Source organism: Mycolicibacterium austroafricanum, assembly GCF_000612725.1.
Taxonomy (GTDB): domain Bacteria; phylum Actinomycetota; class Actinomycetes; order Mycobacteriales; family Mycobacteriaceae; genus Mycobacterium; species Mycobacterium austroafricanum.
The window spans coordinates 517,799-572,641 of sequence record NZ_HG964451.1 but is presented as its reverse complement, the minus strand read 5'-3'; the positions used below and the strand labels follow the sequence as shown (position 1 = coordinate 572,641).

Here is a 54,843-nt window from a genome sequence, read left to right as displayed (position 1 = left end):
GGATGTCGGTGCTGCTGGGCCGCTTCGTGCGGACACTGGCCTGTGACGCGGCCGCGGTCCCGCGTCCCGACGGGTGCACCGACACGGTGACCGCCCTGCACCTGATCGAGCATCTGCCGCCCGAGGTAGCCGACACCGTCCTGGCCGAGGCGATGCGACTGGCCCGCCGCCGAGTGGTGATCGCGGTCCCGTTCGAGGACGAACCCACCGCCTGCTACGGCCACGTGCAGCGGTTCGACCGGGCCGCACTCGACCGCCTGGCCGGCCGTCTGCACGCCGAGCACCCGGACTGGACGACGACCGTCGCCGAGCACCACGGCGGCTGGCTGATCCTGGATCGTCAACCGGAGCCGCTGCGTCGTAGCCGCGGCGGCCGCACCCGGGGCACCAGCACGCCGGGACGACGCGACCGGACGGCACTGACCAGCACCCCGCTGCCGTAGGCGGCGTCCTCGACCAGTCGCAGCACCAGGTAACGCGGCAGGTCCACGTCGGGTCGGCGGGCCAGCCACTCCCGCACCGGCGGCACCAGCATGGTGCCGGCCAAGGCGCGCGCGACCCTCGAACGCGGCGAGGCTGCCAGCGCCAGCCACCCGATCGGCCACCACTCGCGGCGCAGCAGGTGTCCGGTGGCCTCGGCGTCGGACAGCAGTCCCTTGCCGACGATCACCGGTGCCGCCCGCGGATCCACCGACGAGGCACGCAGTGTTCGGGCGAGCAGGGCCGCGGCCGCCGCGACCGTGACCGCGGCGCCGGCGGCACCGGCCAGCCGCCGCGGCGCGAGCAGCAGCGCGCCTGCCACCAGGTTCAGCAACGACCACCGGGCCGGCGCGAGGCGACCGGGATGACGGCGATCCAGTTCGGCCGCAGAGGTGCCGTAGTCGAAGATCCGCGCGGCCCACCGGATCGCGGCCGGCCGCATCTCGTGGGTGACCACGGCCGCCGGCTCATAACGCACCAGCACACCCGCGTCGATCAGCCGCCAGATCAGGTCGACGTCCTCGCCGACCCGCAGTCGCTCGTCGAACGGCACATCGGACAACTCCGAGAGCGCCGCGCGCCGCACCGCCAGCGCGGCCGACGGGAGATAGCCCAGCGGCGCGCCGTGGGTCACCAGTTCCGGCCGTGGGCCCATGTCCAGGGCGGAGCGGACCGCCTCGTAGCGGGCCAGCACGGTTGGCCGGCCGCTGCGGGAGGCGATCCGAGGCGCGACCGCGGCCACCCGGGGGTCGTCGAAATGCGGCAGCAGGGTGTCCAGCCAGCCCGGCGTCGCCACACAGTCGGCGTCGACGAAGACGACGATCGGCGAATTCACCTCGCGCAGGCCGGAATTGCGCGCGGCCGCCGGTCCCCGGTTCACCTCGTGGCGCACCACGGTGGCGCCGTGCGCCCGCGCCACCTCACCCACCTCCGGTGAGCGGGAGGCGTCGTCGACCACGACGATCCGGGTGCCCGGTGCCGTCGAGCGCAACGAGGCGAGGCACGCGTCGAGCAGGTCGGCGCGTTCGTAGACGGGAACGACGATGTCCGCGGCCCACCCGGCGCCGCTCGGCTCCGCCACCGGGACGGGATGCACGATGCCGCGCGCCAGCAACAGATCGGTCAGGGCCTGCTCGACGCCGGCGGCCGGCATCACCCCGCGGCCGCCCGCGCCCCGGAGTCGGCGGACGAAGGGCCGGCCCGAAGGGGCGATCCGCAGCACACCCCACGGGGAGCCGCCGAGCACCACCGATCCGTCACTCCAGAGCCGGACGCGGTCATCCCAGCTGACCCGGCGTCCGGCGGGCAGTCCCGAACGTCCGGTCAACCGCGCTTCCTCCCGTGTGGCACCGCCGTCACCCTATGCCGGGCCGCCGGGGTCGGCTCCGAACATCCGGCATCGGAATCCATCCCTGGTGCTGGCGTGGCGGGCGGGACCATCGTGAAACGTGCGGGCATCGGGCGTCGCCGAAAGCGAAAGAATTCCATACGGGGTGCGAACAATTGACTCATCCAAGGTGAATTCGGCCTACCATCGGCCGGTGGGTCGTGGGAGCGCGCTGGGGCATTCGACATCGGCGCAGTTGCGCGACACCTCGCCGACGATCTTGATCCCGCTCGGCTCGACCGAGCAGCACGGCCCCCACCTTCCGCTGGACACCGACACCCGCATCGCCTCGGCCGTCGCCGAGGCCGCTGTGGCGGTCCTGGGCGGGGGAACGCCGGACGGCCGGTACCTGGTGGCCCCCGCGATCTCCTACGGCGCCTCCGGCGAGCACGAGGGCTTTCCCGGCACCATCTCGATCGGCACCGAGGCTCTGACGACGCTGCTGGTCGAGTACGGCCGCTCGGCGTGCGGCTGGGCCCGGCGCATCGCGTTCGTCAACGGCCACGGCGGCAACCTGGAGGCGCTGCGCCGCGCCGTGGGTCTGTTGCGTTCGGAAGGACGTGACGCCGGCTGGTGCCCGTGTGTGGTCGAGGACGGCGACGCCCACGCCGGACACACGGAAACATCGGTATTGCTCCATCTTTCGCCGGACGACGTCCGTACCGAGGACTGGTGTAGCGGTAACTCCGAGCCACTGGTTAACCTGTTGCCCCAGATGCGGCGCGGGGGAGTGGCCGCGGTGAGCGAGGTGGGTGTGCTGGGTGACCCGACGACGGCGACCGCGGCCGACGGGGCGCGCATCTTCGACCGGATGGTGCAGGAGTGCCGGCAGCGCGTCGAGCGGTGGAACCCGGGCCCCGGCGGGATGCTGACATGAGCCAGTACCGACTGCCCGACGGCTTCGCGGTCCAGGTGGACCGCCGGGTGCGCACCCTCGGCGCCGGCTCGGCACTGCTCGGCGGCTCGCCCACCCGCCTGCTGCGGCTGGCCCCGGCGGCCCAGACCCTGCTCGACGGCGGCCGCCTCGAGGTCCGCGATGCGCTCAGCGCCCAACTGGCCCGCACGCTGCTCGACGCGACCGTCGCCCATCCACGCCCGGCAGGCGGACCGTCGCATCGCGACGTCACCGTGGTGATCCCGGTGCGCGACAACGCTTTCGGGGTCTACCGGCTGGTGATGTCGCTGCGCGGCATCCGGGTCGTGGTGGTCGACGACGGCTCCGCGGCCGCGGTGTCACCCGGCGACTTCGACGGCGCCCGGTGCGACGTCGAGGTCATCCGCCACGAGCGCAGCAAGGGGCCCGCCGCCGCCCGCAACACCGGGCTGGCCGCGTGCCGCACCGACTTCGTGGCGTTCCTGGACTCCGACGTGGTCCCGCACCGGGGCTGGCTCGAGGCGCTGCTCGGCCACTTCTGCGATCCGGCGGTGGCGCTGGCCGCGCCCCGCATCGTCGGCCTGGGCCACAGCGACCAGCTAATCGCCCGCTACGAGGCCGTCCGGTCGTCGCTGGACCTCGGCGAGCGCGAGGCGCCGGTGATGCCCTACGGGCCGGTGTCCTACGTTCCCAGCGCGGCCATCATCTGCCGTCGCGCCGCTCTGGTGGAGGTGGGCGGTTTCGACGAGACACTGCCGTCGGGCGAGGACGTGGACCTGTGCTGGCGGCTGATCGAGTCCGGCTCGCGCCTGCGCTACGAGCCGATCGCCCTGGTGGCACACGAGCACCGCACCCAGATGCGGGAGTGGTTGGGCGGCAAGGCGTTCTACGGAAGTTCGGCGGCGCCGCTGTCGATCCGCCACCCCGACAAGACCGCTCCGGTGGTGATCTCGGCCACCAGCCTGCTGGTGTGGCTGCTGATGGCGGCGGGCTCGGTGTCCGGTTACCTGGCCTCCCTGATCTTCGCCGGGGTGACCACCCGGCGAATGGCCAAGAGCATGGCCAACACCGACGCCCGCGTACGCGACGTGGCGGCCGTGACACTGCGGGGGATGGGAACCGGCGCGCGTCAACTGGCCGCGGCGACCTGTCGGCACTACTGGCCGCTGGCCCTGCTGGCGGCGGTGCTCTCGCAGCGATGCCGGCAGGCGGTGCTCGTCGCGGCGGTCCTCGACGGGGTACTGGACTGGATGACCCGCAACCGGGCCGCCGACGGTGAGGGCAGGCCGATCGGTCTGCCCAGCTACCTGGTGCTCAAACGTCTCGACGATCTGGCCTACGGCGCCGGGTTGTGGACCGGGGTGGTGCGCGAGCGGACGTTGCGTCCGCTGAAGCCCCAGATCAAGGCCTGAGCGACGGATCGGGTCGGCCCCATCGCACACAGTGACGTCCTGATCGTCGGCGCGGGCAGCGCCGGATCCGTGCTCGCCGAACGACTCTCGGCCGATCCCGCCTGCACGGTGACCGTGGTCGAGGCCGGCCCCGGCCCATCCGACCCGGGGGTGCGGGCGCTGACCGCCAACGGCCTGCAACTGCCGATCGGGTCGGCGAGCCCGGTGGCCCGGCGCTACCGCACCGCGCTGACCGGCGCCACCGAGCAGCCGGCCGACATCGTCCGGGGCGCCACGGTGGGCGGCTCCGGGGCGGTCAACGGCGGCTACTTCTGCCGCGCACTGCCCGAGGACTTCGAGGATCCCGCGATGCCGGGCTGGTCATGGCCGGAGGTCGCTGCCCACTACCGCGCCATCGAGACCGACCTGGACTTCCCCGACCAGCACGACGGCGGCCCCATCCGGATTCGCCGCACCCATGAATTCGTCGGCAGCACCGCGGCATTCGTCGACGCCGCCCGTGCGGCCGGATTCGGCTGGCTACCCGACCTCAATGCCGAACCGGTCGGCGACAACACGCCCCCCGGGGTCGGCGCCGTCCCGTCGAACATCGTCGACGGCATCCGCACCGGGCCCGGAGCGGCCTTCCTCGAGCGCGCCCTGGACCGGCCCAATCTGACGGTGCGCACCGACACCCGGGTGGCCCGGGTGCGGATCGTCGGCTCCCGGGCCGTCGGGGTGGACGTCAGCGGGCCCGCCGGCCCGGCCGTGCTGACCGCCGACCGCATCGTGCTCTCAGCCGGCGCCATCGAATCGGCCCACCTGCTGATGCTGTCCGGTATCGGACCCGCCGACGACCTGCGCGCCGCGGGTATCGCGCCGGTCGCCGACCTGCCGGTCGGGCGACGCACCTGGGATCACCCCGAGTGGGTGATGCCCACCACCTGGACGGTCGCGGCCGCCCGTCCGGTCCTGGAGGTGCTGCTGGTCAGCGAGGACCTCGAAATCCGGCCCTACACAGGTGGATTCATCTCCATGGTCGGCGACGCCGCCGTCGGCAGGCCGGACTGGCCGCACCTCGGCGTCGCGCTGATGAGACCCCGGTCGCACGGCCGGGTGTCACTGGCGTCGGCCGACCCGATGACGCCGCCGCGGATCGAGCACCGCTACGACAGCGCGCCCGAAGACATCGCCACCCTGCGTCGCGGGTGCGCGCTGGCCTCCGAGATCGTCGGCAGCACAACCGAACTCGGCGATCCGATGTGGTCGACCTCCCAGCACCTGTGCGGCACCGCCCCGATGGGGGTCGACGGCGACCGGCATGCGGTGGTCGACCCGCGGTGCCGGGTGCGCGGTGTCGACGGGCTGTGGGTGGTGGACGGCTCGGTCCTGCCGCGCATCACCAGCCGGGGACCGCACGCCACCATCGCGATGATCGGGCACCGGGCCGCCGAGTTCGTGGTCTGACGGTCAACTGACGTTCAGCGGCTCCCGGTGAGCCGTCGGACCAGCCGCAGCTGGCGGCCGTCGCGACCGGGTGCCCAGATCCCGATCAGCACCGCCGACACCGCGACGAGGACGGCCATCGCCGTGATCGACCCCTGCATCGCGTGCAGGAACGCCGCCTTGCTCAGCTCGGCCAGTTGCCCGCCCTGCGCACCCAGCCGACCCGACACCGCCAGGGCCTGGGCCAGCGAGTCGGAGGCGGCCTGGCGGACGGCGGGCGGGAAGGAGTCCAGCCGGCCGTCGAGGTGGTCGGTGTACCGGGCCGCCAGCACCGACCCGGCCAGCGCGATGCCCAGCGCCGCCCCCACCTCCCGGACCGTGTCGTTGACGGCCGATGCCACGCCCTGCTTGTCGTCGGGTGCGGCGTTCATGATGGCCGACGTGGTCGAGGCGGTGCACAGGCCGATACCGGTGGCCAGCACCAGCAGCGGCCAGGCCAGGTCGAGGTAGGACGAGTCCACCCGCAACGTCAACAGGCACCCGAATCCGGCTGCGAGCAAGAGCAATCCGACGAACACCACCAGACGAAGACCGAGGCGGGGCAGATACCAGAAGGACAGGCCCGACAGGATCGCCACCGGCGCCACCAACGGGCTGAAGGCCAGCGCGGTCTGCAGCGCCGAATAGCCCAGAATCAGTTGGGCGTACTGCATGACGAGATAGAAGAAGCCGAAGTTGGCCAGGAACAGCACCGCGATGGCGGCCGCCCCGGTGGCGAAATCCGGCCTGGCGAACAGGGTTACGTCCAACAGGGGGTGCCGGCGGCGCAGTTGGACGCGTCCGAACACCCCCGTCAGCGCCACACCGCCGAGCAGGCAGCCGATCACGACCGGACTCGACCAGCCTCGACTCGGTGCCTCGATGATGCCGAACACCAGAACCGCGACGGCGGCGCCGATGAGCACGGCACCCGGCCAGTCCACCGGCGGAGCGTCCGCGTCGCGCGAGTCGGTGACTGTCCAGGTCAGAACGAAGATGACCAGTCCCGAGCCGGCCAGCGCCCAGAAGATCGACTGAAACTGCCACACGCTCAGCAACGCACCGGAACCCAGCATCCCCAGCACCGCGCCGCTGCCGGCCACGGCCGCCCAGATCCCGACCGCCTTGGTGCGTTGCTCCTTCGGGTAGACCACCGTCAACAGTGAGAGCGTCGCAGGCATCACGAACGCCGCGCCGGCACCGGCCAGTGCGCGGGCGGCGATGACCTGCACGGGTGCGTCGAGGAAGACGGGCGCGGCCGAGGCGAGCGTGAACACCGCCAGGCCGATCAGCAGTGCCCGGCGTCGGCCGTAACGGTCACCGATCGCGCCCGCCGGCAGCAGTAGACACGCCAGGGTCAGCGTGTAGCCGTCCACGATCCAGGTGAGCTGGGTCTGGGTGGCCGCGGTGGCCACCGCGATGTCGCCGAGAGCGGTATTCAGCGCGATCATCGAGCAGATGACCAGCGCGACGGCCACACAGGCCACGACCAGAGTCCAGACCCGCTGCCGAGCCGAGACGTCGCGCAGGCGGGAATCGGTACCCTTGTCGGGCCGGATCAGGGTGTCGGCCACGGCGCTCTCCTTCGGTACGGTCGATTTTTGAGACTGCCCGTCTCGGAACCGGCCGAAACGTGGGGAACGTCACGGGAAGGTGAGGCGATGGCGGACCGGCGCAGCGACCCGCGACCGGCGCGTTCGCGCGCCAGGTTGCTCGACGCGGCGACGGCACTGCTGCGCGCCGGCGGCCCCAGTGCGGTCACCGTCGACGCGGTCACCCGCGGCGCCAATGTCGCCCGGGCCACCCTCTACCGGCATTTCCCCAGCGGCAACGATCTTCTGGCGGCGGCGTTCAACAGCCTCATCCCGCCCGCGCCGATGCCGCCGGAGGGCGGCTCATTGCGCGATCGCCTGGTCGCCCTGGTGCAGGCACAGGCCGACCTGATCGCCGAGACGCCGGTGCTGCTGACGGCCACCTACTGGCTGGCGCTGGGACCGGACATGGACCGCATTCCCGGCACGGCCGACGACGCCGACAGCCCCGAGGTGCGCACCCTGCGGGAACGCGTCGCCGCGCAGTACGGCGCGCCCTTCGACGCGATCTTCGACAGCCCCGACGCGCAGGCCGAACTCGGCGACGTCGACCGGGCACAGGCCATCATGCTGCTGATCGGCCCGGTGGTGACGGGGCGGATCAGCACGCTGACCGACTTCGACTACCGCGACTGTGTCCGCAAGGCGGTGGACGGCTTCCTGGCCGTCCACCGCAAACCCCAAGCAGGGCAGGCTATTTCAGCTCGACCCGAATCGGCAGGTGCTTGAGGCCGCCGACGAAGGTGGTGGCCATCAACTCGGGCTCGCCGGCCAGTTCGATGGACTTGATCCGCGGGATCAGCTCGGTGAAGAAGCTGTTGAGCTCCATCCGGGCCAGCGAGGCGCCAAGGCAGAAGTGCACGCCGTAGCCGAAGGACAGGTGCTTGTTCGGGTCGCGGCCGACGTCGAACTTCTCCGGATCGGTGAACACGTCCTCGTCGCGGTTACCCGAGGTGTAGGCCAGGTAGACGGCCTCGCCCTTGGCGATCTTCACGCCGCGGACCTCGGTGTCCTCCTGCGCGGTGCGCATGAACTCCTTGACCGGCACCACCCAGCGGATCATCTCCTCGACCGCGGTGCCCATCAGCGACATGTCGTTCTGCAGCCGGGTCAGCTGGTCGGGATGATCGAGCAGCGCGCGCAGGCCGCCGGCGATGGCGGCGCTGGTGGTGTCATGCCCGGCGCTGGCGGTGATCACGTAGTAGGACAGGGTGTCCATGTCGGACAACGGTTCCCCGTTGATCTTCGCGTTCGCGATCGCCGAGGACAGGTCGTCGGTCGGGTGCTCGCGGCGGGACTGGGTCAGCGCCGAGAAGTAGTTGAAGAAGTCCATCAGCACCGCGAGCATGTCCTCGACGTCGCCGCCGCGCTGGAACTCCTCGTCGTTGCCGCCGAACATCTCCTGGGTCAGCTTGAGCATCCGGGGGAAGTCGGACTCCGGCAGACCCAGCAGGGTGAGGATCACGTACAGCGGGTAGTTGACCGCGATCTCGGTCATGAAGTCGAGTTCGGGGCCCTTCTCGGCCATCTTGTCGACCCAGATCTTGGCCAACTCGTCGCAGCGGGCCTTGAGCATCTTCAGCGCCGACGGCTTGAACCAGTCGGCGCCGATCTTGCGGACGTCTCGGTGGTGCGGGTCGTCCATGTGGATCAGCGTGCGCAGGCCGGTCCCGGCCTCCAGGTCGCGCAGCAGTGCGTCGTCGGCCTCGGCGATGGCCAGCAGCGGGCGGGGGAAGTTCGTGAACAGATCGTTCTGTCGCTCGATGTCCATGATGTCGGCGTGCTTGGTGATCGCCCAGAACGGCCGGTACTCGTCGACCTCGACCCAGGACACCGGAGCGTGCTTGCGCAGGTGAGCCAGCGCCCCATAGAGGTGCTGCTCGTCGGTGAAGGCCTGCGGATCAGCCAGAACGCGAGCTGCCGGGTCCATGATCCGGGTGGTCATACGGGGTCTCCTCGATCACTGTGACGCAGAACTTGACGGGTGTCAGGTTAGCAGTGTGGGTGATCTTCGCCACTAGCGGAACCCCTTTGCGTCAATTGGGGTCGGAAGGCCTTACCCGCGTTGCCGCGTAGGCTCGATTTCCGTGCCGCGCCGATCGACTCGCCGACTGCTCGGGGCGGTGACCGCCCTGCTCGCGAGCGTGCTGGTGATCGCGGGCTGTGCGCACGGCGGCGGCCGGTCCCCGTCGGCGCTCCCGACCGCAGAAGGCCCCCAGCCCGCGGTGGTGCAGACCGCCTCGGGCGCGGTGCGCGGTGTCGTCGCCCCGGGATACCGCGTGTTCGACGGCATCCCCTACGCGGCGCCGCCGGTGGGCCCGCTGCGCTGGGCGCCCCCGGCGCCGCGTGCGTCGTGGCCCGGCGTGCGCGACGCCACCCGACCCGGCCTGCGCTGCCCCCAGGACACCCGCACCGATCCCGACTACGGTCGCCCCACCGGCGAGGACTGCCTGAACCTCAACGTCTGGACGCCCGACGGCGCGAGCTCGGCGCACCCCCGTCCGGTCATGGTGTGGATCCACGGCGGGGGGTTCCTCAACGGCAGCGCCGACATCTACGACGCGCGCTGGCTGGTCACCCAGGGCGACATCGTCGTCGTCACCGTGAACTACCGGCTGGGGACGCTCGGCTTCCTGGCGCATCCAGCGCTGGGTCGCGGCGGCGACGTCGGCAACTACGGGCTGGCCGACCAGCAGGCGGCGCTGCGCTGGGTTCGCGACAACGTCGGAAACTTCGGCGGCGATCCGGACAAGGTGACCATCGCGGGGGAGTCGGCCGGCGCCATGTCGGTGTGCGACCACCTCGTCGCCCCGGAGTCGGCCGGGCTGTTCCACGCGGCCATCCTGCAGAGCGGGCCGTGCCAGACCCAGGCCGACCTGCCGACGGCGCAGCGGGTCAGCCGCGACTACGCCGCCGGTGTGGGCTGCGCGCAGGAGGCCACCGCCGCCGCGTGTCTGCGGGCGCTGCCCGCCGACCGACTCCAGAAGCCGCCGTTCTACGTCGGGTTCGGCGCCGACAAGCTCACCGGCCCGGTCACCGGAACCGACCGGCTGCCCGCGGACCCGATGACGGCGATCGCGCTCAACCGCGTCCCGCGGGTGCCGGTGCTGATCGGCACCAACACCGACGAGTTCACCTTGTTCACCGGCATCGAGTACCTCCAGCACGACGGCTTGCCGCCCTACCCGGAACTGCTCGCCGACACCTTCGGCGTCGACGCCGCGGCTGTGGGTGCGCACTACCCGCTGCAGAATTACGGCGGCAGTGCCGGCCTGGCCTACTCGGCGGCCGTGACCGATGGTGAATTCGCCTGTCCCGCAGACAGAATGGCGAACGGTCTGGTGCACACCGGGCCGGTGTACTCCTACGAGTTCAACGACCGCACCGCCCCGGCGCCCGATCCGTTCCTCCAGTTGCCGTTCCCGGTCGGCGCCAGCCACGGACTGGAGCTGCGCTACCTGTTCGACATCGGTGGAGCGCCGCCGTTGAATCCGGCCCAGCGCCGGCTGTCCGACCAGATGATCGCCTACTGGACCGGGTTCGTGCGCAACGGTGTTCCCGACGCCGAGGGGGAGCCGCGGTGGCCGAGGCTCGACGCCGGCGGCTCGACCGGACCACGGCTGTCGCTGCAGACCGGGGATCCCACCATCACCACCGACTACGCCGCGCGTCACCAGTGCGCGTTCTGGGCCACGCTGACCGGAACGCGCTAGGACCGCCACCGCCCATCGGCGACGAACGCCAGCGCCCCGGCGACGTCGAGAGCCAGCGGCCGGTGCACCGGTCCAGGGTCGCGCACCCACCGTTGGAACGCGAAATCCGCTGCGGCAAAGGACAACTGGACCAACAATCCGGGCCTGTCGTCCTCCGCCGGGTCGGCGCCCATCCGGGCCGCCGTGAGCTCCACCAGTCGGTCGCGGTCGGCGGGTGCGAGCAGCGAGACGCGGTCGAGCAACTCCGGTGCGGTCAGGATCGCGCTGCGCCAACTCTCCAGGTCGACGTCGCCGAAGGACTCGACCCGGCCCACGATCGCCGCGGCCAGTGCGACATCGGGCGGTTCGCTGTCCGGACGGCGCTCCAGCAGAGCGGCGATGGCCGCCCCGCCCCGCTGGACGGCTGCCAGCAGCAGTTCCTCCTTGGTGGCCATATGCCGGAAGAACGTCCTGGGCGAGATCGCGGCCTCGGCGGCGATGTCCTCGGTGGTGACGTTGGCGAATCCCCTTGTGGCGAAAAGCCGGTAGGCCGCCGCGCGGATCTCGGCGCGCACCGCGGCCCGCTGGCGGTCGCGCAGACTCGGCGGCCGTTCGGCCGGGGAGTCGCTCACCGGAACGATCCCATCCCGCCGTCGATGTGGATGGTCTGGGCGTTGAGATAGGAGGCGTCGTCGCTGAGCAGGAAGGCCACCGTCGCACCGATGTCGTCATGGGTGTCGCCGATGCGGTGCATCGGGTTGCCCTTGAGGACGTTGCGGAACGTCTCCGGGAACGCCTCGCTCCAGCCCTGCACACCATCGGAATTGGCGAACGGGCAGACCACGTTCACCCGGATGTTGTCGGCGCCCCATTCCAGTGCGGCGACCTTGGACAGGCCGCGGATGGCCTCCTTGGCACCCGCATACGCACCGAACGCGACCTGCCCGCCGGTCCCGCTGCCCGAGCCGAAGTTGACGATCGAGCCGCCACCGCCGGCCTTCAGGACCGGGTAGGCGGCTTGCATCAGGAAGAAGGTCGCCCGCGGCCCGGTGTCGAAGACCAGATCGAAGTCGTCGTCGGTGATGTCGGTGAACCGCTTGGGCTCGTTGGTGGCGACGGCGTTGTTGACCAGTGCGTCCAGGCCGCCGAACCGCTGCACCGCGGTGTCGACGATCCACCGGTAGCTGGAGTGGTCGCGCAGGTCGGCGACCAGGTGCTCGGCGCGGTGTCCCTGCGTCGCAAAGCTTTCCGCCACCTCGGCCACCGCCGGGTTACGGTCGACCAGCAGTACCGAAGCGCCGCGTTCGAGCAGTGCGGTGGTGACGCCGCGGCCCACGCCCTGGGCCGCGCCGGTCACGATCGTGCGCCGCCCGCTCAGCGACGTCGGGTGCCAGTAGGTCGAGCGCTCACTGGTTGCCACGGTGCAGTTCCTCCGATGTTCTTGCCGCGCCCGGGAATTCGATGAACTCCACGGCGGTGCCGTCGGGGTCCTTGACGAAGAACATCCGTACCCCGGCGATCTCGAAGGGTGCCTGGTCGGGTTCGCGGCCGGCCGCCTGCACCTGCCGGTAGGTCTCGTCGAGGTCGGCCACCGACAGCGAGATGTTCTGGTTGCCGACGATCGAGCGGGTCGCCCGACGGCTCTGGCCGCCCAGCGAGAGGAGCTCGAGCATCACGCCGCCGACAAGCCCGCCCACCACCCGGCCCCGATGACCGTCGGAGCCGCCGAGCGCGTGGTCGAACGGCTGGCCCGACATGCTCTGGTCGAACACCACGTCCATGCCGAGCAACCCCCGGTAGAAGTCCAGCGCCCGGTCCATGTCGGTAACCCCCACGACCAGATGTGAGAACCGGAGGTCGGCGAGTGCTGCCATCAGGAAGCGAGGCCGGGGGCGGCCCGGCCGGCGATCAGCGGTAGGTCGACATAGGTCTTGATGCCCGGCCCTGCCTCGCAGACGTAGGGAATGGCGCTGACGCAGTGGTTGGCGGTGGCCACCACACCGGGGTTGCGTTCGAGGCCTTCGGCGACCGACTCCGGCTGCAGCCCCTTGAACGTCAGCGAGACATCCGGGTCGCCGGTGATCTCAACCTCGAACCGCTCGCCGTCCGGACCCAGCGTCCACGGCGGATCCAGCTCCACCTCGCACATCAGCCAGTTGACCGCCGCGGTGACCACCGGCTCGTCGTCGACGATCGCCTGCCAGCGGAACCGGCGCGCGGCGACCGTGCCGGCCTCCATCGGGACGACGAGTTCGTCGGTGCCGGTGACCGCCACCGCGACCTCCTGGGTGGACCGGATCCGCGGCTCGGCCCGGAAGCCCAACTGGTCGGCGACCATCCGCACCGACTGCTTGAAGCCGGCCTCGAGCAGGGCGGCGATCGGACCGCTCATCGCCTGCTCGGGGGTCAGGCCGAAGCCCATCACCTCGCGCACCACCAGCGGGGCGTTGTAGGTGCGGATGTCGGAGAACTCCTCGGCGCGCACGTGGGTGATCGCCGAGGACAGCGACGAGATCATCAGCGGGAAACGCTCGGTGATGCCGCCGGGGTGGATGCCCGAACCGTGCAGGGTGACCCCGCCGGCCAGGGCGGCGTCCTCGATGGCCCGCACCGCCGGGTTGTCCCGGTCGGGGTACACCCAGCCGACCGGTGTCACGACGTTCTTGCCCGAGCGCAGGATCCGCATGACGACCTGGTCGTCGGGCAGCAGGGGGGAGTACATGACGCAGTCGGCGTCGAGTGCCAGCAGCTCGTCGACGTCGGTGCTCGCCGTAACTCCGATCGGGTCCTGGCCGATGAGCTCGCCGACGTCGCGGCCGTTCTTGTCGGCGCTGTGCACCCAGCAGCCGACGAGTTCGAGGTCGGGGTGGCGAAGCACGCCCTGGATCGCGGCCTTGCCGACGCCACCGGTGGCCCACTGGATGACTCGATACATGAGCGGCATGCTATGCCGTTGTGGCAGTGACTGTCACCAGTAGCGGCGCGACCGTGGGCGTTGTGTACTGATTTGGGCGGTTTTCCGTGCGTACGGCCCACAGTCGTGGCCGGCGCCGCACCCGCGCTGAGCAGGCAGTGCAGGGATTTGGCTGCTGGTCCGATCTAGGGCATACTGTTCGGGTTGCCTTGAGCCGGGTTCGCCCCCTGTCGGGAGTGTTCCGCCCAAGGTGTACGACCGGCGCCCGAACGGGCGCGTCCGGTCCCAACCTCGGAGAGCGACGGTTTTCGCCGCGCCTGCGAGGCTGCGTGAGGGCGACACACCCGACCGCGGGGGCCGGTGCACCAGGACAGGTAAAGAGCGGCGGCGACAGCCAGCGTGACGCTTTCGGGCGTTTCGCAAACCACCGTGTCCCCTTGCGGGGACCAAGCAGGAGTGAAGGTAGGAGAAGCGTGGCGGGACAGAAGATCCGCATCAGGCTCAAGGCCTACGACCATGAGGCCATTGATGCCTCGGCGCGCAAGATCGTGGAGACGGTCACCCGAACCGGCGCCAGTGTGGTCGGCCCGGTGCCGCTGCCGACGGAGAAGAACGTGTACTGCGTCATCCGCTCACCGCATAAGTACAAGGACTCGCGGGAGCACTTCGAGATGCGTACTCACAAGCGGCTCATCGACATCCTCGACCCGACGCCCAAGACGGTCGACGCGCTCATGCGCATCGATCTGCCGGCCAGCGTCGACGTGAACATCCAGTAGTAGGGGAGTCGACGAACAATGGCACGTAAAGGAATCTTGGGTACGAAGCTGGGCATGACCCAGGTCTTCGACGAGAACAATCGCGTGGTCCCGGTGACGGTCGTCAAGGCCGGCCCCAACGTGGTGACCCGCATCCGCACGCCCGAGCGTGACGGCTACAGCGCGGTGCAGCTGGCCTACGGCGAGATCAGCCCGCGCAAGGTGAACAAGCCGGTCACCGGTCAGTTCGCCGCCGCCGGGGTCAACCCGCGCCGCCACCTCGCCGAGCTGCGTCTCGACGACGAGGCCGCGGCCGCCGAGTACGAGGTCGGCCAGGAGCTGACGGCGGAGATCTTCGCCGACGGCACCTACGTCGACGTCACCGGCACCAGCAAGGGCAAGGGCTACGCCGGCACCATGAAGCGGCACGGCTTCCGCGGCCAGGGCGCCAGCCACGGCGCCCAGGCGGTGCACCGCCGGCCCGGTTCGATCGGTGGCTGCGCCACCCCGGGCCGCGTCTTCAAGGGCACCCGGATGTCGGGCCGGATGGGCAACGACCGCATCACCACGCAGAACCTGTTGGTGCACAAGGTCGATGCCGAGAACGGCGTGCTGCTGATCAAGGGTGCGGTCCCCGGCCGCACCGGCGGCCTGGTGATGGTTCGCACCGCGGTCAAACGAGGTGAGAAGTAATGACTATCAAGATTGACGTCCATACCCCGGGCGGAGCGAAGGACGGCAGCGTCGAGTTGCCCGCCGAGCTGTTCGACGTGGAAGCCAACGTCGCACTGATGCACCAGGTGGTGACGGCCCAGTTGGCCGCCAAGCGCCAGGGCACTCACGCGACCAAGACCCGCGCGATGGTCTCCGGCGGCGGCAAGAAGCCGTACCGGCAGAAGGGCACCGGCCGCGCCCGTCAGGGCTCGACCCGCGCGCCGCAGTTCACCGGTGGTGGCACCGTCCACGGCCCGCAGCCGCGTGACTACAGCCAGCGCACCCCGAAGAAGATGATCGCCGCCGCGCTGCGCGGTGCGTTGTCCGACCGGGCGCGCAACGAGCGCATCCACGCCGTCACCGAGCTGGTCACCGGGCAGACCCCGTCGACCAAGAGCGCCAAGGCGTTCCTGGGCACGCTGACCGGGAACAAGAAGGTGCTGGTCGTGATCGGCCGCAGCGACGAGGTGGGTGCCAAGAGCGTGCGCAACCTGCCTGGTGTGCATGTGATCTCGCCCGATCAGCTCAACACCTACGACGTGCTCAATGCCGACGACGTGGTGTTCAGCGTGGAGGCTCTCAACGCCTACATCGAGCACGCTTCCAAGGCGAAGCAGGAGGTGTCCGCCTGATGGCTACCGTGACCGACCCCCGCGACATCATCCTGGCTCCGGTCATCTCGGAGAAGTCGTACGGGCTGATCGAGGACAACGTCTACACGTTCATCGTCCACCCGGACTCGAACAAGACGCAGATCAAGATCGCCATCGAGAAGATCTTCAAGGTGAAGGTCGACTCGGTGAACACCGCCAACCGGCAGGGCAAGCGCAAGCGCACCCGCACCGGTTACGGCCAGCGCAAGAGCACCAAGCGCGCGATCGTGACCCTGGCCCCCGGCAGCAAGCCGATCGACCTCTTCGGAGCACCGGCGTAGCCGGCCACAAGGAACTCAGGACTAGAACATGGGAATTCGCAAGTACAAGCCGACGACCCCCGGTCGCCGCGGTGCCAGCGTCTCCGATTTCGCCGAGATCACTCGCTCGACTCCGGAGAAGTCGCTGATCCGTCCGCTGCACGGCACGGGCGGGCGTAACGCGCACGGCCGAATCACCACCCGGCACAAGGGCGGTGGCCACAAGCGCGCCTACCGCGTGATCGACTTCCGTCGCAACGACAAGGACGGCGTCAACGCCAAGGTCGCGCACATCGAGTACGACCCGAACCGCACCGCGAACATCGCGCTGCTGCACTTCCTGGACGGCGAGAAGCGCTACATCATTGCGCCGCAGGGACTTTCGCAGGGCGACGTGGTGGAGTCGGGTCCGAACGCCGACATCAAGCCCGGTAACAACCTGCCGCTGCGCAACATCCCGGCCGGTACCGTGATCCACGCCGTGGAGCTGCGGCCCGGTGGCGGCGCCAAGCTGGCCCGCTCGGCCGGCTCGAGCATCCAGCTGCTCGGCAAGGAAGGCAGCTACGCCTCCCTGCGTATGCCCTCGGGTGAGATCCGCCGCGTCGACGTGCGCTGCCGCGCGACGGTCGGCGAGGTCGGCAACGCCGAGCAGGCCAACATCAACTGGGGCAAGGCCGGCCGTATGCGCTGGAAGGGGAAGCGCCCCACGGTCCGTGGTGTCGTGATGAACCCGGTCGACCACCCGCACGGCGGTGGTGAGGGTAAGACCTCCGGTGGCCGCCACCCGGTGAGCCCGTGGGGTAAGCCCGAGGGCCGCACCCGCAAGCCGAAGAAGGCGAGCGACAAACTCATCGTCCGTCGCCGGCGCACCGGCAAGAAGCGCTAGGGAGTAAAGCGATGCCACGCAGCCTGAAGAAGGGCCCGTTCGTCGACGACCATCTGCTCAAGAAGGTCGACGTCCAGAACGAGAAGAACACCAAGCAGGTCATCAAGACCTGGTCCCGTCGGTCGACCATCATCCCGGACTTCATCGGGCACACCTTCGCCGTCCACGACGGTCGCAAGCATGTCCCGGTGTTCGTCACCGAGGCGATGGTCGGGCACAAGCTGGGCGAGTTCGCCCCCACCCGGACCTTCAAGGGTCACATCAAGGACGACCGGAAGTCCAAGAGGCGCTAAATGACTACAGCGATTGAATATCCGTCGGCGATGGCGAAGGCGCGCTTCGTGCGCATCTCGGCCACCAAGGCGCGCCGTGTCATCGACCTGGTCCGCGGCAAGAGCGTCGAGGAAGCCCTCGACATCCTGCGGTGGGCCCCGCAGTCGGCCAGCGAGCCGGTCGCCAAGGTGATCGCCAGCGCCGCCGCCAACGCGCAGAACAACGAGGGCCTGGACCCGACGAGCCTGGTGGTCGCCACCATCCACGCCGACGAGGGCCCGACCGCCAAGCGCATCCGGCCGCGCGCGCAGGGACGTGCCTACCGGATCCGCAAGCGCACCAGCCACATCACCGTGATCGTCGAGAGCCGGCCGCCCAAGAAGGCCGGTAAGCAGGGCGCTTCGGCCAGTGCCGCGCGTGCACGTCGGGCGCAGGCCAGCAAGGCCGCTACGAAGAAGGCCACCGATTCGAAGGAGGGCTCGGAGTAGTGGGCCAGAAGATCAATCCCCACGGCTTCCGTCTCGGCATCACCACCGAATGGAAGTCCCGTTGGTACGCCGACAAGCAGTACGCCGACTACATCAAGGAAGATGTCGCGATCCGCAAGCTGCTGGCCACCGGCCTGGAGCGCGCCGGCATCGCGGACGTGGAGATCGAGCGCACCCGTGACCGCGTGCGCGTGGACATCCACACCGCGCGCCCCGGCATCGTCATCGGTCGCCGCGGGACCGAGGCCGACCGCATCCGTGCCGACCTGGAGAAGCTGACCAAGAAGCAGGTCCAGCTCAACATCCTCGAGGTGAAGAACCCCGAGTCGGTGGCTCAGTTGGTCGCCCAGGGTGTCGCCGAGCAGCTGAGCAACCGTGTGGCGTTCCGCCGCGCGATGCGCAAGGCGATCCAGTCGGCGATGCGCCAGCCCAACGTCAAGGGCATCCGCGTGCAGTGCTCGGGCCGCCTCGGCGGCGCCGAGATGAGCCGCTCGGAGTTCTACCGTGAGGGTCGGGTGCCGCTGCACACGCTGCGCGCCGACATCGACTACGGCCTCTACGAGGCCAAGACCACTTTCGGCCGGATCGGTGTGAAGGTGTGGATCTACAAGGGCGACATCGTCGGTGGCAAGCGTGAGCTGACCGCCGCGGCGCCGGCCGCCGACCGTCCGCGTCGTGACCGTCCGTCGGGCACCCGTCCCCGCCGCAGCGGCGCGTCGGGCACCACCGCGACGAGCACCGACGCAGGCAGAGCCGCCAGCGAAGGCACAGTGGAAGCGCCCGCTACCGAAGCTGCCGCCACTGCGCCTTCTGCAGGGCAGCCGGAAACTACGGAGAGCTAGTCATGCTTATTCCCCGCAAGGTCAAGCACCGCAAGCAGCACCACCCGAAGCAGCGTGGCATCGCCAGCGGCGGGACCTCGGTCAGCTTCGGTGACTACGGCATCCAGGCCCTCGGCCATGCCTACGTCACCAACCGGCAGATCGAGTCGGCCCGTATCGCCATCAACCGGCACATCAAGCGTGGCGGCAAGGTGTGGATCAACATCTTCCCGGACCGCCCGCTGACCAAGAAGCCCGCCGAGACCCGCATGGGTTCCGGCAAGGGTTCGCCGGAGTGGTGGGTCGCCAACGTCAAGCCCGGCCGTGTCCTGTTCGAGCTGAGCTACCCGGACGAGAAGATCGCCAGGGAAGCGCTGACTCGTGCGATCCACAAGCTGCCGATCAAGGCACGCATCGTCACAAGAGAGGAGCAGTTCTGATGGCAGTCGGAACCACGACCGGCGAACTGCGCGAGCTCACCGACGAAGAACTGACCGACAAGCTCCGCGAGTCCAAGGAAGAGCTGTTCAACCTGCGCTTCCAGATGGCGACCGGCCAGCTTGCCAACAACCGCCGGCTGCGCGTGGTCCGGCAGGAGATCGCGCGGCTGTACACCGTGCTGCGTGAACGTGAGTTGGGTCTGGCCGCCGGACCCGGAGGTGAGGATTCGTAATGGCAGACACCAAGGGTGCCAAGTACACCCCGCGCACCGAGAAGCCGCGCGGCCGTCGCAAGACCGCCATCGGCTATGTCGTCTCGGACAAGATGCAGAAGACCATCGTGGTCGAACTGGAGTCCCGTAAGAGCCACCCGCTCTACGGCAAGATCATCCGGACCACCACGAAGGTCAAGGCCCACGACGAGAACGAGGACGCCGGTGTCGGCGACCGCGTGTCGCTGATGGAGACCCGCCCGACGTCGGCCACCAAGCGCTGGCGCCTCGTCGAGGTTCTCGAAAAGGCCAAGTAGCACAACGGCTCCGGCCGTTGTCGACGAAACCCCCGCACGCCGGTCGGCGTGCGGGGGTTTCGTCATGGTGTCGCCGGCTCAGCGGGATCTGCGCACCCTGGAGTCGATGCCGTCGAGGAATTGATCCAGGCCGGAACGGAAGTCCGCGAGCCGGTCGCCGTCCGCATCGAACGCCTCGGCCTGCAGTGCCGCTGCCAGTGCGGGGAACCGCTCGCCGGTGACCAGACGCCGCAGCAGTGCGGGGTAGTCCGGCGCGGTGTCGTGGTGGTCTGCGGCCTCGATGTCGAGAGCGGAGGCGCCGCGGACGAAATGCAGGAGCGCCATGACGGCGGCCAGCTTGTCGCGCTCGGACAGTCCGGTGCCGCTCAGGGCGGCGAGGCCGGCATCGAGCCACGCCAGTTGCCCGGGATCGGCGGGCGGGCCGATGACCGTGGCGTGCAGGATCCACGGGTGACGGTGGTAGACGTCCCACAGGCCCACGGCCCAATCCGTGAGGGCGTGACGCCAGTCCGCGCGATCCGTCGTGCCCGGGGGGTGACCGGGAGCTGCGGACACCATGAACGTCACGAGTTCGTCCTTGTTGGCGACGTGCCGGTACAGCGACATGGTGCCGCAACCGAGTCGCTCCGCCAGGCGCGCCATCGACAGCGCGCCGAGGCCGTCCCGGTCTGCAAGTTCGATCGCTGCCTCGACGATGCGCTGCCGGCTCAGGCGGCGGGCGCGTCCGCCGCCGGCCCGGTCGCGCCAGAGGACCTCCAGTGCCCGGGGCAGTGGCGGCGTCTCGCGCTCCTCCTCGTTCGTCATTCGATCAAGCCTAACGGCTGTACAGCCGTGTGCGTATGACATACGCTAACGGGTATGCCATACGCATGGCGGGTTCTCGCGCTGATCTCGGTCGCCTTCCTCGCGTGGTCGCTTCCGCCGTATCTGACGGGCGGGACGCGCGTGCCGTCGACCTTCGAATGGCACTATCCGCTTCTGGTGGTCCACGTCGCGCTCGCCGGCGTGGCGATGCCGGCGGCGGTTCTTCAGATCTGGCCCGGGCTGCGGTTGAAGCGCCCGGCGGTGCACCGACGGGTCGGCCGGCTCTACTGCTGCGCGGCGATACCGGCGGCATTGTGTGCGTTGGTGATCGGGGTGGCGACGCCGTTCGGCACCGTGCTGGCCGTCAGCAACGCGATTCTGGCGTCGCTGTGGCTGTGGTTCACCGTCAACGGATATCTGTCCGTACGCCGGCGCAACTTCGATGAGCATCGGCGCGCCATGATCTACAGCGCCACGCTCGCGCTGTCGGTGATCACCAACAGGGTCTGGTCCCCGGTGCTGTTCGTGGTGCTGATGCCCTTGCAGCACAACGTCTTCAGCGGCGACGAGGAAGGCTACCTGCACTTGGTGGCGGGCCTCGGCGGGTGGCTGGGCTGGACGATTCCGCTGGCTGTGGTGCACTGGCGGCTCGGCCGTCGACGAGCGCGGTCGTCGGCGGTTCCGGGGCCGACGGGCATGCCTGCGGTGTAGTCTCCGGGCGTGGCGACGACGGAGTTCAACGGCAAGATCGCGGTAGACATCCGGGATTCCGAACCGGACTGGGGGCCGTTCGCTGCCCCGACTGCACAACCGGACGCGCCCAACGTCCTCTATCTGGTCTGGGACGACATCGGCATCGCCACCTGGGACTGTTTCGGCGGGTTGGTCAACATGCCCGCAATGAGCCGCATTGCCGAACGAGGAGTGCGGCTTTCGCAGTTTCACACCACCGCGTTGTGCTCACCGACCAGGGCGTCGCTGCTGACCGGCCGAAACGCCACCACGGTCGGAATGGCAACCATCGAGGAGTTCACCGACGGCTTCCCGAATTGCAGCGGCCGAATCCCGTTCGACACCGCCCTGATCTCCGAGGTGCTGGCCGAGAACGGTTACAACACTTACTGCGTCGGCAAGTGGCATCTGACCCCGCTGGAGGAGTCCAACCTCGCGGCGACGAAGCGGCACTGGCCGCTGTCGCGTGGCTTCGAGCGGTTCTACGGATTCATGGGCGGCGAAACCGATCAGTGGTATCCCGACCTGGTCTACGACAACCATCCCGTCCCGCCGCCTGCCGGCCCGGAAGAGGGCTACCACCTGTCGAAGGATCTCGCGGACAAGACCATCGAGTTCATCCGCGACTCGAAGGTCATCGCGCCCGACAAACCGTGGTTCTCCTACGTGTGTCCCGGCGCGGGGCACGCGCCCCATCACGTCTTCAAGGAGTGGGCGGACCGCTATTCCGGGGTCTTCGACATGGGCTATGAGCGCTACCGCGAGATCGTGCTGGAGAACCAGAAGCGTCTCGGCATCGTCCCGCCCGAGACCGAACTCTCGCCGGTGAACCCGTATCTGGACGTCAAGGGCCCCGACGGGCAGGAGTGGCCGGCGCAGGACACGGTGCGGCCGTGGGATTCGTTGAGCGAGGAGGAGAAGCGCCTTTTCGCCAGGATGGCCGAGGTGTTCGCCGGGTTCCTCTCCTACACCGATGCCCAGATCGGGCGTGTCCTGGACTATCTCGACGAATCGGGCCAACTCGACAACACCATCATCGTGGTGATCTCCGACAACGGCGCCAGCGGGGAGGGTGGGCCCAACGGTTCGGTGAACGAGGTCAAGTTCTTCAACGGCTACATCGACTCGGTCGAAGAGAGCCTGAAGGCCTTCGACGAGCTCGGTGGCACCCAGACCTACAACCATTACCCGATCGGCTGGGCGATGGCGTTCAACACCCCGTACAAGTTGTTCAAGCGCTACGCGTCTCATGAAGGCGGCATCGCCGACACCGCAATCATCTCGTGGCCCAACGGCATTGCCGCCCACGGTGAGGTGCGCGACAACTACGTCAACGTCTGCGACATCACCCCGACGGTGTTCGACCTGCTCGACATCACGCCTCCCGCCACGGTGCGCGGCGTGGCGCAGAAGCCGATGGACGGTGTCAGTTTCAAGGTGGCCCTGGACAATCCGACGGCGCCGACCGGCAAAGAGACCCAGTTCTACACCATGCTCGGTACCCGGGGGATCTGGCACAAGGGGTGGTTCGCCAGTGCCGTGCACGCGGCCTCACCCTCCGGATGGTCGCATTTCGACGACGACCGCTGGGAGCTGTTCCACATCGAGGCCGACCGCAGCCAGTGCCACGATCTGGCCGCCGAACACCCGGACAAGGTCGAGGAGCTCAAGGCGCTGTGGTTCGCCGAGGCGGCGAAGTACAACGGTCTTCCGTTGGGGGACCTCGACATCCTGGAGACCATCACGCGGTGGCGGCCCTACCTGACCGGGGAACGTAATTCGTACGCCTACTACCCGGGTACGGCCGACGTCGGTATGGGTGCCGTCGTGGAGCTGCGTGGCCGCTCCTTCGCGGTGCTCGCCGAGGTCGCCGTCGACCCGGACGGCGCCGACGGTGTAGTGGTCAAACACGGTGGGGCACACGGTGGATACGTGATGTACGTGCAGGGCGGGCGGCTGCACTTCTGCTACAACTTCCTCGGCGAGTACGAGCAGACGCTGGCCTCAGCGGACCCGGTGAGCGCCGGTCTGCACACGCTCGGGTTCACGTTCACCCTCACCGGAACCGCCGAGGGCAGCCACACCCCGGTAGGTGACGCCGCGCTGTTCATCGACAGCGCCCAGGTGGCGTCACTGGCCGAAATGCGGGTCCACCCGGGTACTTTCGGACTCGCGGGGGCGACCTTGAGCGTGGGCCGCAACAGTGGGTCGCCGGTGTCGCAGGCCTATCAGGCGCCGTACCCGTTCACCGGGGGAACCATCGCCCGGGTCAACATCGACGTCTCCGGCGCCCCGTATCTCGATCTGGAGCGCGAGTTCGCGCGGGCGTTCGCCAGGGACTGACGGCGGTGAACCGCTCCGTGATCCTGTGGGCGTGTGCCGCGCTCGCCGTCGCCGCGTGTTCGCGGGTCAGTGACGGTGTGCCGGTGGCGGATCCGAGTCAGCCCGCTGCTGTGCAGGCCACGCCGACGACGGTCCCGAGCGCGTCACCCGACCCGTTGCCCGGCGTCGTGCCGACCACGGGATCGCCGCCGCCTGCCGGTCCTTTCTGTGTTCCTGCGGTGCTGCCCTCACTGCGCACCGTCGCGCGGGTCACCGACCCGGGAGCTCCGACTGCGACCGTCGCGGTCCCCGACGGGTGGGCGATGACGTCCGGTACCGGAGATGTCGGCGCCCGGCTCGAGGGGCCCGACGGGATGTGGGCCGAGGTCACGATCACCGCGACCTCGCTCGATCCGGAGGCGACGTTCCGCGAGTACGTCGACGACCTCACCGCCGGCTCGGTCATGAGCACCGTCAGCATGCTGCCCGCCGACATGTGCGGCTTCAGCGGGCAGCGGCTGATGGGAATGCTGTCCGACGGGGGCGACTCCATCGAGTACGAGGACCGGCTCGTGCAGGTGCCCACCGGCAACGGTGACCATCTGATCGCGATCCATGTGCAGGCGCCGTCGGGTGCCCCCGGCTTCGCCGATGCCGCCGCGCACGTGACGCAGGACTTCGAGGTCGGCCTACCCTGAACGACATGTTGACCGAGCTCGTCGCCCTCGACGGCGGGTCATTCCGGATGGGCTCGACACGGTTCTATCCGGAAGAGGCGCCGGTCCACACCGTCACCGTCGCCCCGTACGCCATCGAGCGGCACCCCGTCACCAACGCACAGTTCGCCTCGTTCGTCGCCGACACCGGGTACCGCACCGTCGCCGAGCTGGCCCCGGACCCGGCGCTGTATCCCGGTGCCGCACCGCAGGATCTGGTTCCCGGTGCACTCGTGTTCCGGCCCACCGCGGGACCGGTCGATCTGACGGACTGGCGGCAGTGGTGGGAGTGGGTGCCGGGCGCGGACTGGCGGCACCCGTCCGGCCCGGGCAGCTCCGTCGACGACAAACCCGACCACCCCGTCGTGCAGGTCTGTTACGCCGACGCCGCGGCGTACGCCCGGTGGGCGGGGCGGCGGCTGCCGACCGAGGCGGAGTGGGAATTCGCCGCCCGCGCAGGCTCGACCGCGGTGTACGCCTGGGGAGACGAGGCTGTTCCCGGCGGAGCGCTGATGGCCAACACCTGGCAGGGCGCGTTCCCGTACCGCAACGACGGCGCGCTGGGCTGGGCGGGAACGTCGCCGGTCGGTACGTTCCCGGCCAACGCCTACGGGCTGGTCGACATGATCGGCAACGTGTGGGAGTGGACGACGACGAGATTCGCCGGGCACCACGTGCTCGACGCACCGGTGAACTCGTGTTGCCCCCAGGCGGGCCCGGATCCTGCCGTGACCCAGGCGCTCAAGGGCGGTTCGCACCTGTGCGCGCCGGAGTACTGCCACCGCTACCGACCGTCGGCCCGGTCACCCCAGTCCCAGGACAGCGCGACCACCCACATCGGCTTCCGCTGCGCGGTCTGACCGTCCCGCTGCTACCTACCGCGACCGGACCGGCGGCGACAGCCGCAGATGGCCGAGGAGGGCGACGGCCGCGGTCGTCGCGGCGGCCAGCCCGAAGGGCACGGCGATGTGGATCCGCATCAGCAGTGCACCTACGACGGCGCCGGCGAAGATCACCACGATGGCGGCCAGGCGCCGGTTGGCCACTGCGCCCCGGCCACCGCGCGTCCACGTCTCCCCGGCCAGCGAGGCCAACGTCGAGGTGACGACGACGGTGGTCATGTCGGCGACGGCGACGGCGCGCGCGACCATCGCCTGGGAGCCCATCACCGCCGCGGTGGCGGCGGCCATCGGGATCTGCACGACGGGCTCGGGATGCCTGCCGGTGACGACGGCGACCACCGTCAGCACCGTCAAGGTCGCCGCGCCCAGCGTGAGCAGCACCGTCACCCGGTGCTGCCAGCCCGGTTGGCGGGCGCCGCCGGGACCGCGCAACACCAGTCCGGCGAGGTACGCCGCGGCCGTGAACGCGCCCAGCGCGACCGCCGGACCCAGCACCGGCAGTTCGTCGGCGCCGGCGACACCCATGCCGAGGATCACGATGTTGCCGGTCATGTTGCCGGTGAACACCCGGTCCAGGCCCAGGAAGCCGACCGCGTCGACGACGCCGGTGACGAACGTCAGCGCGACGGTCGCGGCCAGCGCCCGGTCGGCGGGAGCGTCGGCCATCAAAAGGCGATGATGGCGAACAGGGTGGACAGCACCAGTCCGGCCATCACGGGCAGGAAGCACTTGCGTGCCAGGGTGAGCACCGGCACCCGGGCGAAACCGGCCACCGCGACCAGCGACGACCACGCCACCAGCGTCCCGCCGCCGGACCAGATGTTGCCCATCTGGCCGATGGCGGCCAGCGTCGACGGATCCATGCCCGCGGCGGAGCCCAGTGCCCCCGACAGCGACCCGGTCAGCGGCAGCCCGCTGAACCCGGAACCCTCAAGGCCGGCGATGAGACCGACGAACAGCACGGTGAAGGCGACCACGAATGCGTTCGGCGCGACGTGCGAGAGCCCCGCGTTGATGAGGTCGAAGAGCAGTGCGGGCCCGGTGGCATCCTCGGGCATCCCGAGGATGCGGGCGGAGAAGTCGCCGTTGCCGATGAAGAAGAAGCCGGCGATCGGAAGCACGATGCCCATGGCCTTGAACGCGAAGACCAGTCCGTCGACGATGTGGCGCGAGGAGCTCTCCAGGCATGCCCGTTTGTCGTTGGTCAGGCACGCGGCGAACAGCAGCATCGCGGCGATTCCGCCCACGATGCCCGCCGCGTCACCGCCCTTCAGCGGAGGCACCGCGGTGGTGAACTTCCCCAGCAGCATGTACACGATGAAGACCAGGTACGCGGTCGGGACGAGCACCGCGAAAGTCTTGGCGGACAAGGTCTTCGGCGAATCAGCAACCTCGATCGAGGAGGTGTCGAGCACCATCGTCGCCGTCGGGGCCCCGCCGGCGACAGGAGCCGGAGCGGGGTCCGGCGCCGGGCGGGTGCCGCCGAATTCGTCGCCGGCAGCGGTGTCGTCGTCGGGCGCGCCGAGCTTGTCGGCCTTGTTCTCCCAGGCGACGAGCAGCTCCGGCGACGGCGTGCGCCATGTCCGGCGCTGGGTGACGTAGGTGATGCCCAGCGCCACGCCGCCCACGATCAGCGAGAGCACCAGCGACTTGTCGGCCACACCGTCGGCGTCGACTCCTGCGGCGGTGGCCGAGATTCCGGGGGCGACCTTGATGATGTAGTCCGACGACAGCGCCATGCCCTGGCCTGCGATGGCGACCACCATCCCGACCGACATCGGGCTCAACCCCGCGCGGATCGCGACCGGGATGAGCACCGCGCCGACCAGCGGCACCGCCGGTGTCGGCCAGAAGAACAGCGAGATGACGTAGGTGACGATCGCCAGCACCACGAAACTGCTTGTGCCGGCCCGCATCACCCGCCGGAACGGGGTCACCATCAGGCGGTCGGCGCCCATCTCGCGAAGCGCGCCGAGCATCGCGGTGACCAGCGCGATGATCAGGAAGATGTTGAACAGCTCGTCCGCGGCGACCAGGCTGGCGTTGAAGATCGACGACAGGCCGGTCACGATGCTCCCCGAGAACACCCACGCCGTCAGCAATGTCGCGACGACCGCGGGAACGACGATGTTCTTGCGCAGCGCCATCGTCACGAGAATGACGACAATGCCGGCGAGATAGACCCAGTGCGCCGCGCTCAGATGAATGTCCATCGACCGTCTTTCGCTCACAACTGCTCGTGGGCTGTGCAGTTTGATTGGGGGGAATGCTCGGCGCGTTGCGGGCGTGGGTCAACGCACAGAGTGCACAACGCTGTGGCCTCCCCTCTGTGCAATATGCTCCGCCGTTGTCGGCCACGTGTCCCGGCGTTTCGTTGACGTAAACATCTGCGCCGTTGTGCACGTTGGTGTCGCCGCCCGCCGTGCGCTGTGCACCTTGACCCACCGGGGGCGGTCACCTTCGGCGGCCTTGAGTGAGAGGCTGGCCGGAAATGACTGACACACACCGCGGCGATGACGGCGGCACACCGTTGGCGCTGGCCGCGCTGCTCTCCGGGACACTCGTCGGCACGATCAGCAACAACGTCGTCAACGTGCCGATGCCGGCGATCCTGGCCGACTTCGACGCGCCGCTGGAGAGCGGTGTGTTCATCGTGGTCGGGTTTCTGCTCACCTTCACCGCCACCATGCCGGTGGTCGGCTGGATCGGGGACCGGATCGGTCGTCGGCGCGTCTACTGCGCGTCGATGATCGGGACCGCGCTGTGCGCGATCGGTGCGGCCACCGCGCCCACCCTGGAGTTGCTGATCCTGTGGCGGTGCCTGGGCGGGCTGGCGGCCTCGGCGCTCGGGCCCGCCGTGATGGGGCTGCTCACCTGGCTGTTCGCCGGGGAGCGGCGCGGACGGGCCGTCGGCGCGTGGGCGTCGGTGAACGGGATCGGGCAGGCGATCGGGCCGACGATGGGCGGGTTCATCGCCGACGCCTGGGGATGGCGCTGGGTGTTCGTGCCCCTGGTGCCGGTCGCGTTGGCGGGGCTGATCGGCACCCTGCGGCACATTCCGCGCTATCCGGGGACCCGGATGAGCTTCGACGCCGTCGGGGCCACCGCGCTGACCGTCGGCTCGGGTCTGCTGATCCTCGGGGTGGCGCTGATACCGCGGCTCGGCGTGTCCGTCGCGGTGCTGTCCGCGATCGCGGTGGCGGTCGTGGTGCTGGCGTTCTTCGTCTGGCACTGCCTGCGGACGCCGGAGCCGTTCGTCGACGTGCGGCTGGTGGCCGAATCGCGGTTCGCCCGAAGCACCCTCGCGGCGTTCGCGTTCATGTTCGGTCTCGGCGCGACCCTGCTGGCGGTGCCGCTGTATCTGGTGGACCACGGGCGGTCCGGTTCGGTGGCGGGGCTGGTGCTGCTGGCCGTCCCGGCGTCGATGACGGTGCTGGGTCCGTTGGTGGGGCGGTATCTGGACCGCATCGGGCCGCGCCGGGTATTGCGCACCGGCCTGTTGCTGATGGCCGCGGGTCAGGTGGGTCTGGCCGTGGCGGTCGGTGGCCGGATCGCCGACCGCGTCCACGGGCTGGCGGGTCTGACCGCGATCCTGGTGGTGGTCGGCATCGGGATCGCGTTCGTCCAGACCCCCGCCGCTACCGGCGCCACCCGATCGCCGGCGGGCGCGCAGGGCACCGGCCTGGGGTTGTACAACCTGATCCGGTTCAGCGGTTCGGCGATGGGCGCGGCCTGGGTCGCGATCGCGCTCGCCGCCTTCGGTGCCGCGACAGGATATTCGGCGGTGTTCCTCGTCGTCGGTGGTGTCGCCGTGCTGGGGCTGCTCGGGTCGTTCGTGGGGCCCGACCCGGCGCCGGCCCGGTAGCGGGCCGCGCTCAGCGGAATTTCGCCTCGCGGTCGACGGCGGCGTGCACCTCGGTGAGCATGTCGAGCCGGATCGCCAGCCACACGGTGAACTGGTTGTCGGGGAGTCGGATGTCGAGCCCGGTGGCGCGTGACACCCGGTCGAGCTTGGTCAGCATGGTGTTGCGGTGCACGTTGAGTGCGCGGGCGGTGGCGTTGACGTTGCCGCCGTGGGCCAGGTAGCCGATGAGGAAGTCCAGCAGGTCGGGCGCCGAGCGCAGCGGTCCCAGCACGTCGGCGACCAGTGCCCGGCTCTGGTCGGTGTCGGCGACGTCGGCGAGCACGGTGAAACTGCGCAGGTCCTGGTATGACACCGCGCCGGTGTGTCCCAGGCGGCGTGCGATGCCCAGCGCGATGCGGGCCTCGCGGTAGCTGCCCGCGACCTCCTGGGCGCCCCGCGCAGGCCGGCTGTAGGCGACCGCCGCCGGTGTTCCGCGCCGGTTCTGCAGTTCGTCGGCCATCGCCTCGGCGTAGCGCGTCATCTCCTTGCGCATCGCGGTGTCGTCGGCACCCCGCAACGACCGGACGACGACCAGCACGTCGCCGAGGACGGTCACATAGGAGCGCACCGCGGGATCGGGTGCCACGTTGGCCGCGTACCGCGCCAGCCTGACCATGCTCGCGGCGGGGTTGTCCACTCCGCGGGGGACGGCGCCCGGTGCGACGAACACGCCGAACACCGAGTCGATGTCGATCTCGTGGTAGTCGGCGCGGGCCCGCATGTCGTGCTCGCTGGAGAAGTGCCCGTGCACCAGCGCCTGGACGAAATCGCCGCGGGCCCTCTCCTCTGCCTCGTCCACGCTGTGCTGTCTGAGCATCTCCGAACCGATGATGGCCGTGGCCTGTTCGGTGACGACGATGTGACGGGCCAGGTCGTGCCCGCCGGGCTCGGCCGACGGCACCACGACCAGAACCCAGCCCTCGAAGGCTTTACCGAGCCGGATAGCGGTGGAGATCACCGTCCACACGCCTCCGCCGGGCGCCCCGAACCGCTCCACCCTGGTGTCGTGATGGGCCGAAAGTCGGGCCGCTGCAGGCAGATCGGCGGTCAGCAGCGGCAGGATGGATTCGGTCAGCGCAGCGGCGGTCTCCGCCGTGAACCCGTTGTGTGCCACCACGTTGCCGCGGGCGTCGAGCGCCATCGCGGGGTTGCGCGCCAGGTTGGACACCTCGCGCACCAGCAACTGGAGTCCGGCGCCGCGGTGGAACAGCCCGGCCAGTGAGGCGTGCACATGCGTGGCGTAGCGCATGGCGTGCACCTCCTGGCTCAGCGCGCGCTCGGCGAGCAGCCGGTTGAGTGCGGCGAACCCGACCGGGAACGCCATCTCGACCACCACCATGTCCGCGGGCACCGCGCCGGTGGGGAAGTCGGCGGGAACGGTGCCGTCGACCAGCAGTGCGGTGGCGCCGCGCGCGGCCAGCGGCGCCAACGTGCCGCCGTTGCCCAGCAACGCCTCGGGGCGGGTGTACACCGCGACCCCGTCCAGCGCGTCGTGCCGCGACATCACCTCGGAAAGCGGTAGCACCCAATGCACTTGCTGGTCGAGACGATCGGCGCCGGTGAGCACGTGGGCGCCCGACATCAGGGATTCGTCGAGCAGTCCGGCGACCGTCATCCGATCGTCGTCATGTCCCACTGGTGCCATCTCTCACCCGCTTCGGTCTCCGGCCGCTGTGCCGCAACGATCGCACCCACGCCACCTCCACACTATGTGCAGTTTGACCCTGTTGCGGCGCGGAATGGGGACATATTGACCAGAGCTTCGGTGGGCGGCCCCCGGTAGACATCTGGTGCAGGCAGACCGACCAACTCACAGGAGCCAGTCCCGACATGCACCAGATCTACCGGATCACCCTCGACGACGCCCTGCCCCTGCTGGCGGCGGGCCGGGCCAAAGCAGAGGAGATCGGCGTCAAGCAGACCCTGTGTATCTGTGACGACGGCGGCAACGTCCTTGCCCTGCACCGTCTTCCGGGAGCACGGTTGACCGGCGTCGATATCTCGATCGCCAAGGCGTTCACCGCCGCCGGCCACGAGCGGGCCACCCATCTGTTCAACGAGGCTCCCGACGGCCCGGCGCTGCCCGGAAACGAGGCCTTCGGCATCAGCCACATGCTCCCGGGCAAGTTCGCGATCTTCGTCGGCGGGTTCCCGCTGGTCTTCAACGGGCAGATCGTCGGCGGCGTCGGCATCAGCGGCGGCAACGGTGCCCAGGACAAGGCTGTGGGCGCCGCCATCCTCGCCGAGTTCGACGCGCTGACCGCCGCGGTCGCCGGTCGCTGATCGTGCTGTGCACCATGACCCGTCGGCCGGCCGAAGCCGGTGATGTTGTCCATGGTCACCGCCCCGCGGCGCTGGTTAACGTCGCTGGTGCAGTGCGCAATTCGCATCGAAGCGTCGACCTGCAGCCCCCGTCTACCGACAACCACCGTGATGTATCGAAAGGACCGATTTCATGACCGAACTGCTGGGACGTGACGAGTTCCGCACGGAGCTGGAGAACGCCATCAAGGGGCGTGAGGCCAAGAACGCCTCCTTCTCCCAGGCCTGGGCCGAGGGCCGCCTGCAGCGGCACCACTTCGCCCGTTGGGCCGAGAACCACTACCACTACGTGGGCCCGTTCGCCGACTATCTGGCCAACATCTACTCCAATACCCCCGACAACTTCACCGGGGCAAAGGATTTCACGCTCCAGAACATGTACGAGGAGGAGCTGGCCGACATCCGCCACACAGATCTGCTGATCAAGTTCGGTGAAGCCTGCGGCACCACCAAGGAGCGCATCGAAGACCCCGACAACATGAACGCGATCACCCGCGGCCTGCAGTCGTGGTGCTATGCGGTGTCGCAGCGCGAGCACTTCGTGGTGGCCACCGCGGCGCTGGTGGTGGGCCTGGAGTCCCAGGTACCCAGCATCTACATGAAGCAGATCGTGCCGCTGCGCGAGGTGTACAAGTTCACCGAGGACGAGATCGAGTTCTTCGACCTGCACATCACCTCCGACGTCGTGCACGGGGAGCGCGGCTACCAGATCGTGCTCGACCACGCCGACACCCCGCAGCTGCAGCAGCGCTGCCTGCAGATGGTCCGGTGGGGCGCCGAGATGCGCTTCTCCTACACCAAGGGGCTCTACGACACCTACGTCGCGCCCGAGCTGGAGCCGGCCGCAGTCTGAGGTCCGAGCGGTTTCGGCGTGATTCCGACCGCCCAGCGTGCGGAATCACGCCGAAATCGCAGAAGGGTTGAGGGAAAGTTGAAGACCACTGAGTGGACCGCGGTCGCCACGGCCAAGGAGCTGGGCCGGCGCCGCAAGCTGCGCGTCGAGGTCGACGGCCTGGCCATCGCCCTGTTCCAGTCCGAGGGCCGGGTGTACGCATTCGCCGATGTGTGTGTGCACCAGGACCGTTCACTGTTCAAGGGCACGCTGCTGCACGGCAAGGTGATCTGCCCGGGCCACCAGTGGCAGTTCGACCTGGAGACCGGTTACGAGGCCGACCAGGATCGCTGCCAACCCACCTATCCGGTGCGCGTCGACGACGACGGCACCGTCTACGTCAAGACAGAGGAGGCGAGCGCATGAGTCGTCGCACCTTCGTCACCGTCGGAGCGGGCCAGACCGCGGCGGTGGCCGCACGCAACCTGCGTAGGCACGGATTCGACGGCCGCATCGTGCTGATCGGCGACGAACCGCACCCGCCCTACCAGCGTCCGCCGCTGTCCAAGGAGTTCCTCGCAGGCACCGAGAACGAGGAAGGGTTGTGGATCCTGCCTCCGAAGTGGTTGCAGGACAACGACGTCGAGATCATCACCGACACCACCGTGGTCCGTGTCGACGCCGCCGCGCGCGCCGTCGAGTTCTCGGGCGGTGCCGGGCTGCAGGCCGACTCGGTGCTGTTCGCCACCGGCGGCGCCCCCCGGCGGCTCCCGGTCGACGGCCCACGGCCCGACCTGGTGCACTATCTGCGCACGCTCGACGACGCCGCCCGGCTGGCGCCGGTGCTGACGCCGGGCCGGCGCCTGGCGATCATCGGGGCCGGCTTCATCGGCCTGGAGATCGCCGCCACCGCGGCGGCGGCCGGCGTCGAGGTCACCGTGCTCGAGGCGGTCCCCGTGCCGCTGGCCCGGGTGGTCGGCCCGGCCATGGGTGAGGCGGTGTGCCGGCTGCACCGCGACAACGGCGTGGACATCCGCGCCGGCGTGCAGCTGGCAGGTGTGCGTACCACCGCTGACGGGGTGGTGATCGACATTGCCGGTGCCGCAGCACCTCTGGAAGCCGACGCGGTGGTCGTCGGCATCGGCATCATCCCGAACACGGCCGTCGCAGCAGCGTCCGGGCTGCGGGTCGACGAAGGGATCGTGGTGGACGCGTTGGGCCGCACCGCGGTACCCGGGGTGTTCGCGGCCGGCGACGCCGCCCGGCGCTACTCGCCGCGCGCCGGCAGGCACCTGCGGCTCGAGCATTTCGACAACGCCAGCAGGCAGGGCGTCGCGGTGGCCAACGCGATGCTGGGCCGTGAGGCGCCCTCCGACGATCCGCTGTGGTTCTGGTCCGACCAGTACGGGCGCAACATCCAGTTCGTCGGGACGGCGAGCGGAACCCCGGTGATCCGGGGCAACCGTGACGAATTCGACTTCACCGGTTTCTATCTGGAGAACGACACCGTCTGCGGTGCCTTCGCCATCGACCGCGGGGAGGACGTGACGGCGGCGCGCGAGCTGCTGGGCCGCGGGGTCGACGCCGCGGCCCTGCTCGACGAGGACACCGACCTGTGGGACCTGGTCTACGCCGACGAGGACGAGCAGGTGCGGGCATGATCGAGGGCCTGAACTACATCGGCGGCGCCTGGGTGCCCGCCCAGTCCGGACGGACCTTCACCCGGGCCAACCCCGCCGACCCGGCCGACGTGATCGGCACGTTCCCCGCCTCCGACGCCGACGACGTCCGCAACGCGGTCGACGCCCTGGAGAAGGCGGCACCGGAGTGGGCGGCGACGGCACCCGAGCGGCGTGCGTCGATCCTGGAATCTGCTGCCGCACAACTGGAGTCGCGCAGCGAAGCGTTGATCGCCGAGTTGGTGCGCGAAGAGGGCAAGACCGTCGCCGAGGCCACCATGGAGGTCACCCGCACCCCGTCGAACCTGCGGTTCTACGCGGCCGAGGCCACCCGCGCGGCGGGGATGACGTTCCCGGCCGCGGGCGACACCATGGTGTACACGGTGCGCGAACCGGTGGGAATCGTCGGAGCGATCACGCCGTGGAACTTCCCGTTGAACATCCCGTCCCGGAAGCTGGGACCGGCGTTGGCCGTCGGCGACCCCGTGCTGTTCAAACCCTCCGAGCTCACCCCGCTGATGGGGCAGCGTCTGGTCGAGGCGCTGCTCGCCGGTGGGCTGCCGCCCGGCGTGCTGGCCCTGGTCCACGGCGACGGGGTGGCGGGTGCGGCGGTGGCCGCCGACGAGCGCGTCGCCGCGGTGACCTTCACCGGGTCCACCGCTGTCGGCCGGTCGATCCACCGCGCCGTCGGCCCGCACCGCCGCGTGCAGCTGGAGATGGGCGGCAAGAACCCGGTCGTGGTGGCCGACGACGCCGACCTCGACCGGGCCGCCGCGCTGATCGTCAAGGGCGCCTTCGGGCTGTCCGGCCAGGCCTGCACCGGCACCAGCCGGGTGATCGCCACCGACTCCACCCACGACGGGCTCGTCGAGCGGGTCGTCGCCCGCGCCGAAGCGCTGCGGGTCGGCCCCGGCGCCCAGCCCGGCATCGACATGGGGGCGCTGGCCAGCGCAGCGCAGGCGGAGAAGTTCGCCCACTATGTCGGCGTCGGCGTCGACGAGGGCGCCTCGCTGCGCTGCGGCGGCACCCGGCTGGACGTTCCCGGCCACGCGGGCGGCTTCTTCGTCCGGCCCGCGGTGTTCACCGACACCGAACCCACCATGCGCATCGTCAGCGAGGAAGTGTTCGGGCCGCTGCTGGCGTTTCAACGGGCGGGCTCGCTGACCGAGGCGATCGAACTGGCCAACGCCACCGAGTTCGGGCTCTCGGCCGCGATCGTCACAGGGGACCTGGCCACCGCTGCGCAGTTCGCCCGCGAGTCCAGGACCGGGCTGGTCAAGATCAACCAGCCCACCACCGGAATGGCGATGAACGCGCCGTTCGGCGGCTACAAGGCATCGTCGACGACGACGTTCAAGGAGCAGGCCGGCGCGTCCATGATGGAGTTCTACCTGACCGAGAAGACCGTCTACCTCAACCCTGGCTTCTGAAGAAATACGGAGTGTGACAATGGAATTCGTTCGTGTAGCCAGGTCGGGCCAGGTTCCCGAGGGTATCGTGCGGCGGTTCTACGCCGGCGAGCACGAGTTCGCCGTGGCCCGGTTGAAAGGTAAGGCGTACGCGACGTCGAACTACTGCACCCACCTGGACTGCCTGTTGTCGTCGGGCAAACTGCGCGACGACGGCATCGGCTGCTCCTGCCACGGCAGCGCGTTCGACCTGGAGACCGGCGAGCCCATCAGCCCGCCCGCCACCGAACCCATCAAGACGTTCCCGTGCGAAGAACGGGACGGGGAGATCTTCGTCGGGGTGGAGCCGGGGGAGACGCCCGTCGGGCCTGCCCGCCGCGCCCGCAGGGTGCTCTGATGGCGACCGCCCAGCGGCCGCCCGCGTTGTCGGCGAATGCCATGGTCAGCAGCAGCCATCCGGCCGCCAGTCTGGCCGGAGCGCGGGTTCTCGCCGACGGCGGCAACGCGATCGACGCCACGCTGGCGATGGCGGCGCTGACCTGGCTCACCCTGCCGGGGCAGTGCGGGATCGGCGGCGACGCGTTCGCCGTCGTCCGCGAACCGGACGGGCGGGTGTGGACCGTCAACGGCTCCGGGTACGGCCCCGACGGCGGGACGCCGGAATTCTATGCCGCCCAGGGTCTTTCGAGCATTCCGCTGGACGGTCCGCTGGCCGTCGCGGTGCCGGGCGCCGTCGCGGCGCTGCGCGCGCTGCACCTCGGTGGCGCCACCAGGGCGCTGGAGCAGCTGTGGGAGCCGGCCGCCCGGATCGCAGGCGACGGCCTGCCGTGTTCGGCGCGCACCGCAGGCGATGTCGTCACGGCACTGGGCGACAGCGCACCTGCGGTCGGCAGCCGGGTGCCGCAACCGGAGCTCGCGGCCACGATCCGGCGGCTGGCGCGCGACCCGGAAGGCTTCTACACCGGCGAGTTCGCGCAGCGGGCGGTGGCGGCGTTGCAGGCCGGCGGCGCGCCGTTCAGCGGCGACGAATGGGCCGCAGGCGCCGAGGTGAACCCCGAACCCGCGATCACCGGCCGCTACGCCGGCGCGGTGGTGCATCAGACCCCACTGCCCACGCCCGGCTGGATGGTGCTGCAACAGGCGGCGTTGTGCGACGGCGTCGTCGGGTTCTCCGGCTGGCTGTCGGCCGAGGCGATCGATCGGCTGGCCCGGGCTGCCCGGCTGACGTTCGCCGACCGACTTGCGTTGTGCGCCAGCGACAATGACGGGTCCCGGTATGTGCTGACGCCGGACCGGATCGAGGCCCAGCGGCGCGACCTGGACTGTGGCACCGAAGCGCGCGGCCCAGTCGAGGTCCGGGCCGGGGACACCACCTCGACCGTGGTGGTCGACGCCGAAGGCCGGGCGGTCAGCTTCATCCACTCGCTGGCGTTCACCTTCGGTGCCAAGTTCACCGTGCCCGGCACCGGGGTGATCCTCAACAACCGGCTGGCCCGCGGCGCCTACCTGATCCCCGGCCACCCCAACGAGGTGGCGCCGCGCCGCAAGCCGCTGCACACCCTCAACGCCTGGGTGGTCACCGACGACGCCGGCGCGCTGCTGCACGTCGGCAACACGCCCGGCGGTGACGGGCAGGTGCAGTGGAACATGCAGCTGCTCTCGCACGTCCTCGACCACGGTCTCGATCCCGCAGAGGCGGTGTCGGCGCCCCGGTTCACCGTCTTCCCCGGTTCGGACGCCGACGTCGTCGGCTCGCCCGACGAGCTGCGCGTCGAACAGTCTCTCCCCGCCGGGGTGCGCCGCCAACTGGCCGCGGCGGGCCATCGGGTGGTGGACCAGCCCGCGCTCGGCGGGGGTGGCAGCGCCCAGCTCATCTCCGTCGACGAGCGCGGTGTGCTGGCCGGCGCCGCCGATCCACGTCAGGAAGGTGTCGCGCTCGGTGTCGACTGAGTGGACGGCACCGCCGCCGCGGGGCGGCGATGTGTCCCCGCCGCAGGGCGACTGTGCACCCCCGCCGCAGGGCGACTATGTGCCCGCCGTGCGCCACGGCGACGTCGCGCACTCGGCGGGCATGACTCCGCGGCGCGACGGAGTCCTCGTCGTCTCCGGGGTGGTGGGCGACACCCTGTCGGTGGACCAGGCCCGCGCCGCCGCGGCGATGGCGGCGGGCAACGCGCTGGCTGCGGTGCGGTCGGTGCTGCCCGAAGCCGCAGGTCTGCGCTGCCTGCGGATGACCGTCTACATCGCCTGCGCGCCGGGATTCCGGGAGCTGAGCGCGGTCGCCGACGGCGCGTCCGCGGCCCTGGCCGCCGCACTCGGCGCGGCCGCACTACCCGCCCGATCCGCGATCGGGGTGTTGGCGCTGCCGTCCGGGGCGCCCGTCGAGGTGGACCTCAGCGTCGGCCTGGCCTGACCTGCCCCCACCGCCGCAGTGCAGCGATTTGGAGCATTCGGCGAGCTCACCTAGTATGTGGGGGTTGCCTAGGGCAGACCTCGGTTGTCTCGCGTGCGAGAAAACCCCGCGTGCTCTTGGGTGACAAAGACCGCGCACGTCAGGTCGGTATCTGCCGTGCACTCAATAACCAGGTCGAGGAGATCTAGTGATTCAGCAAGAATCGCGGCTCAAGGTCGCCGACAACACGGGCGCCAAGGAGATCTTGTGCATCCGCGTGCTCGGCGGCTCGTCGCGGCGCTACGCAGGCATCGGCGATGTCATCGTGGCGACCGTCAAGGACGCCATCCCCGGCGGCAACGTCAAGCGTGGTGACGTGGTCAAGGCCGTCGTCGTGCGCACCGCCAAGGAGCGCCGTCGCGCCGACGGCAGCTACATCAAGTTCGACGAGAACGCCGCGGTCATCATCAAGAACGACAATGACCCGCGTGGCACCCGCATCTTCGGGCCGGTCGGCCGCGAGCTGCGTGAGAAGAAGTTCATGAAGATCGTCTCGCTCGCCCCGGAGGTGTTGTAGATGAAGGTCCGCAAGGGTGACACGGTGCTCGTCATCTCCGGTAAGGACAAGGGCGCCAAGGGCAAGGTCCTGGTGGCCTACCCCGACCGCAACAAGGTCCTCGTCGAGGGCGTGAACCGGATCAAGAAGCACACCCCCGAGTCGCGCACCGAGCGCGGCGCTTCCTCCGGCGGCATCGTCACGCAGGAGGCGCCCATCTCGGTGTCCAACGTGATGCTGCTCGATTCCGACGGCAAGCCGACCCGCGTCGGCTACCGCCGTGACGATGAGACCGGCAAGAACGTCCGCATCGCCAAGTCCAACGGCAAGGACATCTGACATGACCACCACTGAGACCAAGACCCTGCCGCGCCTGAAGCAGCGCTACCGCGAAGAGATCCGCGACCAGCTGCTCAAGGAGTTCGGCTACGCCAACGTGATGCAGATCCCCGGTGTCACCAAGGTCGTCGTCAACATGGGCGTCGGTGACGCCGCCCGTGACGCCAAGCTGATCAACGGTGCGGTCAACGACCTCGCGCTGATCACCGGCCAGAAGCCGGAGATCCGCCGGGCCCGTAAGTCCATCGCGCAGTTCAAGCTTCGCGAGGGCATGCCGATCGGTGCGCGCGTCACGCTGCGCGGCGACCGCATGTGGGAGTTCCTGGACCGCTTGATCTCCATCTCGCTGCCCCGTATCCGCGACTTCCGCGGCCTCAGCGGCAAGCAGTTCGACGGCACCGGCAACTACACGTTCGGGCTGACCGAGCAGTCGGTGTTCCACGAGATCGACGTGGACAGCATCGATCGGCCCCGCGGCATGGACATCACCGTCGTCACCTCGGCGACGAACGACGACGAGGGACGTGCGCTGCTGCGGGCGCTCGGCTTCCCGTTCAAGGAGAACTGAGCAGATGGCAAAGAAGGCTCTGGTCAACAAGGCCAACAAGAAGCCCAAGTTCAAGGTGCGCGGCTACACGCGCTGCAACCGCTGCGGCCGTCCGCATGCGGTGTTCCGCAAGTTCGGCCTGTGCCGGATCTGCCTTCGTGAAATGGCGCACGCCGGCGAACTGCCGGGTGTGCAGAAGTCCAGCTGGTAACAGCCGCTAAGACCACAACTACGAAACATGTTGCGGGAGGCCCGTTCCGAATCTTCGGGAGGGGAACCGCCGCGAGAAAGGTGAACCGGCTGTCATGACCATGACGGATCCGATCGCAGACTTCTTGACGCGTCTGCGCAACGCCAATTCGGCGTATCACGACGAAGTGACCTTGCCGCACAGCAAGATCAAGGCCAACATCGCCGAAATCCTCAAGAAAGAGGGCTACATCAGCGACTACCGCACCGAGGACGCCCGGGTGGGCAAGTCCCTGGTCGTGCAGCTGAAGTACGGCCCGAGCCGTGAACGCAGCATCGCGGGCCTGCGCCGGGTGTCCAAGCCCGGTCTGCGCGTGTACGCGAAGTCCACCAACCTGCCGCGGGTTCTCGGCGGACTCGGTGTGGCGATCATTTCCACGTCGTCCGGTCTGAGGACCGACCGCCAAGCCGCCCGTGAGGGCGTCGGCGGCGAAGTCCTCGCCTACGTGTGGTGAGGGAGGGCTAGATACATGTCTCGCATTGGAAAGCAGCCGGTCACGGTCCCGAGCGGGGTCGACGTGACGATCGACGGACAGAACGTGTCCGTCAAGGGCCCCAAGGGCACGCTGACCCTCGACGTCGCCGAGCCGATCGCGGTCACACGCGATGACGACGGCGCGATCGTGGTCACCCGGCCCAACGACGAGCGGCGCAACCGTTCGTTGCACGGCCTGTCCCGCACACTGATCGCCAACCTGGTGACCGGCGTGACCGAGGGCTACACCACCAAGATGGAGATCTTCGGCGTCGGTTACCGCGTCGTGGCCAAGGGCAGCAACCTGGAGTTCGCCCTCGGATACAGCCACCCGGTGCTGATCACCGCTCCCGAAGGCGTCACCTTCGCGGTCGAGACGCCCACGAAGTTCTCGATCTCCGGTATCGACAAGCAGAAGGTCGGCCAGATCGCGGCGAACATCCGCCGTCTTCGCAAGAGCGATCCCTACAAGGGCAAGGGGATCCGCTACGAGGGCGAGCAGATCCGTCGCAAGGTCGGAAAGACGGGTAAGTAGTAGATGGCTACCAAGACCAAGTCCACAGAGGCCGCCGGGCACACCCCGGTCGGCAAGAACATCTCCGAGACGCGACGCACCTCGCGGCTGCGTCGGCATGCGCGCCTGCGCAAGAAGGTCTCCGGCACCGCCGACCGTCCGCGTCTGGTGGTCAACCGGTCCGCGCGGCACATCCACGTGCAGCTGGTCGACGATCTGGAAGGCGTCACGCTGGCCGCGGCGTCCTCGATCGAGGCCGACGTGCGTGCGCACGAGGGCGACAAGAAGGCCGCCAGCACCCGGGTCGGTCAGCTGATCGCCGAGCGCGCCAAGGCGGCGGGCATCGACGAGGTCGTCTTCGACCGCGGTGGCTACACCTACGGCGGCCGGATCGCCGCGCTGGCGGACGCCGCACGCGAAGGCGGGTTGAAGTTCTGATGTCATACCTGACCAATAACGGAAGGAATGCATGATGGCCGAGCAGGCTGTAGGAGCCGGCGGGCCGTCGAGCGACGGCCGCGACGGCGGCAGGGGTGACCGCGGTGGCCGTGGCCGCCGCGACGATCGTGGTGGCCGTGGTGGCCGCGACGACCGGGAGAAGAGCCAGTACCTGGAGCGGGTCGTCACGATCAACCGCGTCTCCAAGGTGGTCAAGGGCGGTCGCCGGTTCAGCTTCACCGCGCTGGTGATCGTCGGCGACGGCAAGGGTATGGTCGGTGTCGGTTACGGCAAGGCCAAAGAGGTTCCCGCCGCGATCGCCAAGGGTGTCGAGGAAGCACGCAAGAACTTCTTCCGGGTTCCGCTGATCGGCGGCACCGTGACCCACCCCGTCCAGGGTGAGGCCGCGGCCGGAGTGGTCATGCTGCGTCCGGCCAGCCCCGGTACCGGTGTCATCGCCGGTGGCGCCTGCCGCGCGGTGCTGGAATGTGCCGGGGTGCACGACGTCCTGGCCAAGTCGCTGGGTAGCGACAACGCGATCAACGTGGTGCACGCCACCGTTGCCGCGCTGAAGCTGCTGCAGCGTCCCGAAGAGGTCGCGGCCCGCCGTGGCCTGCCGATCGAGGATGTAGCGCCCGCCGGCATGCTCCGGGCCCGCCGTGAGGCGGAGGCCCTGGCCGCCAGCGCCGCGCGTGAGGGAACGGCTTAAACCATGGCAGAGCTCAAGATCACCCAGGTGCGCAGCACCATCGGTGCACGCTGGAAGCAGCGCGAGTCGCTGCGGACGCTCGGGCTGCGCAAGATCCGCCAGTCCGTGGTCCGCGAGGACAACGCCCAGACGCGCGGTCTGATCAAGACCGTGCACCACCTCGTCACGGTTGAGGAGGTTTAACCATGGATCCGATCAAGCTTCACGACCTTCGGCCCGCCCCGGGCGAGAAGAAGGCCAAGACCCGGGTGGGTCGCGGTGAAGGCTCCAAGGGTAAGACCGCCGGTCGCGGCACCAAGGGCACCAAGGCCCGCAAGAACGTCCCGGTGACGTTCGAGGGTGGCCAGATGCCGATCCACATGCGGCTGCCGAAGCTCAAGGGCTTCCGTAACCGCTTCCGCACCGAGTACGCCCCGGTCAACGTCGGCGACATCGCCAAGGCGTTCCCCGAGGGCGGCACGGTCGGTGTCGACGAGCTGGTGGCCAAGGGCCTGGTTCGCAAGAACGTCCTGGTCAAGGTGCTCGGCGACGGAAAGCTGTCGGCCAAGGTCGACGTGACCGCGCACAAGTTCAGCGGCAGCGCCCGTGAGGCGATTACCGCCGCGGGTGGCACCGCCACCGAGCTGTAATTCGGCTTTGTCCGACGGAATCCCCCGCTTTGGCGGGGGTTTCTGCGTTTACGGGTGTGTAACGCCCGTAACGGCGCGGACGCCGATCACGAATTACACTTCGCCGGGGGATACAGCCAAGGAGCACGCCATGATTCGCCACCGACGAACCGTCGCCGCCGCGACGGTCGCCGCCGGTCTCGCCCTGTTCTCCAGCGTCGCGACCGCGCACGCCGAGACCCAGGACGAGAAGTTCACCAACGCGGTGACGACGATGGGGATTCCGCTGGGCGCGAGCGACGATGCGCCGACGGTGGGCAAGCGCATCTGCGAGATGCTCACCACGGGGCTGACCGGCAACCCGAACCCGGTTCCGGTGGTGCGCGGTGTGGTGAACACGTTGGCCGGCAACGGTCTCAGCCGCGAGCAGGCCGTCGGTCTGACACGGCTGTCGGCTGCCGTCTACTGCCCGCAGTACGGCCGCTACTTGGGGCGCTAGCTGCCTCGTTCCGCGCCGGTAGGCTCGGACCATGTTCTCTGCGCTGTCCGGGGTGCCCGGGTTCGACGACGTCCGTGAGTTCGCCCGTAAGGTCGACACCGCCCGCCATCAGGGGGTGCCCGACGGGTGCATTCTCGAACTCGATCTGCAGAGCGCGCCGCCGGAGTCCGCCGGATTCGACCCGATCGCTGTGATCTCGGGGGTGATCGGGCCCGGGAGGCCCCTGTTGCTGCGCGAGGCGGTCGCGGCGATCCACCGCGCCGCCGAGGATCCCCGGGTGGCCGGGCTGATCGCCCGCGTCCAGATCGACGCCGCGCCACCGGGACCAGTCCAGGAGTTGCGCGACGCCATCGTCGCGTTCACCGAGAAGAAGCCGTCGCTGGCCTGGGCCGAGACCTACCCCGGCACGTTGTCCTACTATCTGGCCTCGGCGTTCGGCGAGGTGTGGATGCAGCCGTCGGGCACGGTCGGGCTGGTCGGCTTCGCCACCAGCGCGCTGTTCCTGCGCGATGCCCTCGACAAGCTGGGGGTGCAGGCGCAGTTCGTCACCCGCGGCGAATACAAGTCGGCGGCAAACCTTTTCACCCAGGACAGCTACACCGACGCGCACCGCGAAGCCGACACCGCTCTGGTCAACGGTCTGCGCACGCAGGTGTGGGACGCGGTGGCCGCCTCCCGCGGCATCGACCGCGCCGCGCTGGACGTGCTGGCCGACCGGGCCCCGCTGCTGCGTGACGACGCGGTGACCGCGGGGCTGGTGGACCGCATCGGCTTCCGCGACGAGGCTTACGCGCGCATCGCGGAAATGTCGGGCGCCGAGGGGGTTTCACCGGAGACGGGTGACCCCGACGGTGAGGACGCACCGCCGCGGCTGTTCCTCGCGCGTTATGCCAGGACCAAGAGGCCTTCGGTGCCGGGGCTCAAGCGCCATCCGAAGATCGCGGTGGTGACGGTGGCGGGGCCGATCGTCAGCGGCCGGGGTGGGCGGCAGATGTCGCCGATGGGCGGCTCCAGCTCCGGCGCGGACACCATCGCCGCCGCGCTGCGCAGGGCCGCCGCCGACGACGACATCGCGGCGATCGTGCTGCGGGTCGACAGCCCGGGCGGTTCGGTCACCGGCTCGGAGACGATCTGGCGCGAGGTGGTGCGGACCCGCGAGCGGGGCAAGCCCGTCGTCGCCTCCATGGGGGCGGTCGCGGCATCGGGCGGCTATTACGTGTCGATGGGCGCCGACGCGATCGTGGCCAACCCCGGCACCATCACCGGCTCGATCGGCGTGCTGACGGGCAAGCTCGTCGCCCGCGAGCTCAAGGACCGGCTCGGCGTCGGGTCGGACACGGTGCGCACCAACGCCAACGCCGACGCCTGGTCGATCAACGCGCCGTTCACCGACGAGCAGCAGGCGCACGTCGAAGCCGAGGCCGACCTGTTCTACCGCGACTTCGTCCAGCGGGTCGCCGAGGGCCGCCACCTCAGCGTCGAGGCCGTGGAGCAGGTGGCCCGCGGCCGGGTGTGGACCGGTGCCGATGCGCTCGAGCGCGGCCTCGTCGACGAGCTCGGCGGGCTGCGGACCGCGATCAGGCGGGCCAAGGTGCTGGCAGGCATCGACGAGGACACCAGGGTCGAGGTCGAGAACCTGCCGAGCTCGTCCCTGCTGGATGTGTTGCGGCCCAAGCCGTCCTCGCTCCCGGCGGCGGCCTCGCTGCAGGAGGTGTTCGGCGCGTTGGCGATTCAATCGGTCCTCGGCATCGCCGACCGCACGCAGCGGTCGCTCACCGGCGTCAACGTGCTGTGGCTGGGGGAGACGCGCTACTGAGGGCGGTGTGCGCTGACGTAGACGATCTCGCCGAGTGGGTCGGTGTCGCCGGCTTCCGGCGGTAGCGGGCGACCGTAGCGGGTGAACAGCTCCCGTCGCGGTACGCCCGTCACTTCCCAGCCCTGTCCTGCCAGATAGTCCATGACATGGCTGCGCGTCCCCGCGTAGACGAGCGAGGGCATGTCGATGTCGAGGCCCATCTCGCGCATCGGGGCCGACATGGCCCGCGCCTTCTCGTCGTCGAAATCGATGATGCCCGGCGCATATTCGGTGGCGATGGTGCTTCGCGGCGCCGACAGCGCGGTGATCCGGTCGAACAGTTGGTCCTGTGCCTCCGGTGGCAGGTAGATCAGCAGACCCTCGGCCAGCCACGCGGTGGGGCGGGAGGCGTCGAACCCGGCCGCGTGCAGCGCGGCGGGCCAGTCTTCGCGCAGGTCGATCGGGACGGGGCGGTGAGCGGCCGTCGGGTGTGCGCCGAGACCGGCCAGCGTGCGGGTCTTGAACTCGATCACCGCGGGCTGGTCGAGTTCGTAGACGACCGTGCCGGCAGGCCAGCCCAACCGGTAGGCGCGGGCGTCGAGCCCGGATGCCAGGATCACCACCTGGGTGATGCCCGCCGTGGTGGAGGTGCCGCAGCAGTCGTCGAAGAACCTGGTGCGCACGGCCATTCCGTCGATCATCGCCTGGACGCGCTCGGGGGAGCCGTCGGCGAACTGGGACAGGTCCAGCTCGCCGTCGAGCATCTTGGTGAAGAAGCTCAGGCCGACGGCCCGCACCAGCGGCTCGGCGTAGGGGTCGTTGATCAGCGGGTCGGGGTCGGCGCTCGCGGCGGCCCGCCCGGCGGCCACCATCGTCGCGGTCGCCCCCACGCTGGAGGCCGGATCCCATGAGTCGTCGGCAGTGCGCGCCATGGCTCTAATCTAAGCGGGCGGTCAGGTAGCCGGAGTCGCCGATCATCGCGACCAGGTGGTCGGCCACCGGCGCGAAGCCCTGCGCCTGGTAGGCGTCGTTGCTGGAGAGCACCTCGGTCTGCCAGCCCTGGGCGCGCAGATGTTCGGTCGCCGAGGTCCGCGGTCCGCTGTAGAACAGCTCGCTGAGGTTGACGTCGCTGCCGTGCCTGCGGGCCCGCTCCGTCATCGCCCTGGCCCACTCACCGGTGAGCGCCTTGGCGTCCATGTGTTCGGTGGCCAGCCGGCTGCCCGGCGCGCTGAGCGCGGTGATGTGGTCCAGCAGCCGATCCTGCGCGTCCGGCGGCAGATAGATCAGCAGCCCCTCGGCGATCCACGCGGTCGGCCGCGCCGGGTCGAAGCCCGCCCCGCGCAGCGCCGCCGGCCAGTCCTCGCGCAGGTCGATGCCGACGGTCCTGCGTTCGGCGGTGGGCGCCACCCCGGCGTCGGCCAGCACCGCGGTCTTGAACTCGATCACGGTGGGCTGGTCGATCTCGTAGACGACGGTGCCCGCCGGCCAGGGCAGCCGGTAGGCGCGGGTGTCGAGCCCGGAGGCCAGGATCACGGCCTGCCGAATCTTCGGCAGCCCCGCGGCCATCGCCCCGGCGAAGAAGTCGTCGAAGTAGCGGGTGCGGACCGTGATCTGCTCCAGCATCTGCCGGGCGCCGAACAGCGGGTCGTCGTCGAAGTCGATCTCGCCCCTGGCCACCCGGATGAAGTGGGGGAGGCCGACGGCCTCGACGAGCAGGTCGGCGTACGGGTCGTTGAGCAGCGGCTCGGGGCCCCCGGCAGTCGACCGGCTGGCGAACGCGCGGTTGGCGGCCACCGACGTCGCGGTGGCGCCGACGCTGGAGCCCAGGTCCCAGGTGTCGCCTTCGGTGCGTGCCACTTCCAGCTCCTCTTCTTCTATCTGGTCGCGCTGACGTAGACGACTTCGGCGAAGCCCTCGTCGCTGTCCAGCGGCGCCAGGCCGTAGCGGGTCAGCAGCTGGTTGGTCGGGGTGGCGTCCACGGTCCAACCGCGGTCACGCAGATAGTCGGTGACGTCGGCGCGCTCACCGAGGAACACCAGCTCGGAGAAGTCGACGTCGAATCCGTGGCTGCGCCACCGGTCGCTCGATTCCTTCATCTTCTCGCGCAGTTCCTCCTGATCGGCCTCGTGATGCGTCGGAACCGACTCGACGGCCAGCCGGCTGCCCGGCGCGCTGAGTTCGCCGATGGTGCCCAGCAACCGGTCCTGCGCGTCGGGCGGCAGGTAGCCGAGCAGCCCCTCGGCGATCCAGGCGGTCGGCGCGGAGGCGTCGAATCCGGCCTCGGCGAGCGCGGCCGGCCAGTCGTCGCGCAGGTCGACGGCCGCCGTGGCGAGCTTCGTCGACGGCCGCACTCCGAGGTCGGCCAGGGTGGCGGCCTTGAACGTGAGCACCTCGGGTTGGTCGATCTCGAACAGCACCATGTCCTGCGGCCAGGACAGCCGGTACGCACGGGCGTCCAGGCCGGAGGCCAGGATGACGCCCTGCCTGATCGGCGGCGGCCCGGCCCGCATCGCCTCGGCGAAGAAGTCGTCGAAGAAGCGGGTGCGCGCGGCCATGGCGTCGGCGAATCGGCGCACGCCCACCGGGGACTCGGCGCCGTCGGTGTCGAGATCCTCGGCCGTCAGCTCACCGGTGGCCAATCGGGTGAAGAAGTCGACCCCGACCGCCCGCACCAGCGGCGCGGCGAACGGGTCGTCGATCACCGGCCGGGGTGCGCGGGTGGCCACCGCGCGCGCCGCGGCCACCATCGTCGCGGTCGCGCCCACGCTGGAGGCAAGGTCCCATGTGTCGTTGTCGGAGCGTGCCATCAAAGAAACCTCGCCTTCCGTACGTGACTATTAGTTAGCTTGGGTAACAACAATGCCGACTGTACGCGGCAAAACTGGGCGCTCGCTGATTCGGGCGGGTGAACTTGCAACTGTTAGTCTCGTAGACTGTTTGAACGCGTGACTTGCGCAGGCCGTTTCGCCTGCTCGTGCCGTCGCGCGCACGACTTTTAACCACGCTGGTCACGCCAGCCACATGAGCACGCAGCGATGGACAGCTGGCCGTGCAGGAGGAAAGAGTGCTCTCGGCTTTCATCTCGTCACTGCGGACAGTCGATCTGAGGCGAAAGATCCTGTTCACGCTGGGCATCGTGATCCTCTACCGGGTCGGTGCCCAGATCCCGTCCCCCGGCGTCAACTACCCGAACGTGCAGCAGTGCATCGCGGAGGTCAGCGGCGGCGAGTCCGGACAGATCTATTCGCTTATCAACCTGTTCTCCGGTGGCGCACTGCTGCAGTTGTCGGTGTTCGCGGTCGGCATCATGCCGTACATCACCGCCAGCATCATCGTGCAGCTGCTCGGTGTGGTCATCCCGCGCTTCGAACAGCTCCGCAAAGAAGGACAAGCGGGCCAGACCAAGCTCACGCAGTACACCCGCTACCTGGCGATCGCGCTGGCGATCCTGCAGGCCACCAGCATCGTGGCGCTGGCCGCCAACGGCGGACTGCTGCAGGGCTGCGCGCTCGACATCATCGAGGGCCAGAGCGAGGGCCTGAACATTTGGACGCTGACCGTCATCGTGATCGTGATGACCGCCGGTGCGGCGCTGGTCATGTGGATGGGTGAGCTGGTCACCGAGCGGGGCGTCGGCAACGGCATGTCGCTGATCATCTTCGCCAGCATCGCGGCGTCGATCCCCGGCGAGGGCAAGAACATCCTGGACAGCCGTGGTGGCATGGTCTTCACGCTGGTGTGTGTCGCGGCGGTCGTCATCGTCGTCGGCGTGGTCTTCGTCGAGCAGGGTCAGCGCCGCATCCCGGTCCAGTACGCCAAGCGCATGGTGGGCCGCAAGATGTACGGCGGCACCTCGACCTACCTGCCGTTGAAGGTCAACCAGGCGGGCGTCATCCCGGTCATCTTCGCGTCGTCGCTGATCTACATCCCGCACCTGATCACGCAGCTGATCACCAGCGCCAGCGACACCCCGAGCACCGGGTGGTGGCAGACGTTCGTCGCCGAATACCTGACCGACCCGAGCAGCCCGGTCTACATCGCGATCTACTTCGGCCTGATCGTGTTCTTCACGTACTTCTACGTCTCGATCACGTTCAACCCGGACGAACGTGCCGACGAGATGAAGAAGTACGGCGGCTTCATCCCCGGCATCCGGCCGGGCAGGCCCACCGCCGACTACCTCCGGTTCGTGCTGTCGCGCATCACGCTGCCGGGCTCGATCTACCTCGGCATCATCGCCGTGCTGCCGAACCTGTTCCTCGAGATCGGCAACACCGGCTCCGTGCAGAACCTGCCGTTCGGCGGCACCGCGGTGCTGATCGCGGTCGGTGTCGCGTTGGACACCATCAAACAAATCGAAAGCCAGCTCATGCAGCGCAACTATGAAGGGTTCCTCAAGTGAGAATCGTGTTGTTGGGGCCCCCCGGTGCGGGCAAGGGCACGCAGGCCCAGAAGCTGGCCGAGAAGCTCGGCATCCCGCAGATCTCCACCGGTGACCTGTTCCGCTACAACATCAGCAACGGCACCGAACTGGGGCTGGAGGCCAAGAAGTACCTCGACGCCGGTGACCTGGTGCCGGCCACCCTCACCAACGCGCTGGTCGACGACCGCCTCGACGACGAGGATGCGGCCGCCGGCTTCATTCTCGACGGGTACCCGCGCTCGGTGGAGCAGGCCAAGGCCCTCGACGAGATGCTCAAGAAGCGTGACCTGTCGCTGGATGCCGTGCTCGAGTTCCGCGTGCCCGAGGAGGAGCTCGTCTCCCGGCTCAAGGGCCGCGGCCGTGACGACGACACCGAGGACGTCATCCGCAACCGGTTCCGGGTCTACCGCGACGAGACCGCGCCGCTGCTGGACTACTACTCCGCCGACCTCAAGACCGTCGACGCCGTCGGCGAACTCGACGAGGTGTTCGCCCGCGCGCTGAAGGCACTCGGCCGCTAAATGGTGTCGTTACCCGGTTTGCGAAGCCGCAAGGTCGTCCCGCAGCGTAGCGCCGGCGAACTGGACGCGATGGCCGCCGCGGGCGCGCTCGTGGCGGCCGCGCTGAAGGCGGTGCGCGCCGCCGCCGCGCCGGGTGTGTCCACGCTGGAACTCGACGAGATCGCCGAAGCGGTGATCCGGGACGGCGGCGGCATCCCGTCGTTTCTCGGCTACCACGGGTTCCCGGCCTCCATCTGCGCCTCGGTCAACGACCGGGTGGTGCACGGCATCCCCACCGCGGCCGAGAAGCTGGCGGCCGGGGATCTGGTGTCGATCGACTGCGGCGCCATCCTCGACGGCTGGCACGGCGACTCGGCGGTCACGTTCGGCGTCGGCGAGGTGATCCCCGTCGACGAGAGCCTGTCCGCCGCCACCCGGGAATCCATGGAGGCGGGCATCGCCGCCATGGTGCCGGGCAATCGGCTCTCCGACGTCTCGCACGCCATCGAGCAGGGCACCCGGGCCGCGGCCCAGCGACACGGACGCAAGTTCGGCATCGTCGCGGGCTACGGCGGCCACGGCATCGGCCGCGAGATGCACATGGACCCGTTCCTGCCCAACGAAGGCTCACCCGGTCGCGGACCCTACCTGGCCCCGGGCTCGGTGCTGGCGATCGAACCCATGCTCACCCTCGGCACCGCGAAGACGATCGTGCTCGACGACGGCTGGACCGTCGTCACCGCGGACGGCTCGCGCGCCGCACACTGGGAGCACACCGTCGCGGTCACCGACGACGGACCGAGAATTCTGACAGTCTGAGCCTGCGCGGCGCCGCCGCAGTCTGAACCGGAAAGCCGCCGCCGTCGTGTCTGTAGACGGAGGAGGGTGATGGACGATCCGGAAGCGGCGATGATGCGGGTGCTCTACGACGAGCACGCCGCCGCCCTCTGGCGCTACGCGCTGCGCCTCACCGGTGACCGGGCCCGCGCCGAGGACGTCGTCCAGGAAACGTTGCTGCGGGCCTGGCGCCATCCGGAAGTCACCGCCGACGTGGACAGATCCGCCCGCGCCTGGTTGTTCACGGTGGCGCGCAACATGATCATCGACGAACGCCGAAGTGCCCGGTTCAAACACGAGAGCGGGGTCGCCGACACCGAGTACGTGCCCGACAGCGCCTCTCCCGACGAGGCGGACACCGCGCTGGACCGGATACTGCTCAGCACGGCGTTGAGCCAACTGTCCGACGAACACCGGGCCGTGGTGCGTCGGGCCTACTACCAGGGCTGGACCACCGGCCAGATCGCAGCCGATCTGAACATCCCGGAAGGCACCGTGAAATCCCGGCTGCACTACGCCGTCCGCGCCCTGAAGCTCGGACTTCAGGAGATGGGGGTGACCCGATGACTCCGCAAGACCGCCAAGATGACCGCTACCGGACGTGGGATGCCGCCTATGTGCTCGGCGCATTGGCCGGCGACGACCGCCGCGAGTACGAGGCGCACCTGACCGGATGCGACCGCTGTCATTCGGCGGTCGCCGAACTCAGCGGTATCCCCGGGCTGCTGGCCATGCTCGACCTCGACGAGGTCAGCGCGCTCGACGACGCCCAACCGGATCCGCCGCTGCGACCGGAGGTGCTCACCTCCGTGCTGGACCGGGTCAGCGCCCGCAGGCGCCGCGCCCGGTGGTGGACCACCACAGCGCTCGCGGCGGCCGCGGTGCTGCTGGCCGTCGCGCTCGTGCTGGCGATCCGGCCCGCGACCTTCGGGCTGGGCACCGGTACCGAAAGCCCGCCGACGGCGCAGATGCAGGAGATGGCCAAGGTGTCGGAGACCCCGATCAACGCCAGCATCGCGCTGACCGGCTACGGGTGGGGCACCCGCATCGACATGGCCTGCTCGTACGGGGACTGGGGCCGGCGCGACGCGCCGCCGCAGAACCTCGGCATGGTGGTGATCGGCGACGACGGCAGCCGTTCGGAGATCGCCACCTGGCTCGGGCTGTCGGGCGCCACCGCGCTGCCCAGCGGAACCACCCCCATGCCGCTGGACCAGATCGCTGCCGTGCAGCTGGTTTCGTCACCCGACGGGAAGGTGCTGCTTGAGAAAAACCTGTGAACCGCGCCGCCGGTGAACCCAACCCGCTACGGGTTCGTGTCACTTGGTAGATCGCGGAAAGCAGGTGGAACATGGCAGCCAGGTCAACCGACGGGTACCGCGTGGTCGACCACATCGTCGGAACTCTCGCGGCCCACGGGGTGCGGCACATCTTCGGTGTGGACGGCGCCAACATCGAAGATCTTTACGACGCAGCATATTTCGATGACGTCGTCACCGCGGTGCTGGCCAAGCACGAGTTCTCGGCGGCGGCCATGGCCGACGGTTACAGCCGAAGTGGGGCAGGCCTCGGGGTGGTCGCCGCGACGTCGGGCGGCGGCTGCCTGAACACCGTGGCGGCGCTGGGGGAGTCGCTGGCCAGCCGGGTGCCGGTGCTGGCGCTGATCGGCCAGGCGCCAACCGGTCTCGACGGCCGCGGCGCCTTCCAGGACACCAGCGGTGTCAACGGCGCCCTGGACGCGCTGGCGTTGTTCTCGGCGGTGTCGGTCTACTGTCGTCGGATCACCCGGGCCGAGGACGTCCGTACGGCACTGCCGCAGGCGCTGGCCGCCGCCGCCGGCGGCGGGCCCGCAGTGCTGCTGCTGCCCAAGGACGTGCAACAGGCGGCACTGGGACGCAACGGTGTGGAGATCGTAACAGCTTCGCGGACAGCGCATTCCGATCTGTCGGCAATCATCTCCGCGCTGCGCCGGGTGGGCGGCCCGGTCACGATCATCGCCGGGGAACAGGTGGCCAGGGACGACGCCCGCCCGCACCTGGAGCAGCTGCGCGACGCGCTGGGCGCGCAGGTGGCCACCGCGCCCGACGCCAAGGACGTCGCGCGCTCCTCGATCGGGGTGTGCGGCGTGATGGGCCACCCCGACGTCGCCGACGCGGTCGCAGCCGGCGCGGCCTGCCTGCTGGTCGGCACCCGGATGGCCGTGACCGCAAGGGCGGGCCTCGACGCCGCGCTGGCCGCGGTGCCGACCTTCTCGGTCGGGTCGGGTCGACCGTACGTGGACTGCACCCACGTGCCCAGCGGTGATCTCCGGCAGACCCTGACCGTGTTGGCGCGGGCGCTGGCCGACTCCCCGCGAACCTCACCGAAAGCGTTGTCACACAGGGAGTTACAGCCGCCGCCGGCATCGGGGTCGGGGGTGCGCTACCGCGACGCCATGCGCGTGCTCGACGCCGTACTGCCTGCGGGCACCGACATCGTCGTCGACGCGGGCAACATCGGCGCCGCGGCCATCCACCACCTGCCCGCGCGGCGCGACGGCCGGTTCCTGGTGGCGCTCGGCATGGGCGGCATGGGATACAGCTTCGGCGCCGGGATCGGGATGGCGTTCCACCGGCGCAGGCCTGCCGTCGTGATCGCCGGTGACGGCTCGTTCTTCATGCACGGCACCGAGATCCACACCGCCCTGCAATACCGGCTGCCGATCACGTTCTGCCTCTTCGACAATCACGCCCACGCCATGTGCGTGACCCGCGAGCAGCTGTTCTACGGAGACCGCTACAGCTACAACCGGTTCGGGCCGAGCCGGCTCGGCGCCGGCCTGGCCGCCATGCTGCCCGGGCTGGTCGCCTTCGACGTCACCGACGTCGACCAGTTGCCGGCCGCGCTGATGGTCGCGCTGAACCAGGACGGCCCCGCGGTGGTCGCCGTCGACTGTTCTGCGGACGAGATCCCGCCGTTCGCAGCGTTTCTCACCCAGAAAGAGGAGTCCCATGCCGATGTCCACGCTTGACCAGATCGACGGGCTGATCCGGATCGAGACGTCGCCGAAGGAGAAGGCCACGCCCGTCATCATGGAGATGATGCGCTCGGTGTATCCGCACGACGACGTGTTCGGTACGTACTGCACCGTCAACGAGTACGTCGACTGTCCGCCCGACGAACTGTTCGACTACATGTCCGACACCCGGTGCCTGGAGGAGTGGACCTACAGCCTGCGCGGCTTCACGCCCACCGATGAACCTGACTTGTGGCTGGCCCACGACCGGTTGGGCGCCGGACCGGACGGGCCGGGCAGCGCGATCTACACCAGGACGGTGGCGAACCGCGAAGCGCTGACCGTCGACTACCACTGTGCCTGGGATCAGGGCAAGCACCTGTGGATGATCTACCTGATGCGCATCGTCGACGCCCAGGTCGTCTTCGACAAGCCGGGATCGGTTGTGCTGTGGACGAATTGCCATCACCCGTTCTACGACCGCAACCCCTACCCGGAAACCGCTCCCGCAGGCAGGCCGGTCTGGGTCGGTGACTTCTGGGACATGTTCGGTCCCGGTCACCTGCTCGAGCTCAGAAACCTCAAGGCGATCGCGGAGTACCGCCACCGCAACGGACTGCCCGTCACCCCGAACTGGATGAGATGAGACACCCATGACCACCACCGTCAGCCTCGTCGACGTCTCGGTGCACCTGCCCGGTGAGCCGATCGGCGCCGACCACTACGCGCAGTTCGCCGAATCCGACGACCTGCGGGACAACGTGATGTTCCGCGCGCCGCGCCTGCGCCACCACGTCGATCCGGAGACGAGCGCGATCGACATGGCCGAGCAGGCCGCGCAGGGCCTGATCGCCCGGCACGGCCAGGACGCGATCACCGGCGCCGACGTGCTGATCACCCACACCCAACTGCCCGACATGCCGTTCTACGGTGCCGGCGGCGGGATGGCACATCGCCTCGGCATGAAGCCGAACTGGGTGATCGACCTGCACAACGGGGGGTGCGCGGCGTTCCTGCTCGGGCTCAAGCTGGCCCGCAACCTGCTGGCCTCCGGCGAGGGCCGCACGGCGTTGATCGCCGTCGTGCAGAACGCGGCCGGCCAGATCTTCGAGCAGCCCACCATCCGGCGCAGAGCCCAGGCCGCGGTGCCCGGTGACGGCGCCGCGATCGGACTGGTGACGGTGTCCGACGAGTCGCCGATCCTCGACGTCGAATGCCGCACCTACGGTGAATACGCCGGCGACATGACCATCGCCGTCGACCCGCCCCGCAAATGGTGGCAGGCCGGGCCCGGCGAAGGATGCATCGGGTTCACCGAGAGCAAGATCACCAAGGTGCTGGCCCGCGGCAATCGTCAGGTGCCGGAGGTCAGTTATGCGGTGTGCGACCGAATCGGACTGCCGCCCAAAGATGTCGACTTGTTCGTCACCAATCAGCCCAACCGGGTGTTCCTCCGGAACTGGCGTGAGGCACTCGAACTGCCGCCCGAACGCCACGTCGACACCTTCGATGAGTGCGGCAATCTGTTCGCCGCGGGCATCCCGGTCAACCTGGACCGCGCGGTGCGGGAGGGACGGGTCAAGCGGGGCGACACGGTGCTGATGGCGGCCTTCGCGCACGCCGGTGACTTCGCCGCGGCGGCCGCGCTGCGCTGGGGCGGGCGGGACTGACGTGGCCTCCCGCGACACGCTGGCCGAGGCGGTCACCG

The 54,843-nt window shown here is 69.5% G+C and carries 64 protein-coding genes (1 of these 64 running past the window's edge); 50 read left to right on the top strand and 14 right to left on the bottom strand.

The window, feature by feature from the left end; genetic code table 11:
• Positions 1–443, top strand: partial view of a mycofactocin oligosaccharide methyltransferase MftM gene (mftM, locus tag BN976_RS09430; protein ID WP_235622013.1) — the 3' portion only. 535 nt of this gene lie to the left of the window's left edge; 443 of the gene's 978 nt are visible here — the last part of the coding sequence; its start codon lies beyond the left edge, outside the window; its stop codon occupies positions 441–443.
• Here the strand turns inward: mftM and mftF (BN976_RS09425) are convergent.
• Positions 341–1,807: a mycofactocin biosynthesis glycosyltransferase MftF gene (gene mftF / locus BN976_RS09425; protein WP_084182257.1), complete on the bottom strand. Its 1,467-nt coding sequence runs from the start codon at positions 1,805–1,807 to the stop codon at positions 341–343. The two genes, mftM and mftF (BN976_RS09425), sit on opposite strands and share 103 nt — an antisense overlap.
• A gap of 190 nt (positions 1,808–1,997) precedes the next feature.
• Here mftF (BN976_RS09425) and mftE point away from each other — a divergent pair, with 190 nt between their 5' ends.
• From mftE to mftG, 3 genes are read left to right on the top strand one after another with little or no spacing between them, the layout of a single operon-like run.
• A complete protein-coding gene (gene mftE, locus BN976_RS09420; RefSeq protein ID WP_036370131.1) occupies positions 1,998–2,744 on the top strand; it encodes a mycofactocin biosynthesis peptidyl-dipeptidase MftE in 747 nt (248 codons plus the stop codon).
• On the top strand, positions 2,741–4,153 hold the full coding sequence (mftF, locus tag BN976_RS09415) for a mycofactocin biosynthesis glycosyltransferase MftF (protein WP_036370129.1): 1,413 nt from the start codon (positions 2,741–2,743) through the stop codon (positions 4,151–4,153). Before mftE ends, mftF (BN976_RS09415) begins: the two co-directional genes overlap by 4 nt.
• 21 nt (positions 4,154–4,174) lie before the next feature.
• Positions 4,175–5,599 carry a mycofactocin dehydrogenase MftG gene (gene mftG, locus BN976_RS09410; RefSeq protein WP_036370128.1) on the top strand — a complete coding sequence of 475 codons (1,425 nt, stop codon included), beginning with the start codon at positions 4,175–4,177 and terminating at the stop codon, positions 5,597–5,599.
• 14 nt (positions 5,600–5,613) lie between these two features.
• Here the strand turns inward: mftG and BN976_RS09405 are convergent, their stop codons facing one another.
• Entirely contained in the window at positions 5,614–7,191 is a 1,578-nt protein-coding gene (locus tag BN976_RS09405) for an MFS transporter (RefSeq protein ID WP_036370126.1), read from the bottom strand.
• An 87-nt stretch (positions 7,192–7,278) separates the two neighbouring features.
• Here BN976_RS09405 and BN976_RS09400 point away from each other — a divergent pair, with 87 nt between their 5' ends.
• Complete coding sequence (locus tag BN976_RS09400) at positions 7,279–7,938, top strand: TetR/AcrR family transcriptional regulator (RefSeq protein ID WP_036370124.1); 660 nt, start codon at positions 7,279–7,281, stop codon at positions 7,936–7,938.
• Here the strand turns inward: BN976_RS09400 and BN976_RS09395 are convergent.
• A complete protein-coding gene (locus BN976_RS09395; protein ID WP_036370122.1) occupies positions 7,904–9,154 on the bottom strand; it encodes a cytochrome P450 in 1,251 nt (416 codons plus the stop codon). The two genes, BN976_RS09400 and BN976_RS09395, sit on opposite strands and share 35 nt — an antisense overlap.
• A gap of 136 nt (positions 9,155–9,290) precedes the next feature.
• Between BN976_RS09395 and BN976_RS09390 the strand changes: the two genes are divergently transcribed.
• Positions 9,291–10,922, top strand: coding sequence for a carboxylesterase/lipase family protein (locus BN976_RS09390; RefSeq protein ID WP_409366015.1), 1,632 nt, complete (start codon positions 9,291–9,293; stop codon positions 10,920–10,922).
• On the opposite strand, the gene BN976_RS09385 is transcribed toward BN976_RS09390, so the two are convergent.
• The 4 genes from BN976_RS09385 to BN976_RS09370 are packed head-to-tail and all read right to left on the bottom strand — an operon-like array spanning position 10,919 to position 13,845.
• Positions 10,919–11,533, bottom strand: a complete 615-nt coding sequence (locus BN976_RS09385) for a TetR family transcriptional regulator (RefSeq protein ID WP_036370120.1) — start codon at positions 11,531–11,533, stop codon at positions 10,919–10,921. The genes BN976_RS09390 and BN976_RS09385 overlap by 4 nt on opposite strands.
• Positions 11,530–12,321 carry an SDR family NAD(P)-dependent oxidoreductase gene (locus BN976_RS09380; protein WP_036370118.1) on the bottom strand — a complete coding sequence of 264 codons (792 nt, stop codon included), beginning with the start codon at positions 12,319–12,321 and terminating at the stop codon, positions 11,530–11,532. Before BN976_RS09380 ends, BN976_RS09385 begins: the two co-directional genes overlap by 4 nt.
• The gene (locus tag BN976_RS09375; protein ID WP_036370116.1) at positions 12,308–12,775 is read right to left on the bottom strand and encodes a VOC family protein; all 468 of its coding nucleotides are present in this window, start codon (positions 12,773–12,775) and stop codon (positions 12,308–12,310) included. The genes BN976_RS09380 and BN976_RS09375 overlap by 14 nt, the downstream gene beginning before the upstream one ends.
• The gene (locus BN976_RS09370) at positions 12,775–13,845 is read right to left on the bottom strand and encodes an NAD(P)H-dependent amine dehydrogenase family protein (protein ID WP_051558373.1); all 1,071 of its coding nucleotides are present in this window, start codon (positions 13,843–13,845) and stop codon (positions 12,775–12,777) included. The genes BN976_RS09375 and BN976_RS09370 overlap by 1 nt, the downstream gene beginning before the upstream one ends.
• A 443-nt stretch (positions 13,846–14,288) precedes the next feature.
• On the opposite strand from BN976_RS09370, the gene rpsJ reads away from it, so the two are divergent.
• Genes rpsJ through rpsQ form a run of 11 tightly spaced genes read left to right on the top strand, consistent with a single transcriptional unit; the run spans position 14,289 to position 19,637 of the window.
• On the top strand, positions 14,289–14,594 hold the full coding sequence (gene rpsJ / locus BN976_RS09365; RefSeq protein WP_003883485.1) for a 30S ribosomal protein S10: 306 nt from the start codon (positions 14,289–14,291) through the stop codon (positions 14,592–14,594).
• 18 nt (positions 14,595–14,612) lie between these two features.
• Complete coding sequence (rplC, locus tag BN976_RS09360; protein ID WP_036370114.1) at positions 14,613–15,266, top strand: 50S ribosomal protein L3; 654 nt, start codon at positions 14,613–14,615, stop codon at positions 15,264–15,266.
• Complete coding sequence (gene rplD, locus BN976_RS09355; RefSeq protein ID WP_036370112.1) at positions 15,266–15,919, top strand: 50S ribosomal protein L4; 654 nt, start codon at positions 15,266–15,268, stop codon at positions 15,917–15,919. Before rplC ends, rplD begins: the two co-directional genes overlap by 1 nt.
• A complete protein-coding gene (rplW, locus tag BN976_RS09350) occupies positions 15,919–16,221 on the top strand; it encodes a 50S ribosomal protein L23 (RefSeq protein WP_036370110.1) in 303 nt (100 codons plus the stop codon). The genes rplD and rplW overlap by 1 nt, the downstream gene beginning before the upstream one ends.
• A 28-nt stretch (positions 16,222–16,249) precedes the next feature.
• Positions 16,250–17,086 carry a 50S ribosomal protein L2 gene (gene rplB / locus BN976_RS09345; protein WP_036370108.1) on the top strand — a complete coding sequence of 279 codons (837 nt, stop codon included), beginning with the start codon at positions 16,250–16,252 and terminating at the stop codon, positions 17,084–17,086.
• An 11-nt stretch (positions 17,087–17,097) separates the two neighbouring features.
• Positions 17,098–17,379 (top strand): 30S ribosomal protein S19, encoded by a 282-nt coding sequence (rpsS, locus tag BN976_RS09340; protein WP_003892827.1) that lies wholly within the window; start codon positions 17,098–17,100, stop codon positions 17,377–17,379.
• Positions 17,380–17,847, top strand: a complete 468-nt coding sequence (gene rplV, locus BN976_RS09335; protein ID WP_011778574.1) for a 50S ribosomal protein L22 — start codon at positions 17,380–17,382, stop codon at positions 17,845–17,847.
• Positions 17,847–18,689 carry a 30S ribosomal protein S3 gene (gene rpsC, locus BN976_RS09330; RefSeq protein WP_011778575.1) on the top strand — a complete coding sequence of 281 codons (843 nt, stop codon included), beginning with the start codon at positions 17,847–17,849 and terminating at the stop codon, positions 18,687–18,689. Before rplV ends, rpsC begins: the two co-directional genes overlap by 1 nt.
• Before the next feature lie 2 nt (positions 18,690–18,691).
• Positions 18,692–19,108, top strand: a complete 417-nt coding sequence (gene rplP / locus BN976_RS09325) for a 50S ribosomal protein L16 (protein ID WP_011778576.1) — start codon at positions 18,692–18,694, stop codon at positions 19,106–19,108.
• A complete protein-coding gene (rpmC, locus tag BN976_RS09320; protein ID WP_011778577.1) occupies positions 19,108–19,341 on the top strand; it encodes a 50S ribosomal protein L29 in 234 nt (77 codons plus the stop codon). The genes rplP and rpmC overlap by 1 nt, the downstream gene beginning before the upstream one ends.
• Positions 19,341–19,637 carry a 30S ribosomal protein S17 gene (gene rpsQ / locus BN976_RS09315; RefSeq protein ID WP_011778578.1) on the top strand — a complete coding sequence of 99 codons (297 nt, stop codon included), beginning with the start codon at positions 19,341–19,343 and terminating at the stop codon, positions 19,635–19,637. Before rpmC ends, rpsQ begins: the two co-directional genes overlap by 1 nt.
• Before the next feature lie 78 nt (positions 19,638–19,715).
• Here rpsQ and BN976_RS09310 read toward each other — a convergent pair whose 3' ends face one another.
• Positions 19,716–20,441, bottom strand: a complete 726-nt coding sequence (locus BN976_RS09310) for a TetR/AcrR family transcriptional regulator (RefSeq protein ID WP_036370107.1) — start codon at positions 20,439–20,441, stop codon at positions 19,716–19,718.
• A gap of 54 nt (positions 20,442–20,495) precedes the next feature.
• Here BN976_RS09310 and BN976_RS09305 point away from each other — a divergent pair, with 54 nt between their 5' ends.
• From BN976_RS09305 to BN976_RS09290, 4 genes are read left to right on the top strand one after another with little or no spacing between them, the layout of a single operon-like run.
• Positions 20,496–21,152 (top strand): DUF2306 domain-containing protein, encoded by a 657-nt coding sequence (locus BN976_RS09305; protein ID WP_036370103.1) that lies wholly within the window; start codon positions 20,496–20,498, stop codon positions 21,150–21,152.
• Between the two features lie 9 nt (positions 21,153–21,161).
• Complete coding sequence (locus BN976_RS09300; RefSeq protein WP_011778581.1) at positions 21,162–23,516, top strand: arylsulfatase; 2,355 nt, start codon at positions 21,162–21,164, stop codon at positions 23,514–23,516.
• A gap of 5 nt (positions 23,517–23,521) precedes the next feature.
• Positions 23,522–24,193 carry a hypothetical protein gene (locus tag BN976_RS09295; RefSeq protein WP_011778582.1) on the top strand — a complete coding sequence of 224 codons (672 nt, stop codon included), beginning with the start codon at positions 23,522–23,524 and terminating at the stop codon, positions 24,191–24,193.
• Between the two features lie 5 nt (positions 24,194–24,198).
• A complete protein-coding gene (locus BN976_RS09290; protein WP_036370101.1) occupies positions 24,199–25,071 on the top strand; it encodes a formylglycine-generating enzyme family protein in 873 nt (290 codons plus the stop codon).
• A gap of 15 nt (positions 25,072–25,086) precedes the next feature.
• Here BN976_RS09290 and BN976_RS09285 read toward each other — a convergent pair whose 3' ends face one another.
• Positions 25,087–25,779, bottom strand: coding sequence for a YoaK family protein (locus BN976_RS09285; RefSeq protein ID WP_036370100.1), 693 nt, complete (start codon positions 25,777–25,779; stop codon positions 25,087–25,089).
• A complete protein-coding gene (locus tag BN976_RS09280) occupies positions 25,779–27,326 on the bottom strand; it encodes a hypothetical protein (protein ID WP_011778585.1) in 1,548 nt (515 codons plus the stop codon). Before BN976_RS09280 ends, BN976_RS09285 begins: the two co-directional genes overlap by 1 nt.
• Positions 27,327–27,604: 278 nt before the next feature.
• Here BN976_RS09280 and BN976_RS09275 point away from each other — a divergent pair, with 278 nt between their 5' ends.
• The gene (locus BN976_RS09275) at positions 27,605–28,978 is read left to right on the top strand and encodes an MFS transporter (protein ID WP_036370097.1); all 1,374 of its coding nucleotides are present in this window, start codon (positions 27,605–27,607) and stop codon (positions 28,976–28,978) included.
• A 10-nt stretch (positions 28,979–28,988) separates the two neighbouring features.
• On the opposite strand, the gene BN976_RS09270 is transcribed toward BN976_RS09275, so the two are convergent.
• Positions 28,989–30,662, bottom strand: a complete 1,674-nt coding sequence (locus BN976_RS09270) for a PucR family transcriptional regulator (protein WP_036370095.1) — start codon at positions 30,660–30,662, stop codon at positions 28,989–28,991.
• Positions 30,663–30,847: 185 nt separating this feature from the next.
• Between BN976_RS09270 and BN976_RS09265 the strand changes: the two genes are divergently transcribed.
• From BN976_RS09265 to sppA, 20 genes are all read left to right on the top strand, one after another.
• On the top strand, positions 30,848–31,300 hold the full coding sequence (locus BN976_RS09265) for a GlcG/HbpS family heme-binding protein (RefSeq protein ID WP_011778588.1): 453 nt from the start codon (positions 30,848–30,850) through the stop codon (positions 31,298–31,300).
• A gap of 172 nt (positions 31,301–31,472) precedes the next feature.
• Positions 31,473–32,192: an iron-containing redox enzyme family protein gene (locus BN976_RS09260; protein ID WP_011778589.1), complete on the top strand. Its 720-nt coding sequence runs from the start codon at positions 31,473–31,475 to the stop codon at positions 32,190–32,192.
• A 78-nt stretch (positions 32,193–32,270) separates the two neighbouring features.
• On the top strand, positions 32,271–32,597 hold the full coding sequence (locus BN976_RS09255; RefSeq protein ID WP_011778590.1) for a Rieske (2Fe-2S) protein: 327 nt from the start codon (positions 32,271–32,273) through the stop codon (positions 32,595–32,597).
• Positions 32,594–33,832 carry an NAD(P)/FAD-dependent oxidoreductase gene (locus tag BN976_RS09250; protein ID WP_036370092.1) on the top strand — a complete coding sequence of 413 codons (1,239 nt, stop codon included), beginning with the start codon at positions 32,594–32,596 and terminating at the stop codon, positions 33,830–33,832. Before BN976_RS09255 ends, BN976_RS09250 begins: the two co-directional genes overlap by 4 nt.
• On the top strand, positions 33,829–35,280 hold the full coding sequence (locus BN976_RS09245) for an aldehyde dehydrogenase family protein (protein WP_036370090.1): 1,452 nt from the start codon (positions 33,829–33,831) through the stop codon (positions 35,278–35,280). Before BN976_RS09250 ends, BN976_RS09245 begins: the two co-directional genes overlap by 4 nt.
• Positions 35,281–35,299: 19 nt before the next feature.
• Complete coding sequence (locus BN976_RS09240; protein ID WP_011778593.1) at positions 35,300–35,656, top strand: Rieske (2Fe-2S) protein; 357 nt, start codon at positions 35,300–35,302, stop codon at positions 35,654–35,656.
• Complete coding sequence (locus BN976_RS09235; RefSeq protein ID WP_036370087.1) at positions 35,656–37,209, top strand: gamma-glutamyltransferase family protein; 1,554 nt, start codon at positions 35,656–35,658, stop codon at positions 37,207–37,209. The genes BN976_RS09240 and BN976_RS09235 overlap by 1 nt, the downstream gene beginning before the upstream one ends.
• Positions 37,210–37,240: 31 nt before the next feature.
• Entirely contained in the window at positions 37,241–37,672 is a 432-nt protein-coding gene (locus BN976_RS09230; RefSeq protein WP_036370494.1) for a RidA family protein, read from the top strand.
• A gap of 187 nt (positions 37,673–37,859) precedes the next feature.
• Entirely contained in the window at positions 37,860–38,228 is a 369-nt protein-coding gene (gene rplN / locus BN976_RS09225) for a 50S ribosomal protein L14 (protein ID WP_011778596.1), read from the top strand.
• Positions 38,229–38,546: a 50S ribosomal protein L24 gene (gene rplX, locus BN976_RS09220; RefSeq protein WP_011778597.1), complete on the top strand. Its 318-nt coding sequence runs from the start codon at positions 38,229–38,231 to the stop codon at positions 38,544–38,546. It abuts the gene before it with no gap.
• A 1-nt stretch (position 38,547) separates the two neighbouring features.
• Positions 38,548–39,114, top strand: a complete 567-nt coding sequence (gene rplE, locus BN976_RS09215; protein WP_011778598.1) for a 50S ribosomal protein L5 — start codon at positions 38,548–38,550, stop codon at positions 39,112–39,114.
• A 4-nt stretch (positions 39,115–39,118) separates the two neighbouring features.
• On the top strand, positions 39,119–39,304 hold the full coding sequence (locus tag BN976_RS09210) for a type Z 30S ribosomal protein S14 (protein WP_011778599.1): 186 nt from the start codon (positions 39,119–39,121) through the stop codon (positions 39,302–39,304).
• A 94-nt stretch (positions 39,305–39,398) separates the two neighbouring features.
• On the top strand, positions 39,399–39,797 hold the full coding sequence (gene rpsH, locus BN976_RS09205; protein WP_011778600.1) for a 30S ribosomal protein S8: 399 nt from the start codon (positions 39,399–39,401) through the stop codon (positions 39,795–39,797).
• 15 nt (positions 39,798–39,812) lie between these two features.
• Positions 39,813–40,352: a 50S ribosomal protein L6 gene (gene rplF / locus BN976_RS09200; RefSeq protein ID WP_011778601.1), complete on the top strand. Its 540-nt coding sequence runs from the start codon at positions 39,813–39,815 to the stop codon at positions 40,350–40,352.
• A gap of 3 nt (positions 40,353–40,355) precedes the next feature.
• A complete protein-coding gene (gene rplR, locus BN976_RS09195; protein ID WP_011778602.1) occupies positions 40,356–40,769 on the top strand; it encodes a 50S ribosomal protein L18 in 414 nt (137 codons plus the stop codon).
• A 34-nt stretch (positions 40,770–40,803) separates the two neighbouring features.
• Positions 40,804–41,478, top strand: a complete 675-nt coding sequence (gene rpsE, locus BN976_RS09190; protein WP_083767336.1) for a 30S ribosomal protein S5 — start codon at positions 40,804–40,806, stop codon at positions 41,476–41,478.
• A 3-nt stretch (positions 41,479–41,481) separates the two neighbouring features.
• Positions 41,482–41,661 (top strand): 50S ribosomal protein L30, encoded by a 180-nt coding sequence (gene rpmD, locus BN976_RS09185; RefSeq protein WP_003929541.1) that lies wholly within the window; start codon positions 41,482–41,484, stop codon positions 41,659–41,661.
• A gap of 2 nt (positions 41,662–41,663) precedes the next feature.
• Positions 41,664–42,107 carry a 50S ribosomal protein L15 gene (gene rplO, locus BN976_RS09180; RefSeq protein ID WP_011778604.1) on the top strand — a complete coding sequence of 148 codons (444 nt, stop codon included), beginning with the start codon at positions 41,664–41,666 and terminating at the stop codon, positions 42,105–42,107.
• 130 nt (positions 42,108–42,237) lie between these two features.
• A complete protein-coding gene (locus BN976_RS09175; protein ID WP_011778605.1) occupies positions 42,238–42,585 on the top strand; it encodes a DUF732 domain-containing protein in 348 nt (115 codons plus the stop codon).
• A gap of 31 nt (positions 42,586–42,616) precedes the next feature.
• Positions 42,617–44,401: a signal peptide peptidase SppA gene (gene sppA / locus BN976_RS09170; protein ID WP_036370080.1), complete on the top strand. Its 1,785-nt coding sequence runs from the start codon at positions 42,617–42,619 to the stop codon at positions 44,399–44,401.
• Here sppA and BN976_RS09165 read toward each other — a convergent pair.
• The 3 genes from BN976_RS09165 to BN976_RS09155 are packed head-to-tail and all read right to left on the bottom strand — an operon-like array spanning position 44,395 to position 47,187.
• The gene (locus BN976_RS09165) at positions 44,395–45,312 is read right to left on the bottom strand and encodes a class I SAM-dependent methyltransferase (protein WP_036370077.1); all 918 of its coding nucleotides are present in this window, start codon (positions 45,310–45,312) and stop codon (positions 44,395–44,397) included. The genes sppA and BN976_RS09165 overlap by 7 nt on opposite strands.
• 4 nt (positions 45,313–45,316) lie before the next feature.
• A complete protein-coding gene (locus tag BN976_RS09160) occupies positions 45,317–46,237 on the bottom strand; it encodes an SAM-dependent methyltransferase (RefSeq protein ID WP_036370074.1) in 921 nt (306 codons plus the stop codon).
• 17 nt (positions 46,238–46,254) lie between these two features.
• Positions 46,255–47,187, bottom strand: a complete 933-nt coding sequence (locus BN976_RS09155; RefSeq protein WP_036370071.1) for an SAM-dependent methyltransferase — start codon at positions 47,185–47,187, stop codon at positions 46,255–46,257.
• Positions 47,188–47,444: 257 nt separating this feature from the next.
• Between BN976_RS09155 and secY the strand changes: the two genes are divergently transcribed.
• The 8 genes from secY (at position 47,445) to BN976_RS09115 (ending at position 54,805) form a co-directional block, all read left to right on the top strand.
• Positions 47,445–48,782, top strand: a complete 1,338-nt coding sequence (gene secY, locus BN976_RS09150; RefSeq protein WP_011778610.1) for a preprotein translocase subunit SecY — start codon at positions 47,445–47,447, stop codon at positions 48,780–48,782.
• The gene (locus BN976_RS09145) at positions 48,779–49,324 is read left to right on the top strand and encodes an adenylate kinase (protein WP_011778611.1); all 546 of its coding nucleotides are present in this window, start codon (positions 48,779–48,781) and stop codon (positions 49,322–49,324) included. Before secY ends, BN976_RS09145 begins: the two co-directional genes overlap by 4 nt.
• Positions 49,325–50,122, top strand: coding sequence for a type I methionyl aminopeptidase (gene map / locus BN976_RS09140; RefSeq protein WP_036370068.1), 798 nt, complete (start codon positions 49,325–49,327; stop codon positions 50,120–50,122).
• 69 nt (positions 50,123–50,191) lie between these two features.
• Positions 50,192–50,707: a sigma-70 family RNA polymerase sigma factor gene (locus tag BN976_RS09135; protein WP_011778613.1), complete on the top strand. Its 516-nt coding sequence runs from the start codon at positions 50,192–50,194 to the stop codon at positions 50,705–50,707.
• Positions 50,704–51,420, top strand: coding sequence for an anti-sigma factor family protein (locus BN976_RS09130; RefSeq protein ID WP_011778614.1), 717 nt, complete (start codon positions 50,704–50,706; stop codon positions 51,418–51,420). Before BN976_RS09135 ends, BN976_RS09130 begins: the two co-directional genes overlap by 4 nt.
• Before the next feature lie 71 nt (positions 51,421–51,491).
• On the top strand, positions 51,492–53,150 hold the full coding sequence (locus BN976_RS09125; protein WP_036370064.1) for a thiamine pyrophosphate-binding protein: 1,659 nt from the start codon (positions 51,492–51,494) through the stop codon (positions 53,148–53,150).
• Complete coding sequence (locus BN976_RS09120; protein ID WP_011778616.1) at positions 53,131–53,781, top strand: hypothetical protein; 651 nt, start codon at positions 53,131–53,133, stop codon at positions 53,779–53,781. Before BN976_RS09125 ends, BN976_RS09120 begins: the two co-directional genes overlap by 20 nt.
• A 7-nt stretch (positions 53,782–53,788) precedes the next feature.
• The gene (locus BN976_RS09115) at positions 53,789–54,805 is read left to right on the top strand and encodes a 3-oxoacyl-ACP synthase III family protein (RefSeq protein WP_036370061.1); all 1,017 of its coding nucleotides are present in this window, start codon (positions 53,789–53,791) and stop codon (positions 54,803–54,805) included.
• Positions 54,806–54,843: the final 38 nt, after the last annotated feature.

Coding starts and splice junctions, on each gene's coding strand:
- mftF (WP_036370129.1), top strand. CDS start 2,741: ATGAGCCAGTACCGACTGCCCGACGGCTTCGCGGTCCAGGTGGACCGC.
- BN976_RS09400 (WP_036370124.1), top strand. CDS start 7,279: ATGGCGGACCGGCGCAGCGACCCGCGACCGGCGCGTTCGCGCGCCAGG.
- BN976_RS09395 (WP_036370122.1), bottom strand. CDS start 9,154: ATGACCACCCGGATCATGGACCCGGCAGCTCGCGTTCTGGCTGATCCG.
- BN976_RS09375 (WP_036370116.1), bottom strand. CDS start 12,775: ATGGCAGCACTCGCCGACCTCCGGTTCTCACATCTGGTCGTGGGGGTT.
- BN976_RS09370 (WP_051558373.1), bottom strand. CDS start 13,845: ATGCCGCTCATGTATCGAGTCATCCAGTGGGCCACCGGTGGCGTCGGC.
- rplC (WP_036370114.1), top strand. CDS start 14,613: ATGGCACGTAAAGGAATCTTGGGTACGAAGCTGGGCATGACCCAGGTC.
- rplD (WP_036370112.1), top strand. CDS start 15,266: ATGACTATCAAGATTGACGTCCATACCCCGGGCGGAGCGAAGGACGGC.
- rplW (WP_036370110.1), top strand. CDS start 15,919: ATGGCTACCGTGACCGACCCCCGCGACATCATCCTGGCTCCGGTCATC.
- rplB (WP_036370108.1), top strand. CDS start 16,250: ATGGGAATTCGCAAGTACAAGCCGACGACCCCCGGTCGCCGCGGTGCC.
- rpsS (WP_003892827.1), top strand. CDS start 17,098: ATGCCACGCAGCCTGAAGAAGGGCCCGTTCGTCGACGACCATCTGCTC.
- rplV (WP_011778574.1), top strand. CDS start 17,380: ATGACTACAGCGATTGAATATCCGTCGGCGATGGCGAAGGCGCGCTTC.
- rplP (WP_011778576.1), top strand. CDS start 18,692: ATGCTTATTCCCCGCAAGGTCAAGCACCGCAAGCAGCACCACCCGAAG.
- rpmC (WP_011778577.1), top strand. CDS start 19,108: ATGGCAGTCGGAACCACGACCGGCGAACTGCGCGAGCTCACCGACGAA.
- rpsQ (WP_011778578.1), top strand. CDS start 19,341: ATGGCAGACACCAAGGGTGCCAAGTACACCCCGCGCACCGAGAAGCCG.
- BN976_RS09310 (WP_036370107.1), bottom strand. CDS start 20,441: ATGACGAACGAGGAGGAGCGCGAGACGCCGCCACTGCCCCGGGCACTG.
- BN976_RS09305 (WP_036370103.1), top strand. CDS start 20,496: ATGCCATACGCATGGCGGGTTCTCGCGCTGATCTCGGTCGCCTTCCTC.
- BN976_RS09290 (WP_036370101.1), top strand. CDS start 24,199: ATGTTGACCGAGCTCGTCGCCCTCGACGGCGGGTCATTCCGGATGGGC.
- BN976_RS09285 (WP_036370100.1), bottom strand. CDS start 25,779: ATGGCCGACGCTCCCGCCGACCGGGCGCTGGCCGCGACCGTCGCGCTG.
- BN976_RS09280 (WP_011778585.1), bottom strand. CDS start 27,326: ATGGACATTCATCTGAGCGCGGCGCACTGGGTCTATCTCGCCGGCATT.
- BN976_RS09275 (WP_036370097.1), top strand. CDS start 27,605: ATGACTGACACACACCGCGGCGATGACGGCGGCACACCGTTGGCGCTG.
- BN976_RS09270 (WP_036370095.1), bottom strand. CDS start 30,662: ATGGCACCAGTGGGACATGACGACGATCGGATGACGGTCGCCGGACTG.
- BN976_RS09265 (WP_011778588.1), top strand. CDS start 30,848: ATGCACCAGATCTACCGGATCACCCTCGACGACGCCCTGCCCCTGCTG.
- BN976_RS09260 (WP_011778589.1), top strand. CDS start 31,473: ATGACCGAACTGCTGGGACGTGACGAGTTCCGCACGGAGCTGGAGAAC.
- BN976_RS09250 (WP_036370092.1), top strand. CDS start 32,594: ATGAGTCGTCGCACCTTCGTCACCGTCGGAGCGGGCCAGACCGCGGCG.
- BN976_RS09245 (WP_036370090.1), top strand. CDS start 33,829: ATGATCGAGGGCCTGAACTACATCGGCGGCGCCTGGGTGCCCGCCCAG.
- BN976_RS09240 (WP_011778593.1), top strand. CDS start 35,300: ATGGAATTCGTTCGTGTAGCCAGGTCGGGCCAGGTTCCCGAGGGTATC.
- BN976_RS09235 (WP_036370087.1), top strand. CDS start 35,656: ATGGCGACCGCCCAGCGGCCGCCCGCGTTGTCGGCGAATGCCATGGTC.
- rplX (WP_011778597.1), top strand. CDS start 38,229: ATGAAGGTCCGCAAGGGTGACACGGTGCTCGTCATCTCCGGTAAGGAC.
- rplE (WP_011778598.1), top strand. CDS start 38,548: ATGACCACCACTGAGACCAAGACCCTGCCGCGCCTGAAGCAGCGCTAC.
- BN976_RS09210 (WP_011778599.1), top strand. CDS start 39,119: ATGGCAAAGAAGGCTCTGGTCAACAAGGCCAACAAGAAGCCCAAGTTC.
- rpsH (WP_011778600.1), top strand. CDS start 39,399: ATGACCATGACGGATCCGATCGCAGACTTCTTGACGCGTCTGCGCAAC.
- rplF (WP_011778601.1), top strand. CDS start 39,813: ATGTCTCGCATTGGAAAGCAGCCGGTCACGGTCCCGAGCGGGGTCGAC.
- rplR (WP_011778602.1), top strand. CDS start 40,356: ATGGCTACCAAGACCAAGTCCACAGAGGCCGCCGGGCACACCCCGGTC.
- rpsE (WP_083767336.1), top strand. CDS start 40,804: ATGGCCGAGCAGGCTGTAGGAGCCGGCGGGCCGTCGAGCGACGGCCGC.
- rpmD (WP_003929541.1), top strand. CDS start 41,482: ATGGCAGAGCTCAAGATCACCCAGGTGCGCAGCACCATCGGTGCACGC.
- rplO (WP_011778604.1), top strand. CDS start 41,664: ATGGATCCGATCAAGCTTCACGACCTTCGGCCCGCCCCGGGCGAGAAG.
- BN976_RS09175 (WP_011778605.1), top strand. CDS start 42,238: ATGATTCGCCACCGACGAACCGTCGCCGCCGCGACGGTCGCCGCCGGT.
- sppA (WP_036370080.1), top strand. CDS start 42,617: ATGTTCTCTGCGCTGTCCGGGGTGCCCGGGTTCGACGACGTCCGTGAG.
- BN976_RS09165 (WP_036370077.1), bottom strand. CDS start 45,312: ATGGCGCGCACTGCCGACGACTCATGGGATCCGGCCTCCAGCGTGGGG.
- BN976_RS09155 (WP_036370071.1), bottom strand. CDS start 47,187: ATGGCACGCTCCGACAACGACACATGGGACCTTGCCTCCAGCGTGGGC.
- map (WP_036370068.1), top strand. CDS start 49,325: ATGGTGTCGTTACCCGGTTTGCGAAGCCGCAAGGTCGTCCCGCAGCGT.
- BN976_RS09135 (WP_011778613.1), top strand. CDS start 50,192: ATGGACGATCCGGAAGCGGCGATGATGCGGGTGCTCTACGACGAGCAC.
- BN976_RS09130 (WP_011778614.1), top strand. CDS start 50,704: ATGACTCCGCAAGACCGCCAAGATGACCGCTACCGGACGTGGGATGCC.
- BN976_RS09125 (WP_036370064.1), top strand. CDS start 51,492: ATGGCAGCCAGGTCAACCGACGGGTACCGCGTGGTCGACCACATCGTC.
- BN976_RS09120 (WP_011778616.1), top strand. CDS start 53,131: ATGCCGATGTCCACGCTTGACCAGATCGACGGGCTGATCCGGATCGAG.
- BN976_RS09115 (WP_036370061.1), top strand. CDS start 53,789: ATGACCACCACCGTCAGCCTCGTCGACGTCTCGGTGCACCTGCCCGGT.